We start from the raw sequence: 57671 nt of genomic DNA, 5'->3' as shown, positions 1-57671 counted from the left end.
TGCGAGATGGAGCGCAGCACATCGGCGCGCAGTTTTTCCTGCTGTGCACGTACGGCAATGCTGGCGTTGGCCTGCGTGAGCCGTTCCTTCTCCAGAGCCAGCGCGCATTCCCCTGCCAGGGCCAGAACAAGGTTTTTGCTGTTGGCATCGGCAAGCGGAGTCGTGCGACCCGGCAGAACGTGCAGTTCGGCCACGGCGAGCACGGCAGACTGACTGCTGATGGGGATAAAGCTGTGCCGCGATCCGGGCAGGGAATCTGTTCCCGCGCCAGCAGGGCGGTTATTCTTGGCAACCCATTGCGCAACGCCCAGTTCGTCCTTTGGCGTGCTTTTGCTGTGCCGGGAGGCAGCTCGTGGGCTGCCCGACCCCTGCATTTTGTCAGCCCGGTAGGGAAAAACGGGTCGGGTTTCAAGCAGGCCTTGTCGCACGGAATAGAGCGTTGTTTCACACCCCAGCAGGGTGCCGAGCTGGCGGGCAGTTTCCAGCAGAATGGCTGGTTCGTCCTTGGCTTTTTGCAGGCGGCGGCTGTTGCCCAGCAGCAGCTCCGTATGCAGCGCCCGCACCGCGCTTTGCCGCGCCTGCATGCGAGCCCGCCCCGTGATGGCGCTGGTGGCGGCGGAAACCAGCAGCATCGCGCAAAAAAGCCCCACATACTCTGTATCGTAAACGGTAAAGCTGAAACGAGGCTCAACAAACAGAAAATCGAAAAGGCCCACCCCGGCTACAGAGGCCGCCACGCCGTACCATGGCCCGGTGGTGAGGATGGAAACGCCCAACACTCCCAGCATGTACAGACCCGCAATGACGCCATTGGGCATGCCCAGCGAGAACATGAGCAAACCTGCGACGCTGCATACGGCCATGATCGCAGTTGTGGCGCACCATTGCCGCCAGGAGCGGGGGGCTGTGCCCCGCAAGGCTCTGAGCGCCGCAAACAACGGCCCGGTATGTCCGGGCGCTCTGCCCACGGGCACGGCATCGGGGATGATGTAGGTTTCCATTTCCGGCGCAAGTTCGGCAAGGCGTTCCACCAGCGTTTTGCTCTTGCGGAACAGCCATCCGCCAGCCGGGGAGCGGCCCACCACAATCTTGCTCACCCCGCTCATGCGCGCGTATTCCGCTATCTGGGCGGGAACATCCTCGCCGTGCAGGGTCACGATAACCGCACCCAGATCTTCCGCCAGCTTCAGGTTGTCGCGCAGGGTGTCGCGGCTTTTGGCGTCACTGCGGCGCGGCGCGGTGTTTTGCACAAAAAGGGCGGTGAAATCAGCCCGAAAGGCCTCCACCATGCGCGCGGCGGTGCGGATAACCCTTGCATTGCTGGGCGCGCCTGAAAGGCAGATGAGAATGTGCTCCTTGATCTGCCGCCCTGTTTCCTGCCCTCCGGCAGTGGCGGATGCCCGCCGGTTGACGCGGTCGGCCATGCGGCGCAGGGCAATCTCCCGCAAAGCGATGAGATTCGCGGGCAGAAAAAAGTGCCCCAGCGCCCGCTGCGCCTGAGCCTCGGCGTATATCTTGCCTTCGCGCAGGCGGGATACAAGCTCGTCTGGCTCCAGATCAACCAGTTCCACCTGATCGGCCCCGTCAAACACGCTGTCGGGTATGCGCTCGCGCACCACTACTCCGGTCATGGCGGCAACCACATCGTTGAGGCTTTCCAGATGCTGCACGTTAACCGTGGTCCATACGGATATGCCCGCCTGAAGCAGCTCCTCCACATCCTGAAAGCGCTTGAGGTTGCGGCAGCCCTGCGTGTTGGAGTGGGCAAGCTCGTCCACAAGGGCGATTTCCGGCTTGCGGGCCAGCACGGCATCCACATCAAGTTCGTTGAGCGTGATGCCCCTGTGCTCGATCCGCAGGGGCGGCACGGCCTCAAGACCTGGCAGCAGGGCCGCTGTTTCCGGCCTTGGGTGTGGCTCCACATAGCCCACAACAATGCTGTGCCCCTGCTCCTGAGCGGCGTGGGCCGCTCGCAGCATGGAATATGTCTTGCCCACGCCAGCCGCATAGCCAAAAAATATTTTGAGCAAGCCTCTGGGCGATGGGCGTGACGGCGCACCCGCCTCGCCAGCAAGGGGCTTGCCGCCCGGAGCCGCCTGTTGCAACTGGGCAAGCAGGGCATCGGGGGATGGGCGTTTGTAGCTGTCTGTCATGGTTGTTCTCAGGTTCGTATGCCGCGCGGCATTCAGCGGGGAGCCGCGTCCGAGGCCCCTGAAACCCCGTGCCCGTTGGGCAGCAGGCCTTCCAGCGCCAGATTGACTTCAAGCACGTTGACCCGCGCCTCGCCCAGCAGCCCCAGGGTGCGCCCTTGCGTATACATGGCGATGGTGCGGCGCACTTCCGCAGCCGTAAAACCTGTGGCGCGGGCCAGCCGCTCCACCTGAAATTCTGCGGCGGCTGTCGAAATATGCGGATCAAGCCCGCTGCCTGATTCCGTCAGCAGATCCACTGGAATGGGCTGGCCGGATTTTTCCGGATGCGCCAGCCGGATGCGTGCCGCGCGCTCCCGCAACGTTGTAGCGTATGCGGCTGTGGCAGGGCTTTTGTTGCTTGGCCCGGCGTAGAGCAGTGGCCTGCCGTTGTCGGTATAGGTGGCGGTGTCTGCACTCACGGGGCGCCCCCACAGGTGGTTGGCGGCTGTGAAGGGCTGCCCTAGCAATGTGCTGTACTGCCTGCCCTTGGCGGTAATGATACTGCCTTCGGCCTGAAAGGGAAACAGCGCCTTGCCCGCCAGGGTGAGCGCGCCGGTATAGACGCAGGTGAGGGCCGTCATGATGCACAGAAAAACCAGAGAACGGCGCAGCAATATTGTGATGGACATGATGCTTCTCCTCAGGCCAGCCCAAGGCCGACCAGGCAGAGGTCAATAAGTTTGATGGCGACAAAGGGGGCCGCGAGCCCGCCAAGGCCGTAGATAAAGAGGTTGCGGCGCAATAGCAGTTCGGAGCTTTCCTCCCGGTAGGGCACGCCGCGCAAAGCCAGTGGAATGAGGGCCACAATGATGAGGGCATTGTATATGGTGGCCGCCAGTATGGCGCTCTGCGGGCTGTGCAGGCCCATGATGTTGAGTGTGGCAAGGCCGGGGTACAGGCCCATGAACAGGGCCGGGATGATGGCAAAGTATTTTGCCGCATCATTGGCAAGGGAAAATGTGGTGAGGCTGCCGCGCGTCATGAGCAACTGCTTGCCGATGCGCACGATATCCAGCAGCTTGGTGGGCGAAGAATCCAGATCAACCATGTTGCCCGCTTCCTTGGCGGCCTGCGTGCCCGTGTTCATGGCAACCGCCACATCCGCCTGCGCCAGAGCCGGGGCATCGTTGGTGCCGTCGCCCGTCATGGCTACCAGATGTCCCTTGGCCTGATAGTCCCTGATAAGGTTCAGCTTGGTCTCCGGCGTGGCCTCGGCCAGAAAGTCGTCCACCCCGGCCTCGGCGGCAATGGCGGCGGCAGTAAGCGGATTGTCGCCCGTGATCATGACTGTCCTGATGCCCATGCGGCGCAGTTCGCCAAATTTTTCGCGCACGCCGTCCTTGATGACGTCCTTGAGGTGGATCACGCCAAGCACTGCGGCATCGCGGGCAACCACAAGGGGCGTGCCGCCCTGGCGGGCAATGCTTTGCACCACTTCATCGCACTGGGTGCTCAAATGTCCGCCAAGCTGCTCCGCAAAAGCCCGCACGGCGTCTGCCGCGCCTTTACGTATGGAGGAGCCCGACGCGTCAACACCGCTCATGCGGGTATGCGCGGAAAAGGGAACAAAGACTGTATTCGTTTCAGGGAGTGTTGCGTCGCCCTGCGGGAACAGGCTGTTTGCCAGTTGCACAATGCTGCGGCCCTCGGGGGTTTCGTCCGCAAGCGAGGCAAGGCGGGCGGCCTCCGCCAGTTCCTGCCCGGCGTGCCCGTCCACAGGTATAAAGCTGACGGCCAGCCGGTTGCCAAGGGTTATGGTGCCTGTCTTGTCGAGCAGGAGCACATCCACATCGCCAGCAGCTTCAATGGCGCGTCCACTCATGGCAAGCACATTGGCCTGATTGAGGCGGCTCATGCCTGCAATGCCTATGGACGAAAGCAGCGCGCCGATGGTGGTTGGGGCCAGGCAGACAAAGAGCGCCACCAGCGAGGTAACGTCCGCCGGGTTTGCCGCATGGTTCTGATCTGCCGCAAAGCGGGCAAAGCACCACAGTGTGCCCGTGACCAGCAGAAAAATGACCGTAAGCGCCACCAGCAGGATATTCAGGGCTATTTCGTTGGGGGTTTTCTGGCGGGCGGCCCCTTCGACCATGGCGATCATTTTGTCCAGAAAGCTGCGTCCAACCTCGCTGGTAACGCGCAGCACCAGCCAGTCGGAAAGCACAGTGGTGCCGCCGGTGACGGCGCTGCGGTCGCCGCCGCTCTCCCGGATGACCGGGGCGGATTCGCCCGTGATGGCGCTTTCATCCACAGAAGCGGCCCCTTCTACCACATCGCCGTCGGCAGGGATCATCTCGCCTGCCAGCACAAGCACGTGGTCGCCGGGTTTCAGCTCGGTGGAGGAGGTCATCACAAAGGCATCGTGCTGCGCAGGGTCCGGCAGCTTGCGGGCGTCAACACTCTTGCGCGATTTGCGCAGGCTGTCGGCCTGCGCCTTGCCCCGGCCTTCGGCAATGGCTTCCGCAAAGTTGGCAAAGAGCACCGTGAACCAGAGTATGGCGGCGATCGCCCAGGCAAAAGCACTTTGGTTTGCAAGGGCGGGCATCAATCCCCACGCCCCTGCCAGAGCAAGGGCCGTGGTCATGATGGCGGAAAGGTATACGGTGAACATGACAAAATTGCGCACCTGAATGTGCGGGGCCAGCTTGATGAACGAGTCGCCAAGGGCCCGCCGGAGCATCCGGGTGTTGCGCGGGGCATGTGCAGTTTTGGCTGACATGGCTGTATCCTTTATTATTGAGCGCGCTAATTAACGCGCCATTTGCAGATGTTCGGCCACGGGGCCAAGAGCCAGAGCGGGGAAGAAACTCAGAGCGCCCACCAGCAGCACCACAAATATGAGCAGAAAAACAAACATGCCGTTGCTGGTGGAGAGCGTGCCGGAACTTGCAGCCACGGTCTTTTTGCCCGCCATGCTCTCAGCGGCGGCAAGGATGGCTGCCACGGGCACAAAGCGCCCGGCAAGCATGAGCGCGCTTAGCAGCACATTCAGAAAAGGCGTGTTGGCATTCAGCCCGGCAAAGGCGGAACCGTTGTTTGCCCCGGCGGAGGTGGCGGCATAGAGCAGCTCGCTGAAGCCGTGGGGCAGGGCGTTGTTCAGGCTTTCCACAACCTGCGGAACAAGGCTCATCAGACCTGCCCCGATCAGGATTGCTACCGGCGTGGTCAGACAGACCACAACGGCCATCTTCATTTCAAAGGGTTCCACCTTCTTGCCCAGATATTCTGGGGTGCGGCCCACCATCAGCCCAGCCATAAAGACGGTCAGCAGCACAAAGGCCAGCATGCCGTACAGGCCGCTGCCAACACCGCCAAAAACAACTTCGCCCAACTGCATGAGCACCATGGGAACCAGCCCGCCCAACGGCGTGAGGCTGTCGTGCATGGCGTTGACCGAACCATTGGAAGCGGCGGTTGTGGCGGCTGCCCAGATGGCACTATTGGTTATGCCGAAGCGCGCTTCCTTGCCTTCCATATTGCCCCCGGCCTGAGCCAGCAGGCCGCTGCGGGCCGCAAGATCTGTCTGCCCGGTCTGGGCCAGTTGCGGGGTGGCGCTCTGCTCTGCCCAGGCAGTGAAGCCGATGGCGGCGGTCAGCAGCAGGGTCATGGTGATGAATATGGCTACGCCCTGACGCATGTCCTTGATCTGCCTGCCAAAGGTGAAGCACAGCCCTGCGGGAATGAGCAGCAGGGCCAGCATTTCCAGCATATTTGCAAGGGGCGTGGGGTTTTCGTGCGGGTGGGCGGAATTGACGCCGTTGTAGCCGCCGCCATTGGTGCCAAGCTGCTTGGGCGCAACCTGCGAAGCCTGCGGCCCCAAGGGGATCATCTGTTCCGTAACGGTGGCCCCGTCTTCAGTTGTAAGCGGCTCAAGCAGGGCCACGGTTTTGTACGGTGAAAAATTCTGCGGCACGCCCTGCCAGATGAGCAGCAGGGAAAGTACCAGGGAGAGCGGCACAAGAATATACAGAGTGGCGCGGGTGGCGTCTGCCCAGAAGTTGCCAAGACCTGAAACGGCTGGCGTGACGGAAGCATCAGTCCCGCCGGATGCTTCTGGTTTTCGTGCGCGCAGCCCCCGGATTAAGGCGAACAGCACCGCAATGCCCACAGCGGCGGAAACAAAGTTCTGCACGGTAAGCCCCGCCATCTGGGCCAGATAGCCCATGGCGTTTTCGCCCGAGTATGCCTGCCAGTTGGTATTGGTGACAAAGCTCACCGCCGTGTTCAGAGCCAGATCCCAGCTTGTACCCGCGATGCCCTGCGGATTCAGGGGCAGGCTGCCCTGCGCCATGAGCAGCAGCATAAGTGCCGCAATGCTCACGACACTGAAAGCAAGCACGCAGCCAAGATAACGCTTCCAGCCCATCTGTTCCGCCGGGTTGATGCCCAAGACGCGGTACAGGCCGCGCTCGCATGGGGCCAGCACCTTTTGCAGCCAGAACGGTTCGCCGTCCATGACCTTGCCCATGTAAATGCCCAGCGGCCATGCCAGCAGGGCGAGCAGTGTGATGTATAGCAGGCATTGCCCGATCATGTTTTCCATAACGTCCTCCTGTGGGGATTGAACCTTGCCCACGGGAACACGGTATGAAAAAGCGCATAAAATGGGTGTTAAACTTGGGCCGGGAGTATAAAATTTGTATTAAGGCCGATGGTTGTTTTCGTTGTCAGCACGCTTGACATTGTTCAATTGGTGTTGAATGATTGTCCAATGGAAACAAAAAAAGCTACCCAGGTGTTTGAAGCCCTTACGTCCGAGGCGCGCCTTTGCATTTTTCGCCTGCTTGTCAAGCATGCCCCTGACGGTCTGGTGGCGGGGGAGCTTTCACGCCTGGCGGATATCCCCAAGACCAACCTTTCTTTTCATCTGAAAACCCTTGTCCACAGCGGGCTTGCCAGTATGGAGCGCGAGGGGCGCAACACGCGCTACCGGGCAAACATCCCCTTGATGCTTGAAACAATATCCTATCTGACCGCCGAGTGCTGCTCTGCCCATCCCGAACAGTGCAGGGCGTATCGCCGTGAGAGTGGCGTAAATGCGGTGTTTCTGCCCGACTGTTGCGGGGACAATGCCCCTGATCCAGAGGGCAGCCTTGAGTGACCCTGGAAAAGGTGCCCCTAAATGAGGGGGCGGCATGAATGCAACTCCAGTGCTGACGGCGGTGTTTTGAACCTCTTCTTTGAACCCCATACCAGAGGCAACTATGAACATCCTTTTTTTGTGCACGGGCAATTCCTGCCGTTCGATCATTGCCGAGGCTCTTTTCCGGTCTATGGCCCCGGTTGGGGTTACAGCGCGGAGTGCGGGCAGCAAGCCTGCGGGCTATGTGCACCCCCGCGCTCTTGAGGCTCTGGCCGAGGCCGGAATTTCCACCGAAGGCCTTGCAAGCAAATCATGGGATGATTTGCCGGAAAAACCCTCGGTGGTCATAACCCTGTGCGCCGATGCGGCGGGTGAAGCCTGCCCGGTGTATTTTGGGTCTGTAGTGCGCAGCCACTGGGGTATGCCTGACCCTGCCAAGGTGCTGGGGGATGAGGCCACAATCAGGGCTGCCTTTGCCGAAACGCTGGAGGTTCTGCGCAGGCGCGTAACAGCCCTGGCGCAGAAGCTGGAGGCCAACCCAGCAATGGATGCAGGCACCTTGCAGAGCACTCTTGACGGCATTGCCGCGCACTAAGGGGTAGAAATTATGAGTCAGTCAACTTTGCAGCGACTTTCATTTCTCGACAGGTTCCTGACCCTGTGGATTTTTCTCGCCATGTTTGCGGGCGTGGGGCTTGGCTGGGCTACGCCGGGTGTAAAGAACGTCATCAACTTTTTTCAGGTGGGCACCACCAATATTCCCATTGCCATCGGTCTTATCCTGATGATGTACCCGCCGCTGGCGAAAGTGAAATACGAGCAGCTTGGCCGGGTGTTTCGCGATAAAAAGGTTTTGCTGCTTTCGCTGGTGCAAAACTGGGTGATCGGCCCGATTCTTATGTTCTTGCTGGCGATAGCCTTTCTTTCCGGCAACAACAGCTACATGGTGGGACTCATACTGATCGGCCTTGCCCGGTGCATTGCCATGGTCATTGTGTGGAACGACCTTGCCGGTGGCGACAGGGAATATTGCGCGGGGCTTGTGGCCTTTAATGCCATATTTCAGGTGCTGTTTTTTTCCGTCTACGCCTATGTGTTCATCACCGTGCTGCCCGGCTGGCTTGGCCTTTCGGGGGCGGTGGTGGATGTGAGCATGGGGCAGATTGCCGAAAGCGTGTTCATCTACCTTGGCATCCCCTTTATCGGGGGCGTTGTTTCTCGCATTTACGGCCTCAAGGTCAAGGGGCTGGACTGGTACGAGAATGTTTTTATTCCCCGTATCAGCCCATGGACGTTGCGGGCGCTGCTGTTCACCATTGTTGTGATGTTCTCCCTCAAGGGCGAGTACATTGTGCAGTTGCCCATGGATGTGGTGAAGGTTGCTATCCCTCTCTTGGTGTATTTTCTTATCATGTTCCTGCTTTCATTTTACCTCTCATGGCGGGCAGGGGCGAACTACGAGCAATCAGCAACGTTGTCGTTCACCGCTGCGTCCAACAACTTTGAGCTTGCCATTGCCGTAGCCATTGCCGTGTTCGGTCTCAATTCCGGCGAGGCCTTTGTGGCGGTTATCGGCCCCCTGGTGGAAGTGCCGGTGCTGATCGCCCTAGTGAATGTGGCCCTGTATATTCGCCGCAAGTATTTTGTCGGGCGGGAAGCGGCCTGAGCGGCCTTGCACGGGAATTTCTACTGATCTGGCTGAAAAACATGCCCATAATTGAAGAAGGCCGCCCAAAAGGCGGCCTTCTTTGTGTTACCTGAGTAATGGCAAATTTGATGTATTTTTTGCTTTTCGGTGTTTTAACACTGCGCTCTTTGCCCTGCTGCTTCACCGCCTGCTGCTTTTAGGCAGGTTGAAAATAATGGTCAGACCCTTGGGGAGAGGCTCTGGCGGCGGGAGCCGTACGCCGCTTCTCTGGGTTCGCACTAAGGCGTTCAGGGCGGAGTTATCAAAATACTTGTTTCCGGAGCTTTTTATAAGCTTGTATGCTACAATTTCTCCGTCTGGCGAGACATCCACATCTATTGTGCAAGCCATAGATTCATCCAGTGGTGATGAAAATGCCCAATACTGGCGCACAGTCTCCATAAAATTATGAATATAACTTTCAGTTGGCGCCATTTTTCTGGTTGCTGCAATAGAATTGGCCTCTTTTTTCGCAGGTTCTGAAGGGGAAGTTGAATCAATTGTGCAGGAACATATGAGCAGTATAGTTAAGGAAATAAGGAATAATAATTTGTTATTATGTGCATGCATTTGAATTTTTCCATAAACCAGGGTTATAAAGTGATTATTTGCCAAGGAACACACACATCCTTCTTTATCAGCCTACGCCTGCCTCTCATTTTTCGATAGCCCTCAGCAATAGCCACGCTTGTTGGGAGTTTCATGCATCCTCCTAATTTTCCAGAATAATAGTCCCTGCCACAGGTCGCAGGCAGGTATGCATATGCGCGCAATAAAATACTTAGTTAGTAGGTATTAAATGATATATGTCCATTTTTATTGACATAATTAGTGCAGTTGAAAATTAGCTGTGGTAGTAAGCAAATAATACCATCTTACTATGATATCGGCGCGCAATGATTGTGGCTGGTTGTAGTAGGGAAACCTTTTTATGGCGCACTGCTATATACTTTATTTGGGGTTAATTGCATGAAAAAACTGCTTATTCTTGGTGCTGGCGCTGGCGGAACCATGATCGCCACGAAAATGAGAAAGCTCTTGAGTGAAAGAGAATGGGAAATAACGCTGATTGACCGGGATCCCGTCCATCACTATCAGCCCGGCTGGCTCCTGATTCCGTTTGGAGTTGATACGCCGCAGGGTTGCGTCCGTCCCAAAAAGGATTTTATCAGCCGCGGAGTTAACTTTGTGATTGATACGATCACCGCTGTTGATCCTATCCAGCGAAAGGTTGAATGCAAAAACAGCACCCACACCTATGACTGGATTGTTGTTGCCTCTGGCGCAAGAATCGCTCCCGATGAAGTGCCCGGCCTTCTGGACGACTGGGGCGGCAAAATCCACAACTTCTACACCCATGACGGCGCTGCGGCGCTTGGCGACAAGCTGAAGCACTTCAAAAAGGGTCGGCTTGTTCTCCACATTTGCGAAACTCCCATCAAGTGCCCGGTCGCGCCTCTGGAATTTGTGTACATGGCCGACTGGTACCTGCAAAAAATGGGCGTGCGCAAAGATGTGGAGATTGAGCTTGTCACGCCGCTTACGGGTGCCTTCACCAAGCCTGTGGCAAACAACATTCTTGGCGCGCTGTGCGAGCAGAAAGGCATCAAGGTCACAACCAACTGGACTGTGGACAGCGTAGAAGCCGACCGCGCCGTGATCTCTTCCGTCACTGGCGATGAAATCCCCTACGACCTGCTGGTGAGCATTCCCCCGAACCTTGGGCAGGAATTCCTTATCGAATCTGAAGTCTCCGACGTGACCGGCTTTATTGATACGGACAAGGAACTGCTGAAGTCCAAGAAGTTCGAGAACATGTACATCATCGGCGACGCAACAAACGTCCCCGCGTCAAAAGCCGGGTCTGTGGCCCACTTTGAAGCAGACGTGATCGCCCAGAACCTGATGGCCGACATTGAAGGAACCGACAACTATTACAGGTTTGACGGCCACACCAACTGCTTTATCGTCACAGGTTTTGAAAAGGCCTCGCTCATCGACTTCAGCTACGCTGTGGAACCCCTGCCGGGCATGTTCCCGCTGCCTGGCGTTGGCCCCTTTGAGCTGCTGGGCGAAAGCCACATCAACTATTGGGGTAAGCTCATGTTCAAGTGGGTGTATTACAACCTCATGCTGAAAGGCCATGAGCTCCCGTTTGAACCCAATATGTATCTTGCAGGGAAAGATGCCTCCTTGCTGAGAAGCAAGTAGACCGGAGGGATCATATGACACCTGAAGATAAAATTCTTGAGCGGCTGGAAGCCATTGAAGGCAGGCTCAGCGACCTTCAAGCAAGCAAGGAAAGCAGCAGCATGCTGCTGAGCGAACTGACGCCCATTGGAAACCATGCCTTCCGCCTTATTGTTGAAGAGATGGAAACCCTCAACGGCAGGGTAACGCTTGACGACATTCTGGATCTGGGCCGAAAGGGCTTGCTGACTGTTCCCAGGCTTACGTGGCTGCTCGACCAGCTCGAGAACGCCACCGATCTGTGGAAGATTCTGCACCCTGCGTTTGCGCCGACCTTTCCGCACATCATTGAAAAAATGGGCGAGTGGGAAAAGGATGGCGTGTTTGAAAAGATGTCTGCGCTTAAAAACGCCGGTGGCAACCTGCTTGGCTCCATGAGCCCGGAAGACATTGCCAAAACAGGCGAGGGCCTGGCCTTTTTGATCAGCCAGTTGCAGCGCCTTGCCGACCCCGACCTGCAAGCCAAGATCACGAACCTGATCGGCATGCTGGGCGAGATCGACACTGCCAACGTGAAGCCCACGGGCGTTTTTGGCCTTATTGGGGCGCTTGGCAGCGCAGAAGGCAAACAGACTCTGGGCCTGCTTGCCGAACTGATAAAAGTAGCTGGAAAGTTCACTGGCCAGAGCGCGTCCAGATAACCGAGAGGTTATCTGAACGGGTTCCCCGGAACCACCCGTTTATAAATGCAAAGTCCGCCGAAGTTGTGCAGCTTCGGCGGACTGTTGCGTGAAGGTTCTTGGTGTGCCACCACTTGAAAGCCAAGTTATGCGCTACGCGATCCGAGATTCATCAAGAAGCAGTATCGGAGGTCAAAAAAGGCATAGCTGACAGCGGCTGTGCAACCTGCTATTCTCGCCCAAGAAAATTATGCGTAATCATCTGACCCGCCAACAACTCGAAGGCCTGACCCTGTGCTGGGAACAGTGGGAGGCCGAGGCCTCAACCCGCACGCAAAAAACCATGCGTGCGCGTCTGCACCTGATTTTTCTGCTTATGCGCTACGGCGGCTTGCGGCTGGGCGAAGTGCTGGCGCTGGAGCCTCGTTCATCCATCGATACCGTCACGGGCATGCTGCGCGTTTCTGGTTCCAACGCGCGCGAAATTCTGCTGCCTGTGAGCGCCATGCGCAATATCCGGCGCATTCTTGGCCTGCCGCAGGCGGCCGAGCCGGATTTTTTACAGTTTGACCAGAGCTTTCTGCGCAAGAAATTTTACGCAGTGGGCAGCTTGATGGACCTGCCTTCTGCCTGCGTGGGGCCTCGCGCCATACGTTATTCGCGCGGGCTTGAACTGCTGGAACTGCACGTGCCCATGCCGCTGGTGCTCAAATTTCTTGGGCAGCAGGATGCTGACCAACTGCTGGCCTTTCTGAACTTTTCTGACGGCGAGGCGCGCAAGCTGCTCACCTCGCAGGCTCAAGGAAAAGACACCTCGGCAAGCGCCTGCCACGGCGGAGAGGCCGATGACGGAACCAATCTTTTTTGGGGCATTGTTACCCGCATATTTACCGGCATGCGCAAGGTATATGTGGAGATAACCACTTTTTCAGATTTCAGGCTCGCGGCGGCCTGCACACCGGAAGAAGCCGCCCTGCATGAAGTGCACGAAAATCAGGTGCTGAGCGTGCGGGTAGACCCGGAGCGTATAGTCCTGAGCCTTGAAAAATCGTCCATGAGTCTTGCCAACTGCGTCAAGGGCGTGGTGGACAGCCTGCACTCGGACATGGTGGAAACCTTTGTCTGCGTTGGCTTGCCAGACGGCACAACCCTGCGGGCAACGGTAGACACCTGCACGCTGGACAACATGCATCTGCGTGACGGCAAAAAGGTGTATGCCCATTTTGCCTCCAGCGCCGTTCGGCTGGTGGCCGAGTAGTTTTTGTTTCTGATATCGGCTGCGGCCCGCATGGAGCCGATTTGTTGCCGCCCTGTTTTGGCCTTCTTTTGCAATCTTTTATGTCCCGCTTTTTCATGATAGCGTGATTAACGTCGCGCTGAACAGAGTTGGTCTTTCAAGATTACCTCTTCAAAAGGAGTCTGATCCATGTTCCGTTTACCCCGTTTTCTGCTCCTGGCCTGCGCCGCGGGCTACATGGCCTGCGCCGTGCCAGTTCTGGCCGCCGATACTCTCATGATGGCAACCACCACCAGCACGCAGGATTCCGGCCTGCTCGAATATCTGGAGCCTGTCTTCAAGCAGGAAACCGGCATTGAGCTGAAGTGGGTTGCCGTGGGCACCGGCAAAGCCCTTGAAATCGCCAAAAATTGCGATGCCGACGTGCTGCTGGTGCATGCGCCTTCGGCTGAGCTTGAATTCGTTAAGGCCGGGCATGGCGTGGACCGCCGTCAGGTCATGTACAATGACTTTGTGATCGTTGGCCCTGTGGCAGACCCCGCTGGCGTGAAGGGGCAGACCACTGCCGAGGCGCTCAAGCGTATTCTGGATACCAGGGCGGGCTTTGTGAGCCGTGGCGACCAGTCCGGCACGCACAAGGCGGAGCAGAAGCTGTGGCAGCAGAGCAACATCGTGCCCGACAAGGATCCCAAGTATTTTTCTGCGGGGCAGGGCATGATTTCCACCCTGAACATGGCTGCCGAAAAGCAGGCCTACGCCCTCACCGACCGTGGAACCTGGATCACCTTTGCCGACAAGATGGGCGACAAAAACCCGCTGGCTATCGTGGTTGAAGGCGACAAGGCCCTGTTCAACCAGTACAGCGTCATCACGGTCAATCCCGCCCAGTGCCCCAAGGTCAAGACCGATCTGGCCAGGAAGTTTGAAGACTGGTGGGTTGCTCCGGCCACCCAGCAGAAGATCGCCGGGTACATGCTCAAGGGGAAACAGCTTTTCTTCCCCAATGCCAACAAGTAGCGCACCCCGGTAGCGCAGGCACGTAACGCGCATTCGCCCGGGGCCGGTGGTGTGCCCCGGCTTCGGGCGAATGCTGTTTTGACCAGCAACGAGCGGCAGCAATGGATTATCTTATCAACGGCTTCAGCAGTGCCTTGTATCTGCTCACGCATATGGATGCGGCCACGCTTTCGGCCATTTACGCAACCATTGCTTCAACCTGCTATGCCATGGCGGCAGCTCTGCTGCTGGGGGTCCCGCTGGGTTTTCTGCTTGGGCATTGCTCCTTTCCCGGTAAAAGGGCGCTGCGGCTGATTTCAGATACCTTGCTGGCTTTTCCCACAGTGCTGATCGGCCTGTTGGTCTACGCCTTTATTACCGCGCGCGGCCCACTGGGCGAATATGGCCTGCTGTTTACCCTGCCGGGTATGGCCATCGGGCAGGCGGTGCTGGCCCTGCCGATAGTGGTTTCGTGGACAGCGCAGGCGCTTGAAGACCTTGATCCCCGTTGCCGCGAAACCCTGCTTACATTGGGGGCCAACAGCAGGCAGCTTGCGATGTACGCGCTGTGGGAGTGCCGTTACGCCGTGGGCATGGTGTGCGTTACGGCCTTTGGCCGCGTCATTACAGAGGTGGGCGTGGCCATGATGCTTGGAGGCAACATTCGTTACGCCACCCGCACCATGACAACGGCCATTGCCCTTGAAACCAGCAAGGGCGATTTTGCCCAGGGTATTGCCCTTGGCCTTGTGCTGTTGCTCATGGCCTTTGTGGTCAATCTGGCGCTTGCATTTTTTCGGCGCAGGGGGCGGGCATGAGCGCCAATTTGTATGAAGCCCGCAATCTTGTGCAGCGCTATAATGGGCGAGAGGCGCTCAGTGTGCAGCACTTTGCTATTGAAGAGGGCGAGGCGGTCTTTCTCACCGGCCCCAATGGCTGCGGCAAATCGACCCTGTTGCGACTGCTGGCCTTTCTGGAGCGCCCGGCTGCTGGCGAGCTGCGCTATGCCGGTGGGGCGGAGGGCCGCAAGGAGGCAACCCTGCTTTTGCAGGATCCCTATCTGCTGCACATGAGCGTTTTCAATAACGTGGTGCTTGGGTTGAAACTCCGCCATCAAGGGGCAGATCTGCGGCAGACATTTGAATGCTGCATGCAGGCCGCAGGTTTTGACGATCCCTGGAATTTTGCGGATCGCGGCCCGCGCGAACTTTCTGGCGGTGAGCGCCAGCGGGTTGCCCTGGCATCGCGTCTGGCCCTGCGGCCGAGGGTGCTGCTGCTTGACGAGCCAACAGCCAATGTGGATGCCGCAAGCGCACGGGCCATTGCTCTGGCCGTAAAGAACAGCACGGCTAAGGGCATGACTGTTGTCTGCGCCACACACGATCCTGCCTTGCTGCGTGCCATTGATGCCCGTGAAATCAAGCTTGGCACTGCGTGGGACATGGACGCCCGCGTTTCGTCATTATAGATCCCGCCTGCATTATCCCGGTTTCCGCTTACAGCAAATTCTCCTTTTCCTCCCTATTGCGCAAAAACTCCCTTTTCCTCCCCAACTTTTCCCCTAACAGGAGAAAAGCGAGACATTTTTTTTACCCGCTTGCACTTTTTTTTCTCACAATGGTATCGAAGGATAAACACAAACGGGCGTAAATGCGCCTTGTTTAAGGAGGCTCCATGTTCCGTTTTTTGCGCGTCAATATGGCAACCAAGACCTGTGTTTTTGAAGAAATCCCTCAAGAATACGCTGGCCTTGGCGGCCGTGCGTTGACATCTACCATCGTTGCGCGTGAGGTGCCGCCCACCTGTACGCCCATTGGCCCCCACAACAAGCTTGTTTTTGCTCCCGGCCTGCTGGGCGCCACCAACAGCCCCAACGCCAACCGTATTTCCGTGGGCTGCAAAAGCCCGTTGACCGAAGGCATCAAGGAATCCAACGCGGGCGGTCAGCCCGGTGGTCACTTGGCCCGTTTGGGCATTCTGGCTGTTATTGTGGAAGACATGGCCAAGGAAGGCGAGTGGTGGCAGCTTGAAGTGAGCAAGGACCACGCCAAGCTGATCCCCGCCGAAGTGGCCGGAATGAACAACTTTGATGCTGTTGCCAAACTGGTGGAAAAGTACGGCAAGGATTGCAGCTACATCACCATTGGTCGCGCTGGCGAATTCAAGCTCACTGCGGCTTCCATTGCCTGCACCGACCGCGAACTGCGCCCCATGCGCCATGCCGGGCGCGGCGGCGTCGGCGCGGTAATGGGTTCCAAGGGCCTCAAGGCCATCGTTGTGAATCCCGAGGGCGGCAAGAGCCAGCCTCTGGCTGACGAAAAGGCTTTTCGCGAGGCTTCCAAGCGCTTTGCCACTGCGCTTTCCGAACACCCCATCACCAGCAAGGGGCTTGCCGAATACGGCACTGCCGTGCTCGTCAACATCCTGCACGAGGCGGGCGGCCTGCCCACCGCCAACTTTACGGTTGGACAGTTTGACAAGCATGAGGCTGTTTCGGGCGAGCTTTTGAATCAGCTCACCAAGGAACGCGGCGGCGAGGGAAAGGTGGCCCACGGCTGCATGAGCGGCTGCATGATCCGTTGCAGCGGCATTTTGCCCGACAAAAAGGGCAAGTTCCAGAGCAAGTGGCCCGAATACGAAACTCTGTGGTGCTTCGGCCCCCACTCCGGCATTGGCGATATTGATGCCATCTCCAAGTACGACTACATGTGCGATGATATCGGCGTTGACACCATCGACGTGGGCGTTGCCGTGGGCGTTGCTATGGCTGGCGGAGCTATCCCCTACGGGGACACCAAGGCTGTGCTTGATGTCATGAACGGTATCAGCGATGGCTCTCCGCTTGGCCGTATTGTTGGTTGCGGCGCGGCCACCACGGGCCGGGTGTTTGGCGTGCGGCGCGTGCCTGCGGTCAAGGGCCAGAGCCTGCCTGCCTATGACCCCCGTGCGGTCAAGGGTCAGGGCGTTACCTACGCCACCTCGCCCATGGGCGCGGACCACACCGCCGGTTACGCGGTGACGGCCAACATCCTTAACAGCGGCGGCACGGTTGACCCCCTCAAGAAGGACGGTCAGATCGAGCTTTCGCGCAATCTCCAGGTGGCTACCGCCTCTGTGGATTCCGTGGGTCTGTGCCTGTTCACGGCATTTGCCATCCTTGACGTGCCGGACGCCCTGCCCGCCATTGTGGACATGCTCAATGCCAAGTTTGGCTGGAAGCTCACCGGCGACGACGTTGTGACGCTGGGCCAGCGTATTCTTTCCACGGAAATCGACTTCAACCGCCGCGCTGGCATTACCCAGGCTGCGGACGTGCTGCCCGATTTCTTCACTGACGAAAAGCTGCCCCCGCACAACACCACTTTCGACATCACCCACGAAGAACTCAAGACGGTTTTCAACTGGATTGAGGAAAAGAAGTAGGGTTGCCCTTATTGGTCTCCGCTCCGGCTGGTTCGGAGCGGGGCCAGAGATTTTGTTTTACGGCGGCGCCATGGCGTGCGCCCCGGCTGGCTTGACTGTTTTCGGACAGGGCGGGCATAACTGGACAAGACCTCATGAGGTCAAGGAGCGTCCATGAAACTGACCGTTAAGCTGAGCACCACCCTGCGTGACTATGTGCCGGGCTACGTGCCGGAAACAGGCTTGCAGGTGGAAATGCCGGAAGGAAGCACCGTGGCCCAGTTGGCGCAACATCTGGGTTTGCCGCCGCAAGACATAAAAATTGTCATGGTCAACGGACGCCAGCAGAAGGTGAGCGATCCCATGCGCGACGGAGACCGTATTGCCTATTTTCCGGCTGTCGGAGGAGGCTAGGCACGTTGGCCATGACAATATCTGATCTGCACCAGTTCTTCAGCCCTTATATCCGGGCAAAATACCCCACAAAACCTGCTGGCGACATGCAGGAAACCCTGTTCGTGAGCCTTGAGGGATTGCGCCTCTGGGCTGCGTCCCAGGCTCTGACGCTACGTGCTGCCATGATTTACCTGTTGGGGCAGAACATCTGGCCGGAGCGCTTTCGCCGGAATTTCGGGCTGGTCACAGCGGAAGAAATGACGCGGCTGCTGCATAGCCGCGTACTTGTGCTGGGCTGCGGCGGTCTGGGGGGGCATGTGGCCGAACTGTTGGCCCGCTCCGGTGTGGGGATCATCCGGCTGGTGGATAACGATGTGTTTGACGAGAGCAATCTCAACCGCCAGCGGTTCTGCTCCGAGCGTGTGCTGGGGCAGCGCAAGGTTTGCGTAGTGCGTGATGCGCTGGCGGATATTGCCAGCCACGTGGAGACAGAAGCTCTTGGATTAGTGGCCGATGAGGGCAATCTGCCCGATCTTGTGGCTGGTATGGACGTGGCCCTGGACTGCCTGGACAACATCAGCGCCAAAACAGCCCTGGAACAGGCAGCGCTCGCTGCTGGCGTGCCCTTTGTTCACGGTTCCGTATTGCGCGACGAAGGCTTTTGCTACGCCAACGCAGGCCCGCAGGCGCGGCTTGAGGAGCTTTACCCGCAGGGGCAGAGCAACAGCGAGCTTGAGCATGCAAGGCGCGAAGGCGTTGGGGCGCTGGCCCCGGCTTCGGTTGCCTGCCTCATGGCGCTGCTGGCTCTGCGGGCCATTTTGAGCCGCACAGCCAGCAGCGCGCTGTTCCACCTTGACCTCTCCGTGCCGGAGATGGAGCGTTTTGACTGGGCGGGCAAGGTCTAGCCGTTCATCCCACTCCCTATTTCCCGGCGTATTCCCAGATTACCTGCCCGGTTTTTTCCGTGCCGTAACCGCCCATGCCCTCCACGGTCTGGCGGAATGCCTCGCTGCGGATAACATCCAGCAGGGCCTGAACCGCATCCCCATCAAAAAAGCGCCGGGGAATGACCAGATCATATTCCTCAACACCGATGGGCGTGAATGGCAGGCCCAAGGCGTTGGCTGCCGCCCGCACGGCAAGGCCGGCATCCACCCGGCCGGAAAGCACAGCCGCCGCAACGTTCATGTGGGTGTATTCCTCGTCGCGGTAACCGTTGATGCTTGTGGGCGAGATACCAAGGCAACTCAGGCGGTAATCAAGCAGTACGCGGGTTCCGCTGCCGCGCTGGCGGTTGATGAAGCGCACCCCCGGCTTGGCGAGGTCTTCAATACTGCTGATGCCAAGGGGGTTGCCGGGCGCGGTCAGAATGCCCTGTTCCCTGTCCACCAGACGCAGCAGCACAGTGGGTTCTTCCAGATTATCTTCAATGGCCTTGCGGTTATATACGCCGCTTGCCGGGTCGAGCAGATGGCTGCCCGCCAGATGGCACTGCCCGCGCTTGAGCGCCATGATGCCGCCCAGCGAGCCCACATGGGCCGAGGTGAGCCGGTACTGCGGATGCGCCTTGCGCAGCATGCTGTCCAGCAGGTCAAGCGTGTTGTCGTGACTGCCAATGGCAAGCAGTGCGCCCGCGAGGGCCGTGGCGGGGCGCAGCAGCTCGACAGTAACGGGCTCCCCGGCATTGCAGCCTTCGCTGTCGCGCGGAATGCGGATGATGCCATCTGCCCGGCTGAGGCTGGTTATGGTGCCTGCTCCGCGCGGCAGTGGCACGGCCACAACAGTATCACCCACGCAGCCCAGTTTGACCCGCAGCCGTTCTTCCATGCCGGGGCGCGAGGGCAGGGGATTGCAGGGTACTGCCGTGATCTTTTGCCGCTCGCTCATGGCACGCTTTTGCCACAGGGCCAGCAGGGGCAGAACAAATTCTTCCATGGATATGCCCGCAGAAACCGGATACCCCGGTACACCCACCACTGGCTTGCCGTTGACCACCGCCAGCACCGTGGGTTTGCCCGGCATGACTGAAATGCCGTGCGTCACTACAGTGCCCATCTGCCCGAGCACATGGGCTGTAAAGTCGTGGCTGCCAGCCGAAGACCCGGCATTGAGAATGACCATGTCGGCAGTTGCAATGGCGCTGGCAATGGCGGCCCGTATGGCCTCTGGGTCGTCAGGAACAACAGGCAGGGTGGCGGCTTCGCCCCCGGCCTCCGTAATCATGGCCGAAAAAATCAGTGAATTGAATTCGGGCAGCACACGGCCTGCGCGCAGGTCTTCCTCCCGCGCGTCCACAAGCGGCACAATTTCCGACCCGCTGGGGATGATGGAAACACGAGGGCGGCGGAATACTGGCACTTCAAGCGCGCCGCCTGCCGCCAGCGCGCCAAGGTCGTAGGGGCCAATGCACGTGCCGGGCGGCAGGATGATCTCTGTAGCCACCATGTCTTCACCCATTTTGCGCACGTGCTGCCAGGGAAAGGCGGCTTTTTCTATAACGGCCCACTGCGATTCGCCCTGAGAATCCTTTTCGGTCTCGGTATTGATGTTCTCCATCATCACCACGGCATTGCAGCCCAGAGGCAAGGGGTGCCCGGTGTTGATCCAGTGGGCCTGCTCGCCGAGTTTGAGCCGCAATGGGGTGCGGGCAGAGGCGGTGAAGGTATCTTCCGCATGTACGGCAATGCCGTCCATAGCCGCGCCGTGAAAGGCAGGGGATGAGCGCAGGGCCGCCACGGGCCTGCTGAGCACGCGGCGCAGGGCCTGCGCCAGAGGGATGCGTTCTTCGCCAAGGGCGAAAGTTTTGGCGTCAAGGCATGAAAACCAGTTGGCGCGGGCTTCTTCCGGGGGCAGCAGGGTCAGATAGGTGTTGCGCTTCAAGATAATTCTCCCAGCAATAGTGCCAGACGCGTGCTGGTCTAGCGAAAAAGTTCCACCATTACGGTATCGCCCGCATCGTAGCCTTCGCGGTTTTCAGGGCAGACCATGAGCCCGTCTGCCGCAGCAATGCCAGAAATAAGGCCCGATGCGCCCATGATGGGTTCCGCCTCGTACAGCGGTTGCAGGGTTTTGTCTGACAGCGCCCGCGTTGGGGGCTGGCTGGGCAGGGAGCGCAGTTTCACGCGCAGATAGTCGCGCCTGCCCTGTGCGGAAGCTACAGAACGTGTAAGCACAGCGGGAACCTGCGGCTGTTTTGCGGAATCGGCATGGCCTTGAAGATGCTCCAGCAAGGGAGCAAGAAATACGCGGGCGCAGACAAGCGCGCTGGTGACGTGACCGGGCAGGCCCACAAGGCAGACTGTGCGCCCGTTGACTACGGCCCTGGCCAGAATAAAGGGTTTGCCGGGGCTGATGGCCACCCCGTGCACTAGCAGCTGGGCCTGGGGAAGAGACTCAAAAATTTCCACGGTGTGGTCGCGCATGCCCGCTGAGGAGCCGCCGGAAACCACCACCACGTCATGTGTTTCTGCGAGCTGGGTCACGGCTGCTTTGAGCTTGGCGGCGTCATCGTTGACAATCCCGGCTCTCATTGGCTGCGCGCCAGCCTCGCGGCAGAGGGCTGCAATGCTGTGGGCGTTGATATCGCGGATTTTGCCCGGCGGCGGAGTCGCGGAACTGGGAACAACCTCGTCGCCCGTAGAGAGTACGGCAACCAGCGGTTTGCGGCGTACCTCCACCTCCACCACTCCAAATGCCGCCAGCAGGCCGATGTCCTGAGGGCGCAGGCGGTGCCCGGCTTGCAGCAGCAAGGAGCCCGCGGTTGCGTCATCATCGCGAAAAATAACATTGTCGCCCGGGGCCTGACTGCGGGTAATCTCAATGAGGTTGCCTCCCGCCGGGCGGGAGTATTCAACCATCACCACGCAATCCGCGCCCTGCGGCAGCATGCCCCCGGTGAGAATGCGCGCGGCCTGTCCCTCTTCAATGGTGATGCTTGGCACCTCGCCCATGCGGCAGTCGGCCACGCATTCCACCAGAGCGGGGTTGCCCTCCTGCGCGCCAAAAACATCACGGGCACGGCAGGCAAAACCGTCAACGGTGGAGCGGTCAAATCCGGGCAGATCTTCTGTTGCCGAAAAGCATTGTGCAAGGCTGCGACCAAGGGCATCGTCCAACTGGACGCGCTCTTCACCCAAAAGAGGAAAGGCCCGAATATGCTCAAGCACCGATTCAACTGATTGCAAGGTCAAAAAAGGCTTCACCCGGCCCTCCGGTTCATGTGCGCGACGGTATGAAATCTATGGTAATATTGGCGCAAACGGGGGTAAAGGGCAATACGATTTGCACGAAGGATGGTAAGAGCGCAAAAGCGGGCTGCAAATTCTTATCAATTGTGTCGCGATTGATTGGTGTCTCTTGCCTTTGCTGATGCACGCCCGTGGTACATTTCGCAATAAGTTCTCGCCTGAGGCAGCCTGTTGTTTCCGAGGCATTGATTCCCACTCCAAAAAACAGAAGTCAGCAACGTTGTGGGAGATTTAAAGAAGCCTGTTCAGCCGTAAAACGCAAAGTCCGCCGAAGTTGTGCAACTTCGGCGGACTTTGTCTGAACAGTTCAATATCGTTCATAACAGACTTAATATATTAACAAATAGGCACAATTATGATTTGTGCTCGCGTCTATAAAGATCATGGACACAGGCGCAACAGAGCTGTCTGCGCAATCCGTGTAGGGTTGCGTATATAAGTGCGAGATCGGCAACGCTCGCTAAAGTGAAAATTTGTTTGACGTTATGCTGCTTAAGCAGTATATGCCCAAGCAGTAACTGTGAATTGGGGTAATTATGTCTTACCATCGTTATACGTTCGATAACTACTCTCCCAAGCGCAACCCCTTACGCTCGATCATTGACATCGCCAGCGCGATTAAAGTAGTGGGCGGCCGCCGGGTGGCCGACCTGGGCATTACTTTTGCGCAATGGATTGTTTTAATTCGCATTGGCAGCAAGGTGGGAAGCACTGCTGCCGAGCTATGCCGCGCAATCGAATATGACAGTGGTTCAATGACGCGCATGCTTGACCGGTTGGAGAAAGCCGGTCTGATTTACCGGGAACGCAGTTCTGAAGACCGTAGAGTAGTCAACCTGCATCTGACCAAGGAGGGGCAGGATCTCTATCCCCGGCTGACGCCCGTGGCTATAAGCAATCATAATCAGAGTCTTAAGGGCTTTACCTCCGACGAAGTTGAAACGTTGATGGGCTTCCTTGATCGTATTGTCGCCAATTTAAAAATCGCTGAGTAGCTATATTTTTTTGCCATATTAGCTGCTTAAGCAGTTACTGCCACAGCAATTAACATGTAAGGATAGCCCATGCGCGTCACCTTTCTGCAAGTCACACCGCTTCTTGTCGTTTTGTTATCTGGTTGTGCCAATTGGAGCGGCATCAAGCCGCAAGCCAAGGCCATAGATCCGTCCACTCTGGCCATCGAGCAGAGCATTCGCGATGCTGGCAAGGGGCAGCCGTGGCCTGCTGAGGACTGGTGGGTTGGTTTTCATGATCAACAACTGAACAAACTGGTGGGCGAGGCCTTGCAGGGCAGCCCGGCCTTGCGTTTGGCACAGGCCCGACTGCGCAAGGCCGAAGCCATTGCCGGCATCAGCCGTTCGCTGCTTTTTCCGCAGATGGGTGCCAAAGCTTCGGTCTCAGACGAACGCTTCACCAACAACGGGCTTTATCCGGCTCCTTTGGCTGGAGAAATCAAAACCAGAAACAATGCCGAACTGGTCGGTTCCTATACCCTTGACCTGTGGGGCGGTAACGAGGCCGCCTATCGACAGGCGCTGGGCAATGCCAAAGCCGCAGAGGTGGACACCCAGGCCGCCCGACTGGAGCTGACCAGCGCCATTGCCAAGACCTATGTGGCCCTGGCTGGCGAGTATGATCAGCTGGACATTGACCACGATCTGTTGCGCCAGAAGACTGAAATCCAGCAGCTGGCAGCCAGACTGAATTCAGCCGGAATCGGCAATGACATCGAAAACCGTCAGGCAAAGGCCGCCATCGCCTCAACCAAGGCTGAAATTTCCGCCAGTCAGGAGCGCATTGCCCTGATGAAGCAGACTCTGGCAGTGTTAACCGGCGCTTCGCCTGACCGGGGCGAAAGCATCGCTCGCCCGTCCCTGCGTTTGTCGGCTCCTGTCGGTTTGCCCAGTGAAATGCCTGCCGAGCTTATCGGACGACGGCCTGACGTCGTGGCCCTACGGTGGCGGATCGAGGCGGCGGGGTACAGTATCGACGCCGCCAAGGCGCAATTTTATCCCAATATCAACCTGACCGGCTTCTTGGGTTTTGAGTCCATAGGCCTCGACAAATTTTTCAGGGGTTCCAGCCGCATTTATGGTGCTGGGCCAGCGATCACTTTGCCGATCTTTGATGCCGGTCATCTGCGCAGTAATCTGGGGCAGGTCACTGCCGAGCAGGACATTCAGGTGGAGCAGTATAATGCCACTGTGCTGGCCGCCTTACAGGATGTGGTGGGGCAGCTGACTTCGTGGAAGGGCAACCAGGCGGCCCTGGCTGAACAACATGTGGCCGTCCAGCATCTCAGCGAGGCTTATCGTCTGGCGATGTTGCGCTATCGCGAAGGTCTCAGCAATTATCTCACCGTGCTTTCGGCCGAGGGCGAACTGATCGACCAGAAGCGCAGGGAAGCGATTTCGCACAATCGTCAGTACACCATCGCCGTTGCCTTGACTCATGCTCTTGGCGGCGGCGTGGTGCCGCAGCAGACCGTCACCAATCCATAAGGAATTTCGCAATGAGTACTCCTACTCCCGTCTCTCCCCAATCGTTGATTCCATCGTCCAGACGCAAATTTCTGCTGAGCGCGGCCGCTGCCAGCTTTGTCGTCTTGGCTTTTGTTTACGGTGCCTATTGGTTCGTTTCGGCTCGCTATGATGTCTCCACCGACGATGCGTATGTGTCGGGCAACGTGATTCAGGTCACGCCGCAGATCACTGGCACGGTGGTTGCCGTACGTGCCGATGATACCGACTATGTTCAGGCCGGGCAGCCACTTGTCAGCATTGACGATGTTGATACCCGTCTGGCGTTGGATCAGGCCAAGGCTACTTTTTCGCAGACCCTGCGTGAGGTGCGCGCCCTTTATAGCAACGAGGGTGCTTTGGTTGCATCCGTCTCATTGCAGGAAACCAATTTGGCCCGTCTGCAAGAGGATTTGGCCCGCCGCCAGAAACTGGCCGGTACCGGTGCTGTTTCGGCGGAAGAACTGAAGCATGCCCGCGATGCCGTACAAACTGCCAATGATCAGTTGAATAACGTTCGCAAGCAATTGGAGGGCAATCGAGTGCTGGTGGACAACACCACACTGGCTGACCACCCGCGCGTCAAGATGGCTGCCGCCCGCCTGCGGGAGGCTTATCTGGCCTGGCGCAGAACGCAGGTTCCCGCCCCGGTTTCGGGGCAGGTGGCTCGGCGTTCGGTGCAGGTGGGGCAGCGCACTGCCCCCGGCACGCCCCTGATGGCGGTGGTGCCGTTGGAGCAACTGTGGGTGGACGCAAATTTTAAAGAAGGCCAGCTGAGCGCCATGCGCATTGGCCAGCCAGCCACCCTGACCGCCGATCTTTACGGCTCCTCGGTGACGTATCACGGCAAGGTTGTGGGATTGTCAGCTGGTACTGGCTCGGCTTTTTCGCTGCTGCCCGCGCAGAACGCCACCGGCAACTGGATCAAGGTGGTTCAGCGTCTGCCTGTTCGTATTGCGCTTGATCCTGCCGAACTGAAGGCACATCCCCTGCGCATCGGCCTGTCGATGGTGGTTGAGGTTACGGTCAAGGACGAAAGCGGCCCGCAGCTGTCAACCGGCAAGCAGGCCGATACTGTGGCCGAAACATCTGTTTTTGGGGATATGGACCGGGATGTTGACCACCTGATCTCCGAGTTGTCAGTTCAAAACAGCGGGCTGGCTCAGTAGCGTGATGTGGATGGAGGCGATATTATGATCTCCCACCCCCCGTTATCGGGTAATCGACTCGTTCTGGCGACTCTGGCCCTGTCACTGGCCACATTTATGAATGTTTTGGACACAACTATCGCCAATGTTGCCCTGACCTCCATCGCTGGCGACCTTGGGGTGAGCGCAAGTCAGGGAACCTGGGTAATTACCTCGTTTGGTGTCGCCAATGCCATTTCAGTGCCGTTAACCGGTTGGTTATTTATGAGGTTCGGGCAGTTACGGCTTTTCCTGGCCTCTGTCCTCTTGTTCGTACTGACGTCATTTCTGTGTGGTATTGCGTCTAATCTTGGCATGCTGCTGGCTTTTCGCGCCCTGCAAGGGTTGGTTGCGGGGCCTATGATCCCGCTGTCGCAGGCGCTGCTGCTGCAATGTTACCCCAAGTCCAAGGCTGGCATGGCCATCGCCCTTTGGGCCATGACCACGGTCATCGCTCCGGTGATGGGGCCGGTGCTGGGGGGCTGGTTGACCGATAATGTTTCCTGGCCGTGGATTTTTTATATCAATGTTCCTGTGGGGTTCGTTTCAGCCTGGCTGACCTGGGTTACGCTGAAAGGGCGAGAAAGCGAAATACGCCGGCTGCCCATTGATAAAATCGGGTTAGCCCTGCTTGTCATCTGGGTCGGCGCTGTGCAGATACTTCTGGACAAAGGCAAGGATGAGGACTGGTTCAGCTCCGACTTTATTGTGGGGTTAGCCGTGATAGCCTTTGCGGGCTTCGCTTTCTTCCTGATTTGGGAACTGACCGAAAAACACCCCATTGTTGACCTGTCTCTATTTAAAAGCCGCAATTTTACTACGGGCACTCTTGCCATTACCGTCGGCTACGCCGTGTTCTTTGGCAATCTGGTCTTGATTCCTATGTGGCTACAGAGAACAATGGGTTACACCGCAACTTGGGCTGGATTGGTAACGGCACCGGTGGGCATTCTTGCGTTGATTCTGTCGCCTCTGGTGGGTAAAACCATCCATAAGGTCGACCCCAGACTGTACGCTTCTGTCGCCTTTATGGTTTTCGCCGCTTGTGGCTTCTGGCGTTCGACTTTCAGTCCAGACGTTTCACCTTGGAGCATAGCGGGCACGCATGTGCTTCAAGGCCTGGCTATGGCGACCTTCTTTATCCCTCTCACCACGGTGATATTGTCGGGGCTTGAGCCAAATCGCATCCCGGCAGCTTCTGGCCTCTATAACTTCACCCGTATTATGGCTGGCTCATTCGCGGCTTCGCTCTATGGTACTTTGTGGGAAGATGGCGCCATCCGCCACCACGCCTATCTGGCCGAGAGCATTACCCCATATTCGCAACAAACCGCGCAGTTTGTCGAACGCGCCGCCTCACTACATTTGGCACCGCAGCAGGCTTACGGCATGCTGGACAGAGTGCTGGAGCAGCAGAGCTTCATCATGTCGGCAACGGACCTGTTTTGGTTGTCGGGCGCAATGTTCATCGGTTTATTAGGACTGGTTTGGTTGTCAAGACCGGTCCGGCAGGGGGTCTCGGCTCCCACCGATGCGGGCGGCGCTCATTGATATTCCTGCCAAAAAATGAGGGATTATTATGGAATTTAAGACGATCCTGGCCGCTATTGACGGTGGTGAAGAGACCCATAAGTGTTGGATCTGGCCGTATTGCTACTCCACGGAGCAGCCGACGCAATAATTCACCTACTTGCGTGGTGGGCATCTTGCCAGCCACCACTTCTGGTATGGCTGCGACCACAGATTTGACCATAGATGCGATCAAGTCTCTGGCAGAGCAAACTGGCCAGGATGCGGTCAAATGGCTGCAAGATAAAAACATCAGAGCTGAACTTCACATCGCAACGGGCTATTCGGTAGAAACTATCGTATCCGAAGCGAAGAGATTGAACTGTGACGCAATAGTCTTGGGCCATCGCCATTGTACTTTCTGGATGAGGCTTCTGGAGCAATCCACTTGCGAAGTTTTGCTTGACGCGGCAACTTGTCCATTAATGATAACAAGGTAACCGTGTCTTGATTATTCCTGTGGAGGAAGGCCCGTCTGGGCAATGTCGTTCGAGTAGTCCAGCCCGGCGGCGGCATAATGAATTAAGTTGAAGCTCCCCGTGGAGGGGCATGGGGGCAATACCTCCAGGGCGTCTTGCTGTTGCCCCTAAAGTTGCCCCCAAAAGTTGAGGCTATCAACGAACCTAGACGGACGTAAAAGAATCGTGTTTTGCCGCAAAACGCAAAGACCGCCGAAGTTGTGCAACTTCGGCGGTCTTTGTCTGAACAGTTCTTGGTGGGCCCACCAGGACTTGAACCTGGGACGGGCCGGTTATGAGCCGGAGGCTCTACCAACTGAGCTATAGGCCCCAAGGAGGGGAAATATAGCTGCAAGGCTGGCTTCGGTCAAGTGCGCGTATCGGGCAGCGTTGGGCGGGCCGCAAAAGCTGCCCCTTGCTACATGGCGTTGCCCGCTTCCAGCAAGGAAATCTGCTCGTCCATGGCCTTTTTCAGCGGGGCGGGCAGACCCATGATGTCCACGTTCAAAAAACCCCGCACAATGGTGGCGGCGGCTTCGTCTTCGTCCAGACCGCGCGCCATGAGGTATTCAATTTCCTCCTGCGCGATTTTGCCCACCGCTGCCTCGTGTGAAAGCTCCACGCCGTCCTGGTTGCTGTCCAGTTCGGGGATGGCGTGCATGCGCCCGCCGCCAAGAATCAGCCCCTTGCATTCAAGGTGCCCCTTGGCGGGAGCGGCGGAAGCGCCGATGAAGCCCCGGTTGATGACCGTGCCGCCCGTGGTGACAACACGCGAGATGATTTCGCCGCGCGTATCGGGGGCCGCAAGGTCAATGCGGTTGCCGCAGTCCACATGGGAGCCGGTGGGGGCCACCACAACGGAATTGAAGCGGGCCACGGCTCCGGATCCAGCCAGGGTCATGGTGGGGTACATTTGCAGGTCGCCCACGGGCTTGAGCAGAATGTAGTTGTTCTGAAACTCGCCCCCGGCTTCCACAATCCCGGCGGAGCGGGGGCGCACAGTCGTGCTGCTGCCCCAGTTGTGAATCATGGTAAAGGTCAGCTTGCCGCCTTTTTCCACATAATATTCGGTCACGCCCAGATGGGCGGCATCGTTGGCATCGTGCGCTGTGGCGCAGCCGCCAAGAATGTGCAGTTCCGCGCCTTCTTCGACTATCACGATATTGTGGATGCTCTGGCCCGCGCCGTGCCCCTTGATGAACATGCAGGACTGCACGGGCTGGGCGATTTTGACGCCCTTGCGCGCCCGCACAAAGTAGCCGCCGTTGCAGTGCTCCTGCGCCATGCGCGTGAACTCGTCCTTTTCAGGATTCAGCAGCTTCCAGTAATACTGGGGCAGGCCGTCGAACTTTTTCAGCGCCGTGCGGATGTCCATGAGGTCGAGGCCTTCATGGCGCGTTTCGCAGTGCACGCCAGCGTGGTTGAGCTGCATGAACGCGCCGCTGGCGCTGCTGTCGTTCACATCGATGCCAGCCAGCACAAGACGTTCCTGATCCTCGCGGGGCAGGGCTGCGAGGTTTTCAATGGGTGCGGCGTTTTCGCCGCCGCTGAACTGAAAGCGGGAAAGATTGACAGAACTCATTTAAGGGGCGCCTCCGCAATTTTGCCAAGCATGTCGCCGGTGAGGCAGCGCAGACATTCCTGATAGCCATGGGTAGCGATGTGATCCAGAATTTCGCGGGGCCGCGCCTCGCAGCACAGCTTGCCCTGATACATGACCTGCCCCCGGTGGGCATTGACGTATTCGAGGATGTGACCGGTGTGGGTGATGATAAGACCGCTGGTGGAGCGCACCTTCTCTCGCTGCCGCAGCGTGGCGCAACATCGGTCAGGCGTGCCATCAAGCAGGTAGCGCACGGTTTTGCCCACAAGCGCCATGTTTTCAAGGTCAACGCCGGATTCCGGCTCGTCAAAGAGCAGCAGATCGGGCTTCTGGGCCATGAGTTGCAGCAGTTCGGAGCGCTTGATTTCGCCGCCGGAAAAGCCCGCGTTCACATCGCGCTTGAGGAAATGGTCAAAATGCACCTTGCGGGCCATGTCCTCTATATCCATCTTGCGCCCGCGCCCGCACAGTTCCACCAGCTTGCCCGTGGGCAGGCCATGTATGGTCGGGGGCCGCTGAAACGACATGCCGATGCCGAGGCGCGCACGCTCGTACATGGGCGCGTGGGTGATGTCTGTGCCCTTGTAGATGATCTGGCCCTGCGTGACCTCATACCCCGCAAAGCCCATGAGGGTCATAAGCAGGGTGGTTTTGCCGGAGCCGTTGGGGCCAAAAAGAATAAATGTTTCGCCGGGGCGGATGTGCAGATCAATGCCCTTGAGCACAGGAGTGCCCTTGACCGAAACATGCAGGTCACGGATTTCAAGCATCTTCTTCTCCGGTTTCGCCCAGATACTCCAGCACATCGTAATGCACGTGATCCAGAATATGGGTCAGCCTGGAAACGCATTCCTCGCCCACGGCGCTGCCAATCAGGCTGACAATAAAATTCGCGCGCTTGGAATTGACCAGCGCTTCATAACCAGGATCAGCGGAATACGGAATGGCCCGGATGGAATCGCTGAATTCCTGAAGTTTTGCTTCATCGAGATATTTGATGGGCTGGGGCTCGTTGTCGAGATAGGCGATGCCGTCCCGCAGCTCCAGCATGATCGGTTTTCCACGCAGATAAGCGATGCACACTTCCATGGTAATCCCCTTGGTTTTGTGATGCCGCATAGTGGCAAACTTGCCATCCCCTGTCCAGAGATGCGGCGCATTCAGATGCCTGTCTTTATTGGAGCGCGACGCGGTACAACGGCGCTGTTCGTGAGTTGGCGCGCCTTTGCCGGATATATGGCATATGTCAGATATGGTAAAAAATGCGCAAAGCAGATCACGCAACATTGCGCTGCAGCAGGGTTTTGTTCCCCGCTGCAGCGCAGCAGATTGCCCGCCGGGCAAGAATTATTAGTGCCGGGGCGTCATGCAAAGCCCTCAGGCTAGGCCGAAGCGCAGAGCGGCATAGCCTACCACCTTGCGTGTATCGCCCGATGCCGTGGCCGAAGTGTCATAAAGGCACAGTTCCGCCCACGGCTCACCCAGAGCGCGGGCGGCAAACAGGGCAAGGGCCATGGGGGCCGCCCCGCACATGGTGATTTTTTCGCGCTGCACCATGGTGAGCAGACCTTCCGGGTCGCAGGCCAGCGCCTGCGAAAGGGCGAAGGCGTCCTTGCGCATGGTGGTTTCCTGATCTTCGTAATGGTTCATGTCGGAGCTGACGATGATGCCGATCCGTTCGCCCCTGTTTTCGTACTGGCGGATGACCTCCGCCAGCGCAAGCCCCGCATCCTGCAAGATTTTGTGCTGCATGGTGCCCACGCACACAGGGGTGATGCGGCGGGTCGCGCCGGGCAACCCTTGCGGCGGCACGCATTGCAGAAAAGGCAGCAGAACTTCTATGGAATGTTCGCCAAGGTGCGAGTGCAGGTCAGGCGCAAAACCGCCCTTGCCGCACAGGCTGGCGGCCAGCTCCGCATCCACGTCAACACCGCCCAGCGGAGTATGCCACATGCCATCCGGCCACACGCCAAGGGGCGCGCCTCTGCCCGTGTGGTTGGGGCAGAGCATCACGAGCCGCTCCGGCAGGCTGGCTCCGGCTGTTGTTTTGTTCCAGGGGCTCATGAGCGCGGCCCCAAGCACCTTGCCGCAGTAAACGTAGCCAGCATGGGGAAGCATAAGGCCGCGCAGACTTGCAGAGTCCTTGCGCTTGGCGTCAATGGGCGCTGTTGTCGACAAGGCCTTTCCAGCCGTGAGGTATGACCTGATTTCCTTTTGCAGCTCACCGGGCAAAGCGGGATAAAAACGCCCGGCTGCGACTGGTTCACGTTCGGGCATGAGTACTCCTCGCTGGCGCGTCAGTTCAGCCCGCCCAGCAGGGCATAGTGGGTTTCCATGTATTCCTGAAGGCCTTCGCGGCTGCCTTCCCGGCCAATGCCGCTGAATTTCACGCCGCCAAAGGGTGTTTCGGCGGCAGCAAGGCCCGCATCGTTGAAGCCGGCCATGCCGTACTGCAATTTGTTGAACAGCCGCCAGATGCGCGGCATGTCGCGTGTGCAGATATAGGAGGCCAGGCCGAATTCCGTATCATTGGCAAGGGAAATGGCTTCTTCCTCATCGTCAAAAGTCATGAGGGCAGCCACCGGGCCGAAGATCTCCTCGCGGAAAATACGCATCTGCGGGGTCAGGCCCAACAACAGGGTAGGTTCGTAAAAATTCCCGCCAAGGCTGTGCGGTTTGCCGCCGAACAGCAGTTGCGCGCCTTTTTCCACGGCGTCCTTGACCAGAGCATCAGTGTGGGCAACGGCATCGGCATTGATAAGCGGCCCCATGTCTGTCTCCGGCTTGAGGCCGTCGCCCACGCGCATGTCGCTTATGTGGTCGAGCAGATTGGTGGCGAAGGTCTCCACCACGCCGCTCTGCACCAGAAAACGGTTGGCGCAGATGCATGTTTGCCCGGCATTGCGGAATTTACAGGCCATGGCCATTGTCACGGCTTTGTCCATATCCGCATCGTCAAACACAATAAAGGGCGCGTTGCCGCCAAGCTCCATGGAAATGCGCTTGAGGGTAGGCCCGCACTGGGTTGCCAGTTGCAGTCCCACCGTAGTTGAGCCGGTAAAGCTGAGCTTGCGCACCAGCGGGTTGGCGGTGATCTCGTTGCCGATGCGCCGCGCGCTGCCCGTAACAACGTTGAAAACCCCGGCGGGGATGCCCACCCGCACGGCCAGTTCCGCCATTGCCAGCGCGCTGTACGGCGTGGCGCTGGCGGGTTTGACCACCATGGTGCAGCCCGCCGCCAGCGCAGGGGCCACCTTGCGTGGGATCATGGACATGGGGAAGTTCCACGGCGTGATGGCCGCCGCCACGCCCACTGGGGCATGACGGGTGAGGGCCTGCACCCCGTGACGGTATACGGGCGTGACCTCGCCGCTGAAGCGGCGGGCTTCTTCCGCAAACCAGGGAAAGTACGATGCACCCTGAAGGATCTCTGCTCTGGCCTCGGCCAGAGGCTTGCCTTCTTCAAGGGTGAGCAGACGTGCCAGGTCTTCAATGTTCTCTGCAATGGCGCGTTCCCAGGCGTGGAGCAGAGCGCCCCGTTCCAGGGGCGTTCTTGCGCTCCAGACAGCAAAGGCCGCCTGCGCGGCCTCAATGGCCTCGCGGGTTTCGGCCTCGCCGCAGTTGGGCACGGTGCCCAACTGCTTGCCGTTGGCGGGATTAATGACTTCAATAACGCTTTTGTCGGCCGCATCGCGCCAGTGCCCATTGATGAGGCACTGGCTGCGGAACAGCTCCTGATCGTGCAGAATGCGGTACATAAAACCCCCTGTAATGATCCCCGCAGGGCATCAGAACAGCTGCATGCCGTCTATCCAGTGGTGCTTGACCCTGCCGCGCAGGGGCTGCCCCAGAAATGGCGTGTTGCAGCTTTTGGAGTAGAGGTTTTCCGGCCCGGGAACCCATGTTTCGTCCGGGTCAAGCAGGAAGAAATCTGCTGGATCGCCGGGGGTAAAGCCGTTGCAGGGCAGGTTGAAAATTTCTGCCGGGCGGCGGCTCCACAGCCGGTGCACATCGGCCTCTGTCAGCACGCCTTCTGCCACCAGCCCCCAGGTGAGGCTGACAGCCAGATCAAGCCCGGTAAAGCCGCACATGGCATCGTCCAGGGTGCCTTCTTTTTCGTGGGCGGCGTGGGGGGCGTGGTCTGTGGCGAGTATGTCGATGGTGCCGTTTTTCACGGCGCGGCGCAAGGCCTCGCGGTCTGCGGCGGTGCGCAGGGGGGGGCTGACCTTGGCCTGGGTGTTGTAGCCCTCAAGGGCGGTTTCATCCAGCAGCAGATAGTGAGGGCAGGTTTCGGCAGTCACCTTGACGCCGCGCGCCTTGCCCCAGGCGATGCAGTCAACGGTCAGCGCTGCGGAAACATGGGCGATATGCACGGGTACGCCGAGGTATTCGGCCAGCATGATGTCGCGCATGGCCTGATTGGCCTCGCCAGCGGCGGGCTGTCCTTTGACGCCCAGCAGGCCGCTGGTCACGCCTTCGTGCATGCGCCAGCCCTTAGCCAGATGCGGGTCTTCGCAGTGGTCTATGAGCACCAGATCGAGGTCCGCGCCGTATTCCATGATGCGCCGCACAAGCTCCGCGTTTTCCAGCGGGCGGCCATCGTTGGAAATAGCCACGCAGCCCGCTTCCTTGAGTTCCGCGAGGGGGGCCATTTCCTCGCCCTTGAGGCCCACGGTGGCGGCGGCAATGGGGTGGAGGCGCGGGCCATTGGGGTGGCTTTTGCGGGCGCTGTCGAGCATGGCGCGCGTAATGCTGGCCGTGTCGTTGACGGGCTTGGTGTTGGCCATGCACATCACCGCGCCAAAGCCGCCCCGCGCGGCGGCCTCGAGGCCGGAGGCGATGTCTTCCTTGTATTCAAAGCCCGGTTCGCGCAGGTGCACGTGGGCGTCGATGCAACTGGGCATGAGCACAAGGTCTTTGGCGTCAAAAACTTCGCGGCTGTCGTAGGCGTGGTGGCCTGCCGGGGTCATGGTGACAATCTTGCCGTGCCGCACCAGCAGGTCTACCGGGGCTTCAAGGTGGCGTGCGTTCTTTATCAAGAGGCTCATGCGCGTACTCCATCGTTGCGCGTGGCCAGCAGATAGAGCACGGCCATGCGCGTGGCGACGCCTGCGGCCACCTGATTCAGCACCAGGCTCGCGGGGGCGTCTGCTATGTCATTGGAAATTTCAAGCCCACGGTTCATGGGGCCGGGATGCAAAACCTTGGCCTCGGGCGCGGCAAGGGCCAGCTGGCTGGAGCCAAGGCAGAAACGGCGGGAATATTCCGCAAGGTCGGGCAACAGGCCCGCCTGCTGGCGTTCAAGTTGCAGGCGCAAACACATGACGGCGTCCACATCGCGCACGGCTTTGTCCAGCTCCGTATAGATTTCCACGGGCCAGTGATCCACCCCGGCGGGCAGCAGGGTGCGCGGGGCGCACAGACGCACCTTGACGCCCAGCATGGTGAGCAGGTGCATGTTTGAACGGGCCACGCGGCTGTGGGCAATATCGCCCAGAATCAGCAGGGTGCGCCCGGCAAAACGGTTTTGCCACGCCTGCCGCAGGCTGTAGCAGTCGAGCAGGGCTTGGGTGGGGTGGGCATGCCAGCCATCGCCGCCGTTGACGATGCCGCAGGGCAGCAGCTCTGCAAGAAAGCGCGCCGCGCCGCTGCTTGGGTGGCGGATGACAATGACATCCGGCCCCATGGCCTGAAGGGTGAGGCCCGTATCCTTGAGGCTTTCGCCCTTGTTCAGGCTTGAGCCTGATTTTGCCAGGGAATAGGTGTCGGCGGAAAGGCGTTTGCCCGCCACGTCAAAGGACGTCTTGGTGCGGGTGCTGTTTTCCACGAAAAACAGCACAACGGTCTTGCCCTTGAGGGTCGGCACCTTTTTGACCGGACGGCTGTTGATTTCCTGAAAGCTGGCGGCCAGGTCCAGCAGGTGCATGGTGTCTTCCGCGCTCAGTTGGGTGACGTCCAGCAGGTCTTTGTGGGGCCAGTGGTAGCGATTGTCGGTATTCATGACGTTGCGTGGTAAAAAGGTCAAAAAAAATCCCCGTTGCTATACAACGGGGGAATACGAAAAACGCCTGCAAATGCGAAAAAAATCAGGAAGGCCGGGGGCGCTGTGCTTGCCCTGCCATAGGAAATTGCGCAAACGGGCGTTGGTCTTCATAAGTAGCAAATGTAGGCGCGCTTGGGCGCTTTGTAAAGCAAAAAGTCGGTTGACGCTTGCAGGGGCATTGTCTAGTTGTAGGGCGTACCGCGCACCGATGCAGACGTTTTGCGGCGCGGCTGTAAGTATCTTCAGCGAGGAGAACCACATGCTTGTGTCTCTTGTGGCCTACGTCTTGTGCGGGGCTGTGGCCGGTGTTCTGGCCGGGCTTCTGGGTGTTGGCGGCGGTATTGTTCTGGTGCCCCTGATGGTTGCCATTTTCCCCACCGTGGGAGTTCCCGCCCAGTATGTGCAGCAGATGGCGCTCGGCACATCGCTTGCCAGCATCATGATCACTTCCATCTCCAGCGCGCGGGCGCATAATGCCCGTGGCGCCGTGCACTGGGATATTTTCAAGGCCATTACCCCCGGCATTCTTGTGGGCACGTTCTTCGGCGGCCTTATTGCCACCCATATGCCCACAATGTTCCTGAAGATATTTTTTATCTGCTTTATTCTCTTTGTGTCGGCGCAGATGCTCTCCAACTACCGGCCCCCGGCCAGCCGCGATCTGCCCGGCAAGATGGGAACCGCCGGCGTGGGCGGCGTCATAGGCCTTGTGTCGAGCTTTGTGGGTATCGGCGGCGGTACGCTTTCCGTGCCGTTCATGACTTTTTGCAACGTGCCGCTGCACCATGCTGTGGGCACCTCCGCCGCCATTGGTTTTCCCATTGCCGTGGCGGGTACGCTGGGCTTTATTGTGGGCGGCTGGGGCAGACCCGATCTGCCCGCCATGTCGCTTGGCTTTGTGAACCTGTGGGCGCTGCTGGGCATTGCCACAGCCAGCTTTATGACCGCCCCGCTTGGCGCAAAGCTTTCGCATGCATTGCCTGCCGATAAGCTCAAGAAAGGTTTTGCCTGTTTTTTGATCCTTGTGGCCTTGAAGATGATCTGGGGCCTGGTGTAACGTAGACCCATGAAGCTTCAGTCGTACAACAAGGCTCTGGCCGAATCGGTGGTCTGGAACCTGCTCTGGCTTACGCTGGGGTCGGTTCTTATGGCCATATGCATTCAGAGCGTGGCCGCGCCCCATGGCTTCCTTTCCGGGGGGGTCATGGGCGTGGGCCTGCTGGTCAATTACTGGACAGGCACGCTCACGCCGCTGGTCTGGTATTCCATGTTGTGCGTGCCTGTGTATGCTTTGGGCTGGTTTTGCGTGGGCAAACGATTTTTGCTCTACACGGCCTACGGTACCCTTTGCACCACATTGTTCAGTTTTTTCATAGCGTTCGAAATTCCTATTACCAACGAAGTGTACGCCACAGTGGTGGGCGGGGTGCTGCACGGCGCAGCCTGCGGCATCATGCTGCGCACCCTTGGCAGCAGCGGCGGTACGGATGTGGTTGCCGTGCTGCTCAAGGAACGCTGGAACGTGCCCATCGGGCAATTCAATTTTCTGTTCAACTCCCTGCTGTTTCTTACGGCGGCCTCGCACATGGCGCTGGATCTTATTGTTGCTTCCATGCTGATGATGTTCATTTCGGCCAGTACGCTGGAGTATGTGCTGGGCCTGTTCAACCGGCGCAAGCTCGTTATGATCATTTCTGACCACGGTGAAGAAATCAGCGAGGCCATCCTGGTGACAGAGCGCTTTGGCGCTACGCTTGTGCGCGGCAAGGGGGCCTACTCCGGCTCGGACCGCGAAATTCTGCTCACCGTCACCAACAATGTGGCGCTCAAGCGGCTGGAGAATCTGGTGTTCAGCATTGACCCGCGCGCCCTGTTCATTGTGGAAAACACATTCTATGTGTCCGGTGGGCAGTTTGCCCGCAGAAGCCGTTGACGGCGGAGGCCCCATGAACCCGGAAAACACGGAATCTCCTGAATCTGACGAGCCGTCGGAGGCCTTGCTGGCCATCAGGGCCAAAAGCATTCTGACCCTTGGCGGCGAAGGTCCTGCACGGGCCGCCCGCCTCTTTGCCCCGTTGAAAAAGATCGACAACGGCGTGCTGCTGGTGCGCGACGGACTGGTGGAGGATGTTTTGCCGTGGTCGCAGGCCAAACTACCCGCAGGTACGCTGGTGCGCGATGTGGGCGCTGTCTGCCTCGCCCCTGCCTGCGTCAACGCGCACACGCATCTGGAACTTTCGCATCTGGCGGAGAAAACGCGCTGGGGGCGCGGCTTCACCGCCTGGCTGCAAAGCCTCATTCCCCTTCTTGGCGCGGCCCCGCAGGCGGATGCCGTGGAAAGCGCCTGCGCCGCACTGGCCCTGTACGGCACGCTGTATGTGGGCAACATCACTGGCTCCCTGCCCGGCGGCACGGTTCTGGCTGATGCGGCCTGCAATGAGGCAGGGCTGACCGCAAGCCATTTTTGCGAATGGTTTGGCTTTGGCGCGCCCTTTGCCGATGGTGAGCGCCCCTGGCCGCCGCGTTGCCGCCAGGCTCTGGCTGATGATCCCTTTCTCATGGCCCGTTGCGCTCCCGGCGGGCATGCCCTGTATTCCACCGGGCCGGAAATCCTCAGCGCCGCGCGGCAGGACTGCTCCCGCATGGGGCGCGTGTTTTCCTTCCACCTTGCGGAATCGCCCGAAGAAACCCAGCTGCTCACATCGGGCAGCGGGCCTTTGCGCGACCTGTACGCCGGGGTTGTGCTGCCGCCAGACTGGTCTGCGCCCGGTTTGCGCCCGCTGGCCTATGCGGTAAAGCTGGGCCTGCTCGGCCCCGGTACTCTGGCCGTGCACGGCGTGCAGCTTGACGCGCAGGAAGTGGAAGTGCTGGCAGCCAGCGGCGCGGCCCTGTGCCTGTGCCCGCGCTCGAACCGCAATCTTGGAGTTGGGGTGCCGCCTGTGCGCGAGCTTATGGAAAGCGGCGCGCTGCTGTGCCTTGGCACGGACGGGCTGACCTCCAACCGCGATCTGGACGTGCGCAAGGAGGCGGTGTGGCTGCGCGAAACCATGGACGTGCCGCCGGAAGCCCTGGTGCGCATGCTGACGGTTAATGGCGCTGCCGCCCTGAATTTGCTGGGCTGCGGGGCAGGGCGGCTGGAAAAGGGCGGGCCTGCGGATTTTTGTGTGCTGCCAGAAAACCTGACCTACTAGCTGGTCACGAACCCGCAGTGTCCGTAAAGGATCGCTAACAGCTTTCAATCCCCTGAAGGAAGCTGCAAATACCTTGAAATTGTTCTGGATTACCTGTCTTTATGTTTGGCGCATAAAGTCCTTGTCAGGGTAATTTGTTGCTGGCAGTATTCGCCCAGCAGACTGACGCCGTTACGGCATGTATCGCCAGCCTGCCGGGTGCGCCGCCAGGGGGTATTAGCGGCTTATCCGGGTTTGGGGATGCCGACCGCGTTATTACTGCAAGCGGCTTGCCGCTTTTTCTTAACCTGCGCCAAGAAGGACAACATGACCGAGGAAGTTTTGGATTGGAAGGAAGCCATTGCCAGGGTGCTCAACAAGCGCGACATGTACGTCAAGCTGCTTGCCAAGTTTATTGAAACGGAGCGCGACACCCCGTCAAAGGTGGCTCAGGCCCTGAAGAGCGGCAACATGGAAGAAGCCCGCAACCTTGTGCACAGCACCAAGGGAGCAGCCGCCAACCTGGGGGCCAAGGCGCTGGCCGCCGCTGCGCTTGAGCTTGAGATGGCCGTAAAGGCCGGGGCGGATACCGACCGCGCCATGAGCCATTTTTCTGCCGCGCACATGGACACGCTTGTGACCATGCACGCCTTTATGACGCAGTAGGCTGACTTTGCTGAAAAAGTTGAGCCCCTCCGCTGGGATGTCCGGCAGAGGGGCTTTTTTTATGGGCGGCAGGCAAGCGCGGGCCTGTTTCTGGCCGGTGATCCCTGCAATATTTTGAAGTAATAAGAGCGGGGCTGCTGGATGCCCTTATGCAAAAAGCCCCATCCCCGCAAAATATTTAAATGCCAGTCTGCCCACAGGCCTAGGGGCAGAAGCATTCGTGCGTTTCGTCCATGAACTGTTCAAGTTTTGCCACAGCCTTGCGAAGTTCGCTCTCAACCTGTTGGTGTTTCTCCGGCGTGTCGCGGAAGGCGGGCAGGGAGACGCTCATGGCGCAGTCCACGCGTCCGGCAAAGGTAACGGGCACTGCATAGCAATGCAGCTGCGGGTTGATTTCGCCAATATCTCTGGCAATGGCCCCCTGACGTACCTTTTGCAGCTCTTCCAGAAAGGCGTCCATGTCAAAAGGCTCGGTGCAGAGCTCCCCGGCAAAAAGGGCGACCACTTCCTCCCTTTTGCACTGGCTGAGCAGCGCCTTGCCGAGAGCCGTTTTGCGGGCTGGCATGCGCGACCCCACGCGGGAAATGATCTGGATAGGCTCGCGCGAATCCACCTTGGCTATGTAGAGCACTTCGGTATGAGAGAGAATGCCCAGCTGGCAGATTTCGGCGCAGGCGTCCACCACCTGCCGCATGCAGGCCTGCGCCTGCGCCATGAGGGGATCTTGCGTACGGAAACCTTCTGAAAAAAGGTACAGGCCCCGGCCCAGTTCATACCGGCCAGAGAGTTTGTCTCTGCGAACAAAATCATGCTGTTGCAGGGTCTCAAGAATGGGCGAAATAGTGCCCTTGCTGCTGCCGATGCACTGGGCAAGCTGGGTAAGCGTGAGGCCGTGTTCTGTATCAGCCAGAGCTTCAAGGAGTGAAATGACCCGCTGGGTCGGCATGTGGACGGTCGGTTTTTGTTGATCTTGCATGCCCATTGTTTTGCACGGAAAAACAATTTTTTTCAAGAAAAGGTCCGGGGGATGCTTGACGCAGATTGTTTGTCCGTATAGTTTGTATTTACGTATTAGGTTTGTATATGCAAACAACGGGATGCAATCCTGAAAAGAGGGTGATCAAATGGGAACAACGGGTGCTCTGATTATTCTTGGTGTGACAATCGTCGGCATCGTGGTGCTGTGCGTGCGTTACAGGGTTCATGCATTTTTGGCGCTTATAGCTGCCTGCGCATTTTTGGGGATTGCCAGCGGCATGCCTCTGGGGGCCATTGGTTCGTCCATTGAAAAAGGTATGGGCAATACCTTGGGCTTTCTGGCTCCCATCCTCGCGCTGGGCGCGTTCATGGGCAAGATGCTCGAAGTTTCGGGCGGCGCGCAGCGGCTCGCCAAATCGCTCATTGGCGTTTTTGGTCAGACCAAGGCCTACTGGGCCATGCTCATCATTGGCTACATTTGCGGCATCCCCGTGTTTGCCCAGGTGGGCATGGTGCTGTTGATGCCCCTGGCCTTCTCCATTTCCAAGGAATCCAAGCTTTCCATCCTGCTGGTGGCTCTTTCTCTCTACACTGGCCTGCTGGTTGTGCACTGCGTTGTGCCGCCGCATCCCGCAGCCATGGCCATTGCCAAGGAACTGAACGCCGATGTGGGCAAGGTGATCCTTTACGGCCTCGTTCTGGTGGTGCCCGGCGCCATCATCGGCGGCCCCATTTTTGCCAAGTACATTAGCAAAAACATCATTGTGCCGCTGCCTGAAGGGGCCGTTACCACCGTTATCAGCAAGGATGGCCGCGACCTGCCCAACTTTGGCGGAACCCTGCTGCTGACACTGCTGCCGCTGATCCTCATGATCGGCAAGACCGTGGTGGAATTTTCCTCCAGCAAGGATGCGCCCTACATGCCCCTGGTGGAATTTTTGGGCCATCCTGTGATCGCCCTGTTCATTTCCGCCGTGGCCTCCCTGATCTTTCTTGGCGTGAAGCGGGGCTTCAGCTCCATTGAGCTGAGCGGCTTCTGCGACAAATCCCTCCTGCCCATGGTTTCCATTTTGCTGGTCATTGGCGCTGCTGGCAGCTTCAACAAGGTCATCATGGATTCCGGCATGGGCAACGTGCTCAAGGACGTGCTGGTCACGCTCAACATGCACCCGGTCATCATGGCCTGGCTGATTGCTTCCATCATGCGTTTTGCGCTGGGCAGCGCCACCGTCGCCATGATGACGGCTGCTGGCTTTATCAGCCCTGTGCTGGCCGTGCATCCTGTTGACCCTGCGCTCATGTGCATTTCCATCGGCGCTGGGGCCATCGGCTGGTCGCACGTTACGGACTCCGGCTTCTGGTTTTTCCGCGAATTTTTGAACATGTCGGTCAAAGACATGTACCTGTCCTTCACCTTGTCTGGCTGCATCGTGTCGATCATCACGGCGATATTCTGCTACCTGGCATCGTTTGTTATCTAACCGAGCTATACGGAGATTATGATGAAATATATAACGCCCACACTTACCGCGCTGAAAAGCAAAACAGAAATCGACGTGCAGTCGTGCCTCAAGCACTACGATTTTCTTATCAATGCCGGTATTGACGGTGTGGCCATATTTGGCAGTTCCGGTGAGTTTCCGCATCTTTCTGTTGAAGAACGCAAGAGCCTGATTTCTGCGGCCATCAAGCACATCGACCGCCGCATGCAGGTGCTGATCGGCACTGGCGACATGCGGGTTGAGGAATGCGTTGCCTTGTCCAACTTTGCCTTTGAGCAGGGCGCGGACGGCGTGATGGTGGTGGGGCCGTGGTACTTTGCCCTCACCGATGCGGACGTGATGAGCTACTTCGGCGCGGTGGCGGAGCAGGTGCGCGGCAAGGTGTACATCTACAACTATCCCGACCGCACCGGATACACCATTTCGCCCAGCGTGGTGCTTGAACTCGCCCGCCGTTATCCCAATATTGTGGGCATCAAGGACACCATTCCCGACATGGCCCACACTGTGGAGCTTATCCAGACCGTCAAGGGCAACATCCCCTCCTTTGAAGTGCTGAGCGGCTTTGACCATAACTTTGCGTCAAACGTTCTGGCTGGCGGCGATGGCTGCATTGCGGCTGTTTCCAACGTGCGCCCCGACCTGTGCGTGGCCTGGCGCGATGCCATGAAGGCCCGTGATTTTGACGGCACCATGAAGTATCAGCAGCTGTTCAACCGCATTGTGGGCGTGTACGGATTTTCTTCGCCTTTTATGGCGGCCATGAAGGGCCTGCTTGTGGATGCGGGCATTTTTGCCTCAGCCACGGTTGCGTCCCCCTATCAGGAGGCAACCTCTGCCCAGATGTTTGCCGTGCGGGAATTCATGCGCGGCTTTTAGGGCATTTCAAGCGTGAAATGCCCCAGATGGAGCAATCGGCGTTGGTTACGCTGACGCCGTCACGGTTTCAGGGCCTTGTAAGGATGCAAAGGGCGGCCTCCCTCTGGCCGCCCGCTGAAACCGGCAACTTCTCAACAAAGAGAGTATGCTATGTCCATTGCAGATATTTACGCCAATCCGCAGAATGATGTGTATAATGTAAAGACCCACGCTTCCGGCCCCAAGGGTTCGCTGCCGCTCACTGGCGACATGCTGCGCGAACTGCCCTGCGGCGATATTTTCGGCATGACGCTGGATGCTGGCATGGGCTGGAAGCCTGAAGATATTCTTGGCCCCAACGTGTTGATCATCAGCACCCTTGGCGGCAAGCGCAACGATGACGGCACCCCCGACGCCCTGGGCCTGCACGTGGGCCACTGGGAACTGGGCTTGCAGATTTCCGCCGCCAGCAAGGAGATCAAACAGCAGAAGGGCGTTCCTTTTGCCTCGTATGTGACCGACCCCTGCGACGGACGCACCCAGGGCACCACAGGCATGTACGACTCCCTTCCCTTCCGCAACGATGCGGCCATGGTCTTCCGCAGGCAGATCCGTTCCCTGCCCACCGTTGGCGCTGTTATCGGCGTTGCCAGCTGCGACAAGGGCCTGCCCGCAACCATGATGGCTCTGGCCTCCATGCATGATCTGCCCTGCGTGATGGTGCTTGGCGGCTCGACCCTGCCCCCCACCGACGGCGAAGACCTCGGCAAGGTGCAGACCATCGGCGCGCGTTATTCCAACAACGAGCTGAGCCTTGAGGACGCTGCCCGCCTTGGCTGCCGCGCCTGCGGTTCCGCTGGTGGCGGCTGCCAGTTCCTTGGCACTGCCGGAACCTCGCAGGTTGTGGCCGAAGGCCTTGGTCTGGCCCTGCCGCACACGGCCCTTGCCCCCTCTGGCGAACCCGTGTGGGTGGAAGTGGGCCGCCAGTCGGCCAAGGCCGTGATGGGTCTGCTGAAAAAAGGCATCACCATCAAGGATATCATCACCGACAAGGCCATTGAAAACGCCATGATGGTGCATGCGGCCTTTGGTGGCTCCACCAACCTGCTGCTGCATCTGCCCGCCATTGCTCATGCGGGCGGTTGCCATCGCCCCACGGTGGAAGACTGGGCGCGTGTGAACAGCATGGCCCCCCGTCTGGTCAGCGTGCTGCCCAACGGCCCGGTGTATCATCCCACTGTCCGCGCCTTTATGGCTGGCGGCGTGCCGGAAGTCATGCTGCACCTGCGCGACCTCGGCCTGCTGCATCTGGACGCCCTCACTGTTACCGGTCACACCGTGGGTGAAAACCTTGAATGGTGGGAAAAGAGCGAACGCCGTGCCCATTTCCGCCGTATGCTCAAGGAGCTGGACAACGTGGAGCCGGACGATGTGATCATGTCTCCCGCCCGCGCCAAAGAACGCGGCCTGACCTCCACCATTACCTTCCCTGTGGGCAACATCGCGCCCGAGGGTTCGGTCATCAAGTCCACGGCCATTGACCCCACGGTCATCGATGCTGACGGCGTTTACCGCCACACGGCGGCCATCAAGGTTTTCACCGCCGAGCCTGACGCCATCAAGGCCATCAAGGCCGGAAAGATCGAAAAGGGCGACATGCTGGTGGTTATCGGCGGCGGCCCCTGCGGCACCGGTATGGAAGAAACCTATCAGCTCACCTCGGCGCTCAAGCATCTGTCGTATGGCAAATATGTGTGTCTGCTGACGGACGCGCGCTTCTCCGGCGTTTCCACCGGTGCGTGCGTGGGCCATATCGGGCCGGAAGCACTGGTGGGCGGCCCTGTTTCCAAGCTGCGCGACGGCGATATTGTGGAAATGGTCGTGGACTGCAACAAGCTGGAAGGCCGCGTCAACTTTATAGGCACTGACCCGCAGCATCCCCTCACGCCGGAAGAAGGTGCCAAGGTACTTGCCGGGCGTGAAACCCATCCCGGCCTCAAGCCCGCGCCCGCCCTGCCTGACGACACCCGCCTGTGGGCGGCCTTGCAGGCCGTGAGCGGCGGCACCTGGGGCGGCAGCGTGTATGACGTGGACAAGATTGTCACAGTGCTCGAGGCTGGTAAAAAAGCCCTGGGCATGTAACAGCCCCATAGACTGATAGTGCAATAAAAAGGGCCGTCCCGTAAGTGGGGCGGCCCTTTGACATAGACAAATAACAAACAGTTACGCGCCAGACGCCTCAAGCACAAAGCGGCGCACGTTGCGCATTTCTTCGCACAGGGCGGGGTAGTCGAAGCGGGTAAAGCGTCCGTCCTGATACAGCACCTCGCCGCCCACCATGGTCATGCGGGTTTCCATACCCGTGGCCGCGTACACAAGGTGCGACACTTCATTATACATGGGTTGCAGGTTCGGTTCGCTGAGGTCAAGGGCCACGCAGTCGGCTGCCTTGCCGGGGGCCAGCGAGCCAAGACGTTCATCGTGCATGGCCGCTGCGCCGCCGAGGGTTGCCATATCCAGCACCTGCGCCGCAGGCAGCAGTGTGGGATCAAGCCCTGTGAGCTTGTGCAGCAGGGCGGCGCGGCCCATCTCTGAAAACATGTTCAGCCTGTTGTTGCTGGCCGCGCCATCCGTGCCAAGGCCCACATGCATGCCGCGCGCCAGCATGGCCGCCACCGGGGCGGCGCCCGAGGCCAGCTTCATGTTGGACGATGGATTGTGGGCCACCACGGCCTTTTGCCGGGCCAGCAGGTCAAGCTCCGCCGAGGTCACATCGACCACATGGGCAAGGGTGCAGGGCACGTCGAGCAGGCCGAGGCCGCGGCAGTATTCCGTTGGCCTTTTGCCTTGGGCAGACAGGCATATCTGCGTTTCTGACGGGGTTTCCGCCAGATGAATGTGCAGGGGCAGGGCAAGCTCCTGCGCGAGGTCGCGGCAGGCTGTCAGAATCTCCGGCGTGGTGGTGTAGACGCTGTGCGGGTTCACGGCCACGCGCAGGCGTTCGTGATTGCGATATTTTTCCGCCAGGGCGCGAGTGGCGTCAAGCGCAGCCTCCGGCCCCGGAAAAGCCGCAGAAGGAAAGGCAAAAACAGCCTCGCCGCCCAGACAGCGCAGGCCTGCCGTGTCGGCGGCTTCAAAGACCGACTCTTCAAAAAGATACATGTCCACGCAGGCGGTGGTGCCCGTGCGCAGCATTTCCGCATAGCCAAGCAGGCTGCCGAGGCGCACCATCTCCGGCGTCAGCTTTTGCTCCACGGGAAAAATACTCTGGTTCAGCCAGTCCATGAGCGGCATGTCGTCGGCAAGGCCGCGCAGAAAGGTCATGGCCGCATGGGTGTGGGCGTTGACGAGGCCCGGCAGAACGAGCATGTTTTCGAGGTGCAGGGTGTTGCCGGACTGCCAGTTCTGGATAATTTCGGCGGTGGGGCCGACTGCGGCAACCAGACCCTTGTCGATGGCCAGAGAGGCCTTTTCTATAACGCGGCGCTGCTCGTCCTGAGTGACGATGCAGGCGGCATGGAGCAATGTGTCGCAGTGGCGCATGCGTTTCTCCACAGACAGGTTGGCGTGATATTTCCATTAATGACGCGAGATTTCAGGTGTAGCGCCCTGGCTCGCGCTTGGCAAGAGTTCTTGCCGTACCGGGTGGAATGGCGTGAACAGCATGTGTTGTCTGATCTTGCACGGCCTCGCGGGGAGCCCCTTTGAGGTTCGGCCAATGGCCGAGGCCCTTGAAGCTGCGGGCCATGTTGCCGTGTGCCCGGTGCTTCCGGGGCATGCCGCTTCGGAAGAGGAATATCTGACAAGTTCATACTCGCAGTGGCTTGACTGCGCCCGCGCAGCCTACCTTGACCAGTGCTCGGGCGGCCCCGCACTGCTGGCTGGTTATTCACTGGGCGGGCTTCTGGCGCTGGACATTGCCGCAGAGGCCGCCGAGGGGCGGCTTCCGGCCCCGGCGGGTCTGCTCCTGCTGGCAACGCCGCTTTTCTTGTGGCGCTTGCATCCCCTTTTTCTTGCCGACTGGCGTATGCCCCTGCTGCCCCTGTGGAGCCGCTTGCAGCCCGTGCGGCGGGTGCCGCCAAGGTCTGCGGCGAGCAGAGCCGTTGCCCCCTGGCAGGGGCACGAAACCCTGTGTTCGTACAGCCACTTGCAGCAATTGGCGCTGGCGCAAAAAAGGGTGCGGGCGGCTCTTGGCGGGATATCTGTGCCGCTGTGCGCCGTGCAGCTATATAGTGATGGCGTATGCCCGCCTTTCAATTCCAGTTTTCTGCTTGAACAGTGCGGCGCGGCTGATGTGAGGCTGCATCTTTTGCGGGTAACAAGCCCGCACGGGGGGCATTTGCCAACAACGCACGTGGAAAGCCGCGAGCGCGTGGCCGCCATTGCCGTGGCCTTTGCCAGCGAAGTGGCGGCGGGAAAGGCTTGCATGATTGCGCCGCAGCGTATATAGAAATTGGCTGGCATTGCCCGAAAATCGGGCGCGGGCAACGTTTTGCCCCTGCCGATGCCGGGCGGTACTTTTTTAATGCTATACCCACACCCTATGGAGGTGCGTTTTGTTTGAATCCTTAGCTTATGCCATGGGCACTCCCCAGGCCGGGGCGGCTCCCGCCAGCGGACAGGAAATGCTGATGCAGTTTCTGCCCCTCATCGTCATGTTCGTCATTTTCTGGTTCCTGCTTATCCGTCCCCAGCAGAAGCGGGCCAAGGTCCACAAGCAGATGCTGGCCGAACTCAAGCGCGGCGACCACGTTATGACCTCAAGCGGTCTGCTTGGCCGTATTCTTGAGATCGACGATGAACAGGTGCTTCTTGAGAGCGGCGAAGCCAAGCTGCGCGTTTCGCGCGGCTCCATCGGCGGCGTTATTCCTGCCAAGGGCGGCAAGGACACCAAGGAAGAAAAGTAGAGGTCGCCTTGGCGGCTTGTGTCTGCCTCTGCCAGGCGGGCAAAGTGCATGGCCCATGAGCTGGACTGGCGGTTGCCGGATCGGCTCAAGGGCTTTTGCCTCTTGACGTGCCCGGATTTTCGGGTCTTCGGAGTTTCCGGCTTTGTCGGTAGCCCTGCGGCTGTCCCTCAAGGGATAGCCGCGTGGTTGCGGCAAAGCTTAATCTGTTGTGTGGAAGGTGAACGATGGGTCTGCTCTGGCGCTTGTCCATAGCCATCATGGTTTTTGTGTTGTCCCTTGTTTACGCGCTCCCCAGCGTTCCCTATCTGGGAACAGCTCTTGAGCGCGTTCTGCCGTCGAGCAAAATCAATCTCGGCCTTGACCTCAAGGGCGGCATCCATCTGACGCTTGGCGTTGACGTTGCCAAGGCCGTGAGCAATTCGCTGGCCCTGACCGGGCAGGATTTGCGCCGCGTGGCTGAAGATGAAAAGATTGTTGTGCTGCGCCCCCGCGTGGTGGGTGGCACCGCTCTTGAATTTGTGCTGCCGCGCGCAGAAAACGAACCCAAGTTTCGTGATCTGCTGGCCCGCCAGTTTCCGCAGTTGAGCGTGGGCGAACCCCAGGCTGGAGAAGCAGGGCAGTTGCGCTACGTAGCCCACTTCACCCCGGCGGAAGTCAAGCGCATTGAAGACCTTTCGCTTGACCAGGCCCTGCGCACCATCCGCAACCGCATTGACCAGTTCGGCGTGGCCGAACCCGATATCCGCAAACAGTCCGACAATCGTATTCAGGTGCAGTTGCCGGGTATTTCTGACCCGCGCCGCGCTGTGCAGGTTATCGGGCAGACTGCTCACCTTGAGTTCCACCTGGTGCGCGAGGATGTTGACCCCGGCAAGGCCGTGCTGCCCCCCGGCGTGATCGCGCTGCCCATGCTGGAGAAGAATCCCGGCCAACAGCAGAAGGAAACCCTCATCGCTGTTGAAAAAGACGCCATGCTCACGGGCGAAGACGTGTCGGACGCCCGGCCCGCCTTTGACAACGTGAACCAGGCATATGTTACCCTGAATTTCAATGCCCGCGGCGCGCGCATCTTTGAGCGCGTCACCGGAGAAAATGTGGGCCGCCGCATGGCCATTGTGCTTGACGGCAAGGTGTATTCCGCGCCTTCCATCCGCGAGCGCATCGGTGGGGGCAGAGCCAGTATTTCTGGCAGCTTCTCCACTGCCGAAGCCCAAGATCTTGCCATTGTGCTGCGCGCAGGTTCGCTGCCCGCCCCTGTTTCTGTGCTTGAAGAACGCACGGTCGGCCCCTCGCTGGGTCAGGAATCCATCGACAGCGGTGTTCGCGCGGCGATGGTCGGCGCGGTGTGCGTTGTGGTGTTCATGGCGGTCTATTATGGCCTGAGCGGTCTTATTGCCGACGTTATGCTCTGCTTCACCATGCTTATTGTCATGGCGGGCATGGCTGCTTTTGGCGCTACCCTGACCCTTCCGGGCATTGCCGGTATTGTGTTGACCATCGGTATGGCGGTTGACGCCAACGTGCTCATTTACGAGCGCATACGCGAGGAAATAAGGCTGGGCCTCACGCCGCTTGCCGCAGTGCGCGCGGGCTTTGACCGCGCTGCCATTTCCATTACCGACTCGAACCTGACAACAATCATCGCTACCGTGATTCTGTACCAGTTCGGCACCGGCCCCATCAGGGGGTTTGCGGTGACGCTCTCTCTGGGCATCATCGCCTCCATGTTTACGGCCATCTTTGTATCGCGGGCCATTTTTGAGGAGTGGGCGCGGCACTGCGGCTCCAAGGGCATCAGCATATAGCGCGCCGGGAGGCAATTATGGGTTTCGCATTTATCAAGCACGACACCAATCTGGATTTCATTGGCAAACGCTATTGGGCGTATGGCATTTCAGTACTCCTGATTCTGGTCGGCCTCGCTTCCATGTTCATGGGGCAGGGCCTTAAAATGGGTATCGATTTTGCCGGCGGCGTGATCGCCCAGATTCAGTTTGAACATCCTGTCAAGGATGAGGCCCTCAAGAAAAGTCTGGATGTACCAGCCTTGCCCGGCATCAGCACCCAGAGGTTTGGCGATGGCGACAGGGATTATCTGCTGCGTTTTTCCCAGTCAGAAAATGCCAATGCCAGCCAGTTGCGCACTGCCCTGATAGATACGCTGGCAAGCGCTTTTCCTGACAACAAGGCTGAAATACAAAGACTTGAAGTTGTCGGCCCGAAGGTCGGCGCTGATTTGACCAACAAGGCTCTTGCAGCTCTGTATTATTCAGTATTGCTGATCGCAGTCTACATTTCTGGCCGTTTTGAGCAGCGCTGGATGGCGGGGGCCATAATGGCTGGCGCTCTTTGGGGCGGAATGTACCTTGCCGGGCTCACCGGGCTTGGCATGGGCTGGCTTGTATTGCTTTCACTTGCAATTACGCTGGTTGTCTGCTTTTTCCTCAAGCTCAACTTTGCGCTTGGGGCAATCGTAGGTCTGCTGCACGACGTCAGCATCACGCTTGGGCTATTGTCCGTTATGGGGGTTGAAATTGACCTCAACGTCATGGCGGCCTTGCTGACTCTGGTTGGTTATTCGCTCAACGATACCATCATCGTGTATGACCGCCTGCGCGAAAATCTGCGCGCTGCGCCTCAGTTGACAATGTCTGCGCTCATCAATCGCAGCGTCAACCAGACGCTCTCCCGTACAATCCTGACAAGCGGCACCACGCTGCTGGCAACACTCTCCCTCTTTGTGCTTGGCGGCGGCGTGATCCATGATTTTGCCCTGACCATGCTCATAGGCGTTTTCGTGGGTACTGCTTCATCTATTTACGTCTCTTCGGCCATTCTTTTGGCGCTGGGTGACTCTGAGTTTTATACCCAGCGCGCTCAGGAAGGTGCTAAATACGAGCGCCCCGGCGAACACGGCGTTGTGTAGCCTTTGTTGCAAAGCGCAGAGCTGCTTTGCCTGAAAGATCAGTGAAAATCCCCGGCTGCCTCGGCAACCGGGGATTCGTTTTTCAGTCATACGGTCTGTTGCTATAGATCAGCTATGAAAAAAGGCATGCTGTGGGCATGCCTTTTTTACAAGTCAGCCGATAAGGCAAACAGAAGCATAAGGTTCAGGCATCGTGAATTTCCTGCTTGATGACGGCCTCGGCCTTGATACGGTCAAGCAGTTCTGCAAAAGTGGCTTTAACGTGCTCGCGTATGTCGCCCGCCACCACAAGAAAGAGCAGGTCGTCACCGGGTTTGAGCAGGCCTTCCTCGGCTTGGGCAACGATGGCAAAAATTCCCGGCTGTTTTTCCATCTCGCGGCAGATGGCGTCCATTTTAGCCGTGTCGTGCGAAACGCGTACTGCGGTAACCGGGGCATGATCCCCGCGCGACCATGCACGCACAACACCGTTGTGCACCAGCATCATACCCACGTGGTCGGCGAAGCCGGGGCGGGCTTTGAGTTCCTGAAGAGTTTTGTTAATGTCCATAAAAACCGCCTTGGTTTTATTGGCTAGATCAACGCCGTTCATTTCAGGCTACAACATGGCAGCCTTTGTATAAAGGACTTTATTCATGGCGCATTTATCGCAGTTACTCTCACGCCTGCCGGGCAATATTGATGTGCGCATGAGCACCATGGGCCATGTGGTGTGGGTGAGCTGGCACGACAGGCTCGCCCCCGCCGTAGGCCAGACGCTGCTGAATTATGGCGGCATGCTGGTGGGAGAAGAAGCGGAGCAGTCAATCTGGTTCTTCTTTACTGACGACGTTTTCCTGGCTCTGGCCCGGCTGATGGTGTGGGGCAACTTTAACGAACTGCCCGTTGCTATTGAACTGTTCCCGGGGCGGTTGCAGTTCGGTCGCAAGCGCGAGGTTAACCTGCTGCTGGACGGAGCCTTGCAGGCCCAGCAGATCGTTGTGACCGATGCCCTTGAAATCTGGATACATCCCAAGAGCCGCGAGGGTAAAAAGGGACTGCCCGGCATCGCCTTTGAGCGCCGTTCCGGGCGGCAGGGCATGGCGGGTGTGGACTGGGCCTCCATGACGGTTGACGTGCGCATGCCCTATGCCTCCACTCAATCGTGGTTTGCCGTGCTGCACCCCTTGGGCAGCCCGCTCGACAAGGCCTATCAGGTCGGCTGGACGTCCATGTTCAAGCGGCTTGAAGCCCTGCTGCAAAAGCACAAGATCAAATCCATCGTGGACAATACGTTCATGATGATTGCCATAGACAATCTGCAAATGTTGCGCACCTTCATGCGCGACTATCTGCATAGCTTTGACAAAGAAAAAAACGAAGCTGCGGGCTACTGGCCATGCGTAAGCGTGGTTGCCGACCGCAACAACCTGAATTTCAATGCTGATCTGCCCAAGAAGATAGGCTTGCAGTGGGATAATCTCATGCCGGATTTTCCCTACCTCAGCTATCGCAATGCCTATCTGCTGGGTGAGGGGTTTACTGTTCGCGATCTGCGCTTTACCGGCGAGCAGATGGCTATGGACAGCTGGTGCAACGTGATGCTGGACGAAAACAGCCTCAGCGGCAGGTCTATTACGCTGCTGATGCCAAGTCGCCTTACATCGCCCAGCCCTTCTGGCACGGGTTGCGTCTATTGCGGTATTCACAGCCACGATTCTTCAGAATGCCCCACGCGTTTTGGGGCAGCCTCCAACAGCCAGGAAGTGTGGGAAAACCTCGGGCAGCTGGATCTTGAAGCTATCAATGAAGGGTTCCGCAGCATCGAGATGACGCTGACGGAAAAAGGGGCAGGCGGCTACGGGGCAGTGCTTGGCGGCGAAGACGATGCCGCTGTGGTGCTGCGCGCCGTGCTTGAAATCAATTCTGCCTGCCAGTTGCGCAACGTGCCGAGGCACTGGCTTTACCGCATGCGCGAGCCAGAGCCCAACGAGGCCGTGCCCGCCAAGGATGACAGCCCCGCCTGGGAGCTGCTGGACAAGCTCATAACCACATCTCCGTCTGAAATGTCGGAGATGGAAAAGAAGATAAGCCAGGCGATTTCGCGGCATCAGCGCGATCCGCGTTTGCACATGGTGCAGGCTTTTGCGCACATTGAGCGCAACGATTATCCCCGTGCGGAAACGGCTTTCCGCAATGCTGCTGTGCTTACGCCATCGCCCGCCCTGCAGGCCTGGACAGAATTTTTTCTTGCGCGTCTGGCGGAAGAACAGGGGCAGTTTTCCCAGGCCATTGAACAGTATTCACAAATTTGGCGCGTCATGCCCCAGTGGCGCGAGGTCAAGTACCGCGAAATCGTATGTCAGGTGAAAATGGGTTTTTGCGAGCCTGTGCTGGATCAGCTTACAGCGCTCATCCGCGAGGAACCCGCGTACTTCAACAGGATTCTTATAGATCCGGCCCTTGAGCGCGGCCGCCTGCTGATTCTTTCAGCCCTTTATGACCTGTGGACAGAGGCCAAAAAATGTGCAGATGCCGACCGGGTTCGCGTCAACGAGATCAGCGCCCGCATAAATGCCTGGTTTGCGCCGGAACACCCTGTTCAGTTGCAACTGGGTGAAAAGGTGCGTGAACTGGAAACCCTGGCCAACATCAACAACTACCTTGCCTACCTTAAGGTCGTGGCTGAGCGCCCCAACCTTGAAAGGGAAATGGAAGACTGCATAGCCCGCGAAGTTGAAGACCTTCGCAACCGGTACAAGTATTATCTTGATATTTTGCAGGAAATCCGGGATGAAGCCTCCTGGTTCCCCTTTCCTGCGGCTTTGCGGGAGTTCAGTCAGGAATTTAACGAGAGCGCGGGCATCATCAACCGGGCATTTTCGTGCAACTTCAAGGAGGCCGAGGCGTTCAAGCGCGCTCAGGGTGAAACTCCCCACCTTGCTGAATTGTTGCGCAGTCTGCGCAAGCGTCTGCAATTTTTGCGAATGGTACGCGATGGAACTCTTTTTGGCCTTACCCTGCTCAAAACGTTTATGTGGCTGGAAGCCTTGGGGCTGCTGCTGTGCTTCGTTGCCGTGCCGGTGGTCTATTTTTGGGGCGATACGCTGCGTCTGGGCTGGTTACGGGATATTCTTGGCTCCGAACCGTGGTCGATCCAGAAGATTCTGATTCTCATCGTGACAATGGTTTCTTTGGGGACTGCGGCCCTGCGTACGACACTTGTTTTTGACCGCAAACGTGAGCGGCTGCTTGAGGAAGCGCGGCAGCAGCGCGAGCAGGCGCAGCAAACACGGCTTGAGCGCGTTCGTCAGCAACGCAGGCTTGAGGCTGAGCGCGCCCAGAAAAGGAAGGATGCGGAGCAATCGGGGAAGAAGTAGCTAAACCTGGGCCAGCCACTTGCATAGTTTATCGATAATTGTTATTAATAAATTAAGCACTCAAGGAGGAAGCCATGACATCCCTGAAGGATTTTTCTCTTTACAATATAGACTGGAACCTCAGCCCCGAACACGCAGTAACCATGTATCTGGAATGGGGAAATAACGACTGGCATTCAGAATACCCGCCGGTTCGCTCCAAGGAAGATGTGTCCCACTACTTTGTGGTGGACAGCTGGCAGGAGCCGCCAGTTATACGGCTTGTGAGGCGTAATTCTGAAAGGGCGGACGATCTGATCACCGTTCCTCTGCCTTCGGGCCTGATGGAAGATTACCGCAAGGTTCACGGTTCATGGCGGGGCATAAGCGAACCCACGCCCGAAGTGAAGTCCTGGCTCAAAAAGGAGCTTGGGCAGGATTGATGCCCGGCCCAGGGTGCCCCTGAAGTGCCCAACGATACAAAGAAATGTTAAAAGGCCCGCGCAAGCGGGCCTTTCTCGTGACATGGAAAAAGTCAAAGAGGCGGCGTTAGCGCGCTCCAAAGCCGGGGATGCGGTATCTGTCTTCAAGCCAACGCAACAGAAACGTTGCCAGGGTGACCATTGCCAGGTAGTAGGCCCCCACCGCGATAAAGACTTCGGTAAAGCGAAACGTATCAGAGGCAACAACCTTGCCTTCGCCCATGAGTTCAAGACACGTGACCAGATAGGCCAGTGAACTGTACTTGATAAGATAGATGATCTCATTGCCGCAGCCGGGCAGGGCGCGTCTGGCCGCCTGAGGAATAATGATCCACGAGACCGTCTGCCACTGGCTGAACCCAAGCGCCTGTGCGGCTCGCACCTGGCCCTGCCTGATGGAAAGCAGCGCTCCTCGCACGTATTCCGACTGGTAGGCGGCTGTACAGAGTGTAAAACTGGTCAGGGCCGCGCCAAAGGGTGAAAAGAAAATGCCAAGCTTGGGCAGAGCGTAATAGATCATCATCAGTTGCACGGCCAGGGGTACACCGCGTATCAGCGAGGTATAACCGTTGCCGAGGCGGCGCAGCCAGCGCGGCCCAAAGGCGCGGGCGCAACCCAGGAGTACGCCGCCCACAAAGCCAAGGCTCCCGGCTGGAATAATGAGCGCAATCGAAACCAGCAGCCCACGGTTCAGGGCTGGTAGCAGTTCGTTGCTGAAAAAGGCCGCGTCCAGCACTTAGGCCCCCATCTCCAGCAGACGCTGGCAAAAATCGCGGGTACGCGTGTTTGACCCTTCGGCCAGCAGTACGGCGGGCGAGCCCTGTTCAATGAGTTTGCCGTGTTCCATGAAAATGATTTCGGTGGCAAGGGCACGGGCAAAATCCATCTGGTGCGTTGCCATGACCATGGTCATGCCGCCGCTGGCGAGATCGCGAATAACGGCAAGCACTTCGCCCACAAGTTCTGGGTCAAGGGCCGAGGTCGGCTCATCAAGCAGAATAACCTTGGGATCCATGGCGAGGGCGCGGGCCATGGCCACGCGCTGCTTCTGGCCGCCAGAGAGTTGCGCCGGGTACAGGCTTGCGCGGCGGGCAAGGCCAACGCGGGCCAGCTCCTCCTGTGCGCGGGCGCGCGCATCGGCAGCAGACATGCCGCGCACCTTGCGCAGGGCTATGGCCACGTTTTCTTCGGCTGTAAGATGATCAAACAGGTTAAAATCCTGAAAGATCATGCCAACCTGGGCGCGAAAGGCGCACAGTGCGGCCTTGTCCGCGCGGTTGAGCAACTGGCCTTCAAGATAAATCTCGCCGGAATCCGGGGGGATAAGGCAGTTGATACTTTGAAGAAACGTGCTTTTGCCCGCGCCGGAAGGCCCGATGAGCACCTTGAGTTCGCCCCGGTTCACCGTGAGACTGCAATTATCCAGAATGGGCTTGCCGCCCAACATCTTGGAAATGCCTTTGACCTGCAATACCGCTTGTTGATCCACGCTCATGCTTATCCCATACCCATGCCTTCCATGCCGATCCCTGAGGAATAGCCGGGTACATGGATTTTTTGTTCCAGAAGACGCAACAGTTTCAGCACCACCAGCGTCAGCACAAAATACAACACGCCCGCTGTGGCGTAGAGGGCCAGATGCTCGTGCGTTCTGGCTGCAACAAACGAGGTGCGGGCCATGATGTCTTGCGTACCGAGCACAAAGCAGATGGCCGAATCTTTGAGAAGAATAGAAAATTCGTTGGCCCAGCCAGGGATGGAGAGCCGCATGGCCTGAGGCAAGATAATGGAGCAGATGCCTGTGCTTTCGCGCATGCCAAGGGCGCGCGCGGCATTGAGCTGCCCGTGGGGCAAGCTTTCGATAGCGCCCCTGAAAATCTGCGACTGGTAGGCCGTGCTGGTGCTGCCAAGAACGATACAGCAGATGAAAAAGGGATCAATGGAAATACCGATGCTGATGAACAGGCCGTAGCAGAGGAACAGCAGCACCAAAATGGGCACACCTCTGAAAAACCAAACATACAACGCTACCAGCCGCCGAAGCCAGGGGCCGCCATAAACCTGGGCCACGGCCATGGGCACGCCAAGCAGCAGACCCATTGTCAGCGACAGGGTGACGTTGCCCACCGTAACCAGACTGCCGGACAGAATGGAGGGCAGGGCGTTGTATACCACAAGCAGTGAATTCATGTATGGAGGGTGCCTTTTTCGCACAAGCGCGAACCGTCCGGGTTGCAGGCGGTTCGCGCTTGACGTGTGGGCGCTTGCGCGTCCGTTATTTGCTCAGGTATTTCTGCTGCAGTTCTTTCCAGTAGGGGTCGGCCATAAGCTTCTTATAGCCTTCGTTCACCAGCTTCTGCAGTTCCTTGTCGTCTTTGCGCATGGCAACGCCGAAATTGTCGGGTTCGCCGTGGGTGCCGGCCTTCTTGACGGCGCGGCCATTTTCAATGGCGTTGTTGGCGGGCAGTTCGTCCATCAGGGCAGCCTGGATGCGACCATTGAGGAGGTCTTCAACCGCAAGGGGGGAAGATTCGTAAAAGCGCAGTTCAAAAGGATATTTCTTTTCTTCCTGCTCTTTTTTGATGTCGTTGGCTTCAGAGGTGCCGCGCTGCACGCCGAGCTGGATTTTTTTGCTCAGAATATCGGCAGGAGTCAGCTTGGAATCGGCGGGCACAACAAACACGCGCGAAACCGTCCAGTAGGGGTTGGAGAACTGCACAACCTTGGCGCGCTCAGGGGTGATGCTCATGCCGGAGTCAACCATGTCGATCTGCTTGGCGAGCAGGGCGGGGATGATGCCGTCCCATGCCATGGGCTTGTGAACCACTTCAAATCCCATGGTCTTGGCTATCCAGTTCATGGAATCCACGTCAAAACCAGCGGGCTTGCCAGTTTTTTCATCCATGTAGGCAAAGGGCGGATAGTCGGGGTCAATGCCGTTCACATAGGCCTTTTTGGCAAATGCGGGCACGGCGGCCAGCACGGCGGCCAGCAGGGCGCAGACGATAAGCTTCTTCATGTTCAATTTCCCCCTCGGAAAGGACAGAACGGACATGCGCCGACACTGCCGCCTGGGGCGGCTGGCGCGCATACCTGCGCGGTTGGGATTTATTACCAACGCCGCGCGGCCACTGCAAAACAAGGTCTTTCTGTAACAGAAGGAGGGCTGTGACGCAAGGGCGACAGCCCGCGTCACAGGGCCGCCGGGGCAGAGGCGGCCCGAAATGTACGAGCCGGTGTCGGCTTTGCCGACCCGAAAGCGAGGGCATTTCGTGAATAAGAGTAAGCCGCAAGGGCGATAGCCCGCGTCACAGGGCCGCCGGGGCAGAGGCGGCCCGAAATGTACGAGCCGGTG

At 58.6% G+C, this 57671-nt stretch carries 51 protein-coding genes and 1 tRNA gene (1 of these 52 running past the window's edge); 30 read left to right on the top strand and 22 right to left on the bottom strand.

Annotation, left to right across the window (positions count from 1 at the left end; genetic code table 11):
- The 4 genes in view from NE637_RS12225 to kdpA are tightly spaced (at most 32 nt apart) and all read right to left on the bottom strand, a layout consistent with a single transcriptional unit that may run on beyond the window.
- Positions 1–2153 carry the 5' portion of an ATP-binding protein gene (locus NE637_RS12225; RefSeq protein WP_256267746.1) on the bottom strand. Its footprint begins 667 nt before the window's first position, so only the first 2153 of its 2820 coding nucleotides appear in the window; it begins with the start codon at positions 2151–2153; its stop codon lies beyond the left edge, outside the window.
- A 32-nt stretch (positions 2154–2185) separates the two neighbouring features.
- The gene (locus NE637_RS12220) at positions 2186–2821 is read right to left on the bottom strand and encodes a potassium-transporting ATPase subunit C (protein ID WP_227118544.1); all 636 of its coding nucleotides are present in this window, start codon (positions 2819–2821) and stop codon (positions 2186–2188) included.
- 11 nt (positions 2822–2832) lie between these two features.
- A complete protein-coding gene (gene kdpB, locus NE637_RS12215; protein ID WP_227118545.1) occupies positions 2833–4911 on the bottom strand; it encodes a potassium-transporting ATPase subunit KdpB in 2079 nt (692 codons plus the stop codon).
- Between the two features lie 30 nt (positions 4912–4941).
- Positions 4942–6735 carry a potassium-transporting ATPase subunit KdpA gene (kdpA, locus tag NE637_RS12210; RefSeq protein WP_227118546.1) on the bottom strand — a complete coding sequence of 598 codons (1794 nt, stop codon included), beginning with the start codon at positions 6733–6735 and terminating at the stop codon, positions 4942–4944.
- 168 nt (positions 6736–6903) lie between these two features.
- Between kdpA and NE637_RS12205 the strand changes: the two genes are divergently transcribed.
- The 3 genes from NE637_RS12205 (at position 6904) to arsB (ending at position 8941) form a co-directional block, all read left to right on the top strand.
- The gene (locus NE637_RS12205) at positions 6904–7293 is read left to right on the top strand and encodes an ArsR/SmtB family transcription factor (protein ID WP_227118547.1); all 390 of its coding nucleotides are present in this window, start codon (positions 6904–6906) and stop codon (positions 7291–7293) included.
- A gap of 103 nt (positions 7294–7396) precedes the next feature.
- Entirely contained in the window at positions 7397–7870 is a 474-nt protein-coding gene (locus tag NE637_RS12200) for an arsenate reductase ArsC (protein ID WP_215647257.1), read from the top strand.
- 12 nt (positions 7871–7882) lie between these two features.
- Positions 7883–8941 (top strand): ACR3 family arsenite efflux transporter, encoded by a 1059-nt coding sequence (gene arsB, locus NE637_RS12195; protein WP_227118548.1) that lies wholly within the window; start codon positions 7883–7885, stop codon positions 8939–8941.
- Between the two features lie 162 nt (positions 8942–9103).
- Here arsB and NE637_RS12190 read toward each other — a convergent pair whose 3' ends face one another.
- A complete protein-coding gene (locus NE637_RS12190; protein WP_227118549.1) occupies positions 9104–9577 on the bottom strand; it encodes an energy transducer TonB in 474 nt (157 codons plus the stop codon).
- Positions 9578–9931: 354 nt separating this feature from the next.
- Between NE637_RS12190 and sqr the strand changes: the two genes are divergently transcribed.
- The 9 genes from sqr to NE637_RS12145 all read left to right on the top strand — a co-directional run bounded on the left by sqr (position 9932) and on the right by NE637_RS12145 (position 18768).
- On the top strand, positions 9932–11173 hold the full coding sequence (sqr, locus tag NE637_RS12185) for a type III sulfide quinone reductase, selenoprotein subtype (protein ID WP_227118550.1): 1242 nt from the start codon (positions 9932–9934) through the stop codon (positions 11171–11173).
- A gap of 14 nt (positions 11174–11187) precedes the next feature.
- Entirely contained in the window at positions 11188–11853 is a 666-nt protein-coding gene (locus tag NE637_RS12180; RefSeq protein WP_227118551.1) for a DUF1641 domain-containing protein, read from the top strand.
- A gap of 229 nt (positions 11854–12082) precedes the next feature.
- Entirely contained in the window at positions 12083–13090 is a 1008-nt protein-coding gene (locus NE637_RS12175) for a TOBE domain-containing protein (protein ID WP_227118552.1), read from the top strand.
- A gap of 168 nt (positions 13091–13258) precedes the next feature.
- On the top strand, positions 13259–14086 hold the full coding sequence (locus NE637_RS12170) for an ABC transporter substrate-binding protein (RefSeq protein ID WP_227118553.1): 828 nt from the start codon (positions 13259–13261) through the stop codon (positions 14084–14086).
- Positions 14087–14187: 101 nt separating this feature from the next.
- Entirely contained in the window at positions 14188–14883 is a 696-nt protein-coding gene (locus NE637_RS12165; RefSeq protein ID WP_192112425.1) for an ABC transporter permease, read from the top strand.
- A complete protein-coding gene (locus NE637_RS12160) occupies positions 14880–15533 on the top strand; it encodes an ABC transporter ATP-binding protein (protein WP_227118554.1) in 654 nt (217 codons plus the stop codon). The genes NE637_RS12165 and NE637_RS12160 overlap by 4 nt, the downstream gene beginning before the upstream one ends.
- A gap of 206 nt (positions 15534–15739) precedes the next feature.
- Positions 15740–17488, top strand: coding sequence for an aldehyde ferredoxin oxidoreductase C-terminal domain-containing protein (locus NE637_RS12155; RefSeq protein ID WP_227118555.1), 1749 nt, complete (start codon positions 15740–15742; stop codon positions 17486–17488).
- 153 nt (positions 17489–17641) lie between these two features.
- Entirely contained in the window at positions 17642–17881 is a 240-nt protein-coding gene (locus NE637_RS12150) for a MoaD/ThiS family protein (RefSeq protein ID WP_192112428.1), read from the top strand.
- Positions 17882–17892: 11 nt separating this feature from the next.
- The gene (locus tag NE637_RS12145) at positions 17893–18768 is read left to right on the top strand and encodes a HesA/MoeB/ThiF family protein (RefSeq protein ID WP_256267745.1); all 876 of its coding nucleotides are present in this window, start codon (positions 17893–17895) and stop codon (positions 18766–18768) included.
- Positions 18769–18784: 16 nt separating this feature from the next.
- Here the strand turns inward: NE637_RS12145 and NE637_RS12140 are convergent, their stop codons facing one another.
- Entirely contained in the window at positions 18785–20743 is a 1959-nt protein-coding gene (locus NE637_RS12140) for a molybdopterin biosynthesis protein (protein ID WP_227118557.1), read from the bottom strand.
- A 38-nt stretch (positions 20744–20781) separates the two neighbouring features.
- Positions 20782–22065: a molybdopterin molybdotransferase MoeA gene (locus NE637_RS12135; RefSeq protein ID WP_227118558.1), complete on the bottom strand. Its 1284-nt coding sequence runs from the start codon at positions 22063–22065 to the stop codon at positions 20782–20784.
- 581 nt (positions 22066–22646) lie between these two features.
- On the opposite strand from NE637_RS12135, the gene NE637_RS12130 reads away from it, so the two are divergent.
- From NE637_RS12130 to NE637_RS15900, 5 genes are all read left to right on the top strand, one after another.
- The gene (locus NE637_RS12130; RefSeq protein ID WP_192112432.1) at positions 22647–23105 is read left to right on the top strand and encodes a MarR family winged helix-turn-helix transcriptional regulator; all 459 of its coding nucleotides are present in this window, start codon (positions 22647–22649) and stop codon (positions 23103–23105) included.
- A gap of 69 nt (positions 23106–23174) precedes the next feature.
- Positions 23175–24611 (top strand): efflux transporter outer membrane subunit, encoded by a 1437-nt coding sequence (locus NE637_RS12125; RefSeq protein ID WP_192112433.1) that lies wholly within the window; start codon positions 23175–23177, stop codon positions 24609–24611.
- 11 nt (positions 24612–24622) lie between these two features.
- Positions 24623–25798, top strand: a complete 1176-nt coding sequence (locus NE637_RS12120) for an HlyD family secretion protein (RefSeq protein WP_227118559.1) — start codon at positions 24623–24625, stop codon at positions 25796–25798.
- 24 nt (positions 25799–25822) lie between these two features.
- Positions 25823–27367 (top strand): DHA2 family efflux MFS transporter permease subunit, encoded by a 1545-nt coding sequence (locus tag NE637_RS12115; protein WP_227118560.1) that lies wholly within the window; start codon positions 25823–25825, stop codon positions 27365–27367.
- A gap of 176 nt (positions 27368–27543) precedes the next feature.
- Positions 27544–27825: a universal stress protein gene (locus NE637_RS15900; RefSeq protein WP_227118570.1), complete on the top strand. Its 282-nt coding sequence runs from the start codon at positions 27544–27546 to the stop codon at positions 27823–27825.
- 273 nt (positions 27826–28098) lie between these two features.
- Here the strand turns inward: NE637_RS15900 and NE637_RS12110 are convergent.
- From NE637_RS12110 to NE637_RS12075, 8 genes are all read right to left on the bottom strand, one after another.
- Positions 28099–28174 (bottom strand) — tRNA-Ile (locus NE637_RS12110).
- 87 nt (positions 28175–28261) lie between these two features.
- On the bottom strand, positions 28262–29425 hold the full coding sequence (locus NE637_RS12105) for a SufB/SufD family protein (protein WP_227118561.1): 1164 nt from the start codon (positions 29423–29425) through the stop codon (positions 28262–28264).
- Entirely contained in the window at positions 29422–30216 is a 795-nt protein-coding gene (locus NE637_RS12100; RefSeq protein WP_192112438.1) for an ABC transporter ATP-binding protein, read from the bottom strand. The genes NE637_RS12105 and NE637_RS12100 overlap by 4 nt, the downstream gene beginning before the upstream one ends.
- On the bottom strand, positions 30209–30535 hold the full coding sequence (locus NE637_RS12095) for a hypothetical protein (protein ID WP_022657962.1): 327 nt from the start codon (positions 30533–30535) through the stop codon (positions 30209–30211). The genes NE637_RS12100 and NE637_RS12095 overlap by 8 nt, the downstream gene beginning before the upstream one ends.
- Before the next feature lie 288 nt (positions 30536–30823).
- Complete coding sequence (amrB, locus tag NE637_RS12090) at positions 30824–31723, bottom strand: AmmeMemoRadiSam system protein B (protein WP_227118562.1); 900 nt, start codon at positions 31721–31723, stop codon at positions 30824–30826.
- A 20-nt stretch (positions 31724–31743) separates the two neighbouring features.
- Positions 31744–33204 carry an NAD-dependent succinate-semialdehyde dehydrogenase gene (locus NE637_RS12085; RefSeq protein WP_227118563.1) on the bottom strand — a complete coding sequence of 487 codons (1461 nt, stop codon included), beginning with the start codon at positions 33202–33204 and terminating at the stop codon, positions 31744–31746.
- 30 nt (positions 33205–33234) lie between these two features.
- Positions 33235–34494, bottom strand: a complete 1260-nt coding sequence (locus tag NE637_RS12080) for a dihydroorotase (protein WP_227118564.1) — start codon at positions 34492–34494, stop codon at positions 33235–33237.
- Positions 34491–35447 (bottom strand): aspartate carbamoyltransferase catalytic subunit, encoded by a 957-nt coding sequence (locus tag NE637_RS12075; protein ID WP_022657966.1) that lies wholly within the window; start codon positions 35445–35447, stop codon positions 34491–34493. The genes NE637_RS12080 and NE637_RS12075 overlap by 4 nt, the downstream gene beginning before the upstream one ends.
- A 301-nt stretch (positions 35448–35748) precedes the next feature.
- Here NE637_RS12075 and NE637_RS12070 point away from each other — a divergent pair, with 301 nt between their 5' ends.
- From NE637_RS12070 to NE637_RS12055, 4 genes are all read left to right on the top strand, one after another.
- Positions 35749–36546: a sulfite exporter TauE/SafE family protein gene (locus tag NE637_RS12070; RefSeq protein ID WP_192112442.1), complete on the top strand. Its 798-nt coding sequence runs from the start codon at positions 35749–35751 to the stop codon at positions 36544–36546.
- Positions 36547–36555: 9 nt separating this feature from the next.
- The gene (locus NE637_RS12065) at positions 36556–37422 is read left to right on the top strand and encodes a YitT family protein (protein WP_227118565.1); all 867 of its coding nucleotides are present in this window, start codon (positions 36556–36558) and stop codon (positions 37420–37422) included.
- Positions 37423–37435: 13 nt separating this feature from the next.
- Positions 37436–38680: an amidohydrolase family protein gene (locus NE637_RS12060; protein WP_192112444.1), complete on the top strand. Its 1245-nt coding sequence runs from the start codon at positions 37436–37438 to the stop codon at positions 38678–38680.
- Positions 38681–38986: 306 nt separating this feature from the next.
- Positions 38987–39325 carry an Hpt domain-containing protein gene (locus tag NE637_RS12055; RefSeq protein ID WP_192112445.1) on the top strand — a complete coding sequence of 113 codons (339 nt, stop codon included), beginning with the start codon at positions 38987–38989 and terminating at the stop codon, positions 39323–39325.
- Positions 39326–39527: 202 nt separating this feature from the next.
- On the opposite strand, the gene NE637_RS12050 is transcribed toward NE637_RS12055, so the two are convergent.
- A complete protein-coding gene (locus NE637_RS12050; protein ID WP_192112446.1) occupies positions 39528–40301 on the bottom strand; it encodes an IclR family transcriptional regulator in 774 nt (257 codons plus the stop codon).
- Between the two features lie 148 nt (positions 40302–40449).
- Here NE637_RS12050 and NE637_RS12045 point away from each other — a divergent pair, with 148 nt between their 5' ends.
- From NE637_RS12045 to NE637_RS12035, 3 genes are all read left to right on the top strand, one after another.
- Positions 40450–41784 carry a GntT/GntP/DsdX family permease gene (locus NE637_RS12045; protein ID WP_192112447.1) on the top strand — a complete coding sequence of 445 codons (1335 nt, stop codon included), beginning with the start codon at positions 40450–40452 and terminating at the stop codon, positions 41782–41784.
- A 21-nt stretch (positions 41785–41805) separates the two neighbouring features.
- Complete coding sequence (locus NE637_RS12040) at positions 41806–42684, top strand: dihydrodipicolinate synthase family protein (RefSeq protein WP_192112448.1); 879 nt, start codon at positions 41806–41808, stop codon at positions 42682–42684.
- A 150-nt stretch (positions 42685–42834) separates the two neighbouring features.
- Positions 42835–44805 (top strand): YjhG/YagF family D-xylonate dehydratase, encoded by a 1971-nt coding sequence (locus tag NE637_RS12035; protein ID WP_192112449.1) that lies wholly within the window; start codon positions 42835–42837, stop codon positions 44803–44805.
- Positions 44806–44886: 81 nt separating this feature from the next.
- On the opposite strand, the gene NE637_RS12030 is transcribed toward NE637_RS12035, so the two are convergent.
- Positions 44887–46206, bottom strand: a complete 1320-nt coding sequence (locus NE637_RS12030) for an amidohydrolase family protein (protein ID WP_227118566.1) — start codon at positions 46204–46206, stop codon at positions 44887–44889.
- A 121-nt stretch (positions 46207–46327) separates the two neighbouring features.
- Between NE637_RS12030 and NE637_RS12025 the strand changes: the two genes are divergently transcribed.
- From NE637_RS12025 to secF, 4 genes are all read left to right on the top strand, one after another.
- The gene (locus tag NE637_RS12025) at positions 46328–47113 is read left to right on the top strand and encodes an alpha/beta hydrolase (protein ID WP_227118571.1); all 786 of its coding nucleotides are present in this window, start codon (positions 46328–46330) and stop codon (positions 47111–47113) included.
- A gap of 106 nt (positions 47114–47219) precedes the next feature.
- A complete protein-coding gene (gene yajC / locus NE637_RS12020; RefSeq protein WP_225529899.1) occupies positions 47220–47570 on the top strand; it encodes a preprotein translocase subunit YajC in 351 nt (116 codons plus the stop codon).
- Positions 47571–47794: 224 nt separating this feature from the next.
- Positions 47795–49375: a protein translocase subunit SecD gene (secD, locus tag NE637_RS12015; RefSeq protein WP_192112452.1), complete on the top strand. Its 1581-nt coding sequence runs from the start codon at positions 47795–47797 to the stop codon at positions 49373–49375.
- Between the two features lie 17 nt (positions 49376–49392).
- Positions 49393–50496: a protein translocase subunit SecF gene (gene secF / locus NE637_RS12010; RefSeq protein ID WP_192112453.1), complete on the top strand. Its 1104-nt coding sequence runs from the start codon at positions 49393–49395 to the stop codon at positions 50494–50496.
- Positions 50497–50680: 184 nt separating this feature from the next.
- Here secF and NE637_RS12005 read toward each other — a convergent pair whose 3' ends face one another.
- Positions 50681–51046, bottom strand: a complete 366-nt coding sequence (locus tag NE637_RS12005; RefSeq protein WP_227118567.1) for a molybdenum cofactor biosynthesis protein MoaE — start codon at positions 51044–51046, stop codon at positions 50681–50683.
- Positions 51047–51131: 85 nt separating this feature from the next.
- Here NE637_RS12005 and NE637_RS12000 point away from each other — a divergent pair, with 85 nt between their 5' ends.
- Together NE637_RS12000 and NE637_RS11995 are read left to right on the top strand one after the other, a co-directional pair.
- Positions 51132–53855 (top strand): tetratricopeptide repeat protein, encoded by a 2724-nt coding sequence (locus NE637_RS12000; RefSeq protein ID WP_227118568.1) that lies wholly within the window; start codon positions 51132–51134, stop codon positions 53853–53855.
- Positions 53856–53929: 74 nt separating this feature from the next.
- Entirely contained in the window at positions 53930–54277 is a 348-nt protein-coding gene (locus NE637_RS11995; protein ID WP_192112455.1) for a DVU0772 family protein, read from the top strand.
- Positions 54278–54383: 106 nt separating this feature from the next.
- Here the strand turns inward: NE637_RS11995 and NE637_RS11990 are convergent, their stop codons facing one another.
- The 4 genes from NE637_RS11990 to NE637_RS11975 all read right to left on the bottom strand — a co-directional run bounded on the left by NE637_RS11990 (position 54384) and on the right by NE637_RS11975 (position 57335).
- Entirely contained in the window at positions 54384–55052 is a 669-nt protein-coding gene (locus tag NE637_RS11990) for an amino acid ABC transporter permease (RefSeq protein ID WP_192112456.1), read from the bottom strand.
- Positions 55053–55811, bottom strand: a complete 759-nt coding sequence (locus NE637_RS11985; RefSeq protein ID WP_227118569.1) for an amino acid ABC transporter ATP-binding protein — start codon at positions 55809–55811, stop codon at positions 55053–55055. It abuts the gene before it with no gap.
- A 2-nt stretch (positions 55812–55813) separates the two neighbouring features.
- Positions 55814–56506 carry an amino acid ABC transporter permease gene (locus NE637_RS11980; protein WP_192112457.1) on the bottom strand — a complete coding sequence of 231 codons (693 nt, stop codon included), beginning with the start codon at positions 56504–56506 and terminating at the stop codon, positions 55814–55816.
- Between the two features lie 85 nt (positions 56507–56591).
- On the bottom strand, positions 56592–57335 hold the full coding sequence (locus NE637_RS11975; protein ID WP_192112458.1) for an ABC transporter substrate-binding protein: 744 nt from the start codon (positions 57333–57335) through the stop codon (positions 56592–56594).
- Between the last annotated feature and the right edge of the window lie 336 nt (positions 57336–57671).

Origin of the sequence: Desulfovibrio desulfuricans, from assembly GCF_024460775.1 — a bacterium.
Lineage (GTDB): Bacteria > Desulfobacterota > Desulfovibrionia > Desulfovibrionales > Desulfovibrionaceae > Desulfovibrio > Desulfovibrio desulfuricans_E.
This window is presented reverse-complemented; position numbering and strand designations above follow the sequence as displayed.

Excerpts from the sequence above, each read along its gene's own strand:
- NE637_RS12170 (WP_227118553.1), top strand. The coding sequence starts at position 13,259 with ATGTTCCGTTTACCCCGTTTTCTGCTCCTGGCCTGCGCCGCGGGCTAC.
- NE637_RS12040 (WP_192112448.1), top strand. The coding sequence starts at position 41,806 with ATGAAATATATAACGCCCACACTTACCGCGCTGAAAAGCAAAACAGAA.
- NE637_RS12080 (WP_227118564.1), bottom strand. The coding sequence starts at position 34,494 with ATGAGCCTCTTGATAAAGAACGCACGCCACCTTGAAGCCCCGGTAGAC.
- NE637_RS12045 (WP_192112447.1), top strand. The coding sequence starts at position 40,450 with ATGGGAACAACGGGTGCTCTGATTATTCTTGGTGTGACAATCGTCGGC.
- NE637_RS12145 (WP_256267745.1), top strand. The coding sequence starts at position 17,893 with ATGACAATATCTGATCTGCACCAGTTCTTCAGCCCTTATATCCGGGCA.
- NE637_RS12095 (WP_022657962.1), bottom strand. The coding sequence starts at position 30,535 with ATGGAAGTGTGCATCGCTTATCTGCGTGGAAAACCGATCATGCTGGAG.
- NE637_RS12130 (WP_192112432.1), top strand. The coding sequence starts at position 22,647 with ATGTCTTACCATCGTTATACGTTCGATAACTACTCTCCCAAGCGCAAC.
- NE637_RS11975 (WP_192112458.1), bottom strand. The coding sequence starts at position 57,335 with ATGAAGAAGCTTATCGTCTGCGCCCTGCTGGCCGCCGTGCTGGCCGCC.
- NE637_RS12050 (WP_192112446.1), bottom strand. The coding sequence starts at position 40,301 with ATGCAAGATCAACAAAAACCGACCGTCCACATGCCGACCCAGCGGGTC.
- NE637_RS12165 (WP_192112425.1), top strand. The coding sequence starts at position 14,188 with ATGGATTATCTTATCAACGGCTTCAGCAGTGCCTTGTATCTGCTCACG.
- NE637_RS12180 (WP_227118551.1), top strand. The coding sequence starts at position 11,188 with ATGACACCTGAAGATAAAATTCTTGAGCGGCTGGAAGCCATTGAAGGC.
- NE637_RS12070 (WP_192112442.1), top strand. The coding sequence starts at position 35,749 with ATGCTTGTGTCTCTTGTGGCCTACGTCTTGTGCGGGGCTGTGGCCGGT.
- NE637_RS11995 (WP_192112455.1), top strand. The coding sequence starts at position 53,930 with ATGACATCCCTGAAGGATTTTTCTCTTTACAATATAGACTGGAACCTC.
- secD (WP_192112452.1), top strand. The coding sequence starts at position 47,795 with ATGGGTCTGCTCTGGCGCTTGTCCATAGCCATCATGGTTTTTGTGTTG.
- NE637_RS12120 (WP_227118559.1), top strand. The coding sequence starts at position 24,623 with ATGAGTACTCCTACTCCCGTCTCTCCCCAATCGTTGATTCCATCGTCC.
- arsB (WP_227118548.1), top strand. The coding sequence starts at position 7,883 with ATGAGTCAGTCAACTTTGCAGCGACTTTCATTTCTCGACAGGTTCCTG.
- NE637_RS12115 (WP_227118560.1), top strand. The coding sequence starts at position 25,823 with ATGATCTCCCACCCCCCGTTATCGGGTAATCGACTCGTTCTGGCGACT.
- NE637_RS15900 (WP_227118570.1), top strand. The coding sequence starts at position 27,544 with ATGGCTGCGACCACAGATTTGACCATAGATGCGATCAAGTCTCTGGCA.
- NE637_RS12055 (WP_192112445.1), top strand. The coding sequence starts at position 38,987 with ATGACCGAGGAAGTTTTGGATTGGAAGGAAGCCATTGCCAGGGTGCTC.
- NE637_RS12220 (WP_227118544.1), bottom strand. The coding sequence starts at position 2,821 with ATGTCCATCACAATATTGCTGCGCCGTTCTCTGGTTTTTCTGTGCATC.
- NE637_RS12160 (WP_227118554.1), top strand. The coding sequence starts at position 14,880 with ATGAGCGCCAATTTGTATGAAGCCCGCAATCTTGTGCAGCGCTATAAT.
- kdpA (WP_227118546.1), bottom strand. The coding sequence starts at position 6,735 with ATGGAAAACATGATCGGGCAATGCCTGCTATACATCACACTGCTCGCC.
- NE637_RS12075 (WP_022657966.1), bottom strand. The coding sequence starts at position 35,447 with ATGAATACCGACAATCGCTACCACTGGCCCCACAAAGACCTGCTGGAC.
- sqr (WP_227118550.1), top strand. The coding sequence starts at position 9,932 with ATGAAAAAACTGCTTATTCTTGGTGCTGGCGCTGGCGGAACCATGATC.
- NE637_RS12065 (WP_227118565.1), top strand. The coding sequence starts at position 36,556 with ATGAAGCTTCAGTCGTACAACAAGGCTCTGGCCGAATCGGTGGTCTGG.
- NE637_RS12025 (WP_227118571.1), top strand. The coding sequence starts at position 46,328 with ATGTGTTGTCTGATCTTGCACGGCCTCGCGGGGAGCCCCTTTGAGGTT.
- NE637_RS11980 (WP_192112457.1), bottom strand. The coding sequence starts at position 56,506 with ATGAATTCACTGCTTGTGGTATACAACGCCCTGCCCTCCATTCTGTCC.
- NE637_RS12085 (WP_227118563.1), bottom strand. The coding sequence starts at position 33,204 with ATGTACCGCATTCTGCACGATCAGGAGCTGTTCCGCAGCCAGTGCCTC.
- NE637_RS12035 (WP_192112449.1), top strand. The coding sequence starts at position 42,835 with ATGTCCATTGCAGATATTTACGCCAATCCGCAGAATGATGTGTATAAT.
- NE637_RS12030 (WP_227118566.1), bottom strand. The coding sequence starts at position 46,206 with ATGCGCCACTGCGACACATTGCTCCATGCCGCCTGCATCGTCACTCAG.
- NE637_RS12100 (WP_192112438.1), bottom strand. The coding sequence starts at position 30,216 with ATGCTTGAAATCCGTGACCTGCATGTTTCGGTCAAGGGCACTCCTGTG.
- NE637_RS12150 (WP_192112428.1), top strand. The coding sequence starts at position 17,642 with ATGAAACTGACCGTTAAGCTGAGCACCACCCTGCGTGACTATGTGCCG.
- NE637_RS12060 (WP_192112444.1), top strand. The coding sequence starts at position 37,436 with ATGAACCCGGAAAACACGGAATCTCCTGAATCTGACGAGCCGTCGGAG.
- NE637_RS12155 (WP_227118555.1), top strand. The coding sequence starts at position 15,740 with ATGTTCCGTTTTTTGCGCGTCAATATGGCAACCAAGACCTGTGTTTTT.
- secF (WP_192112453.1), top strand. The coding sequence starts at position 49,393 with ATGGGTTTCGCATTTATCAAGCACGACACCAATCTGGATTTCATTGGC.
- NE637_RS12205 (WP_227118547.1), top strand. The coding sequence starts at position 6,904 with ATGGAAACAAAAAAAGCTACCCAGGTGTTTGAAGCCCTTACGTCCGAG.
- NE637_RS11985 (WP_227118569.1), bottom strand. The coding sequence starts at position 55,811 with ATGAGCGTGGATCAACAAGCGGTATTGCAGGTCAAAGGCATTTCCAAG.
- NE637_RS12200 (WP_215647257.1), top strand. The coding sequence starts at position 7,397 with ATGAACATCCTTTTTTTGTGCACGGGCAATTCCTGCCGTTCGATCATT.
- kdpB (WP_227118545.1), bottom strand. The coding sequence starts at position 4,911 with ATGTCAGCCAAAACTGCACATGCCCCGCGCAACACCCGGATGCTCCGG.
- NE637_RS12005 (WP_227118567.1), bottom strand. The coding sequence starts at position 51,046 with ATGGACATTAACAAAACTCTTCAGGAACTCAAAGCCCGCCCCGGCTTC.
- NE637_RS12175 (WP_227118552.1), top strand. The coding sequence starts at position 12,083 with ATGCGTAATCATCTGACCCGCCAACAACTCGAAGGCCTGACCCTGTGC.
- NE637_RS12000 (WP_227118568.1), top strand. The coding sequence starts at position 51,132 with ATGGCGCATTTATCGCAGTTACTCTCACGCCTGCCGGGCAATATTGAT.
- NE637_RS12105 (WP_227118561.1), bottom strand. The coding sequence starts at position 29,425 with ATGAGTTCTGTCAATCTTTCCCGCTTTCAGTTCAGCGGCGGCGAAAAC.
- NE637_RS12125 (WP_192112433.1), top strand. The coding sequence starts at position 23,175 with ATGCGCGTCACCTTTCTGCAAGTCACACCGCTTCTTGTCGTTTTGTTA.
- amrB (WP_227118562.1), bottom strand. The coding sequence starts at position 31,723 with ATGCCCGAACGTGAACCAGTCGCAGCCGGGCGTTTTTATCCCGCTTTG.